Below are 51234 nucleotides of genomic sequence, written 5' to 3'. Positions count from 1 at the left end.
CACACCCGCTACGACAAGCTCGCTCGGAACTTCGCCTCCGCCGTCGCCATCGCCGCCGTGATCATCTGCTGGTGCTGAATGAGTCCGGAGCCTAGAGCGGGATGCGTTGAGGTGGAATCACCGAAAACGCTGAATCCCGCTCTCAACAAAGGTTGGAGCAGGCGGCGTGAACGCATGTGAACGCAGCATGCTCTAGCGTCCGATCGGCTTCGGTGGAGTCACCGAAGCCGTGAATCGGCCGCTGGGTTAGCGCGACGCCCGAATCAGTGGCGTGAGGTCAAACCCCTCGCGCCGCGCGATGGCCAGCGCGCGCTCCACCTCCGCCTCCTCCAGCTCGGGCGTGCGCGACAGCAGCCAGAGCGAGCTGCGCGAGGGCGAACCCACCAGCGCCCAGCGATAGTCCGGGTGCAGCCCCAGCACCCAGTAGTCGCCGAAGAAGGGCCAGAAGAAGCTGACGCGCAGCCGCGCGCCCTCGCTGCCCTCCACCACATAGGCCTGGCCGCGCGCGTCGCGCCGCGGGCGGGCGGGGTCGAGGCCGTTCACGCAGGAATTGACCACGGTGATGCGCCCCGGCCCGGCGGCGGTGTATTCCGCCGTCGTCTCCTCGCAACGGAGCGTGCGGCTGTCCTGGAAGCTCTGCGGCAGGCGGGCCACCTCGTGCCAGAGGCCGAGATAGCGTTGCAGGTCCACCCGCTCCACCGTGGCGGGCGTCTCGGGGCCGGGGCGGGTGGCGCCGCAGGCGGAAAGCGCCAGCAGGGCCATGAGAAACAGGGTGCGCGTCATCGCAGGGCTCCTTCCGGCCAGGTCATGCAATGGTCGAAGACGCCGCCCGCCGTCGTGATCCACACCGCCTCGCGCTGCCCCGCGATCACGGTCAGTGCCCTTCGCAGCGCGCGCAGCCGGTAGGGCTGGCCCACGATATAGGGGTGCAGCGCGATGCCCATCACCTGCGGCAGCCCATCGGCCACCTGGCGCATCCGTTCGGCGAAATCCGCGATGAGCAGGTCCGCGAACTGCTCCGCCCCATCCTTGCGGCCGACGATGGAGGGGATGTCGTTCGCCTCCTGCGGGTAGGGGATGGCGAGCAGCCGGCCGGCGCGGGTGCGCATCCAGACGGGCTGGTCGTCCATGCACCAGTTCAGCGTGTAGCGGTAACCGGCCTCGGCCAGCAGGTCCGGCGTGACGCGGCTTTCCGCGATCCAGGGCGAGAGCCAGCCGCGCGGCGCCGCCCCCTCATGGGCCGTGATGGCGGCGGTGGATTCCGCGATCATCGCGGCTTCCTCGGCCTCGGGCAGGATGGACTGGCGTTCGCTATTGGTGCGGCCATGGCCCGCGATCTCGTCGCCGCGCGCGCGGTGGGCGGCGACGAGGTCCGGCGCGTAGCCGTACATGGCGCTGTTCAGCAGCACCGTGGCGGGCAGGGAGAGTTCGTCCAGCATCTGCAACAGCCGCCAGGCGCCGACCCGGTTGCCATAGTCGCGCCAGGCGTAGTTCAGGATGTCGGGCTGTGGGCCGCCGGGGGCGAGTTCCGCGCCCAGCCCCTCGCCGAAGGCGAAATGCTCCAGGTTGACGCCGAGATAGACCGCGAGCTTGCGCCCACCGGGCCAGGATTGGCGCGGGCGCTGGGCCCAGGGCAGATAGTCGTAGCGGCCGTGGCTGGGCAACATGGTCCGATCCTTCATCTGGCGTTCATGTCGCAAGGGGAAGCTTGTCCCGCAAGACATGGCGCAACCGACGCGATTCCCTTAAGAACCGAAGGGATGGAATCGCCTTCGAATGGCCGCGCGGCGTCGGCCTGGCTCATGCGGCAGGCGCGCGCCCAGCGGGGGCGCGTGGCGCTGCCGGTCGCGCTCGGCCTCGCCACCACGCTCTGCGCCGTGGGCCTCGCCTTCCTGATCGCGCGCGTGCTGGCCACGCTGCTGGGCTTCGCGGGCGGCGGCTGGGAGGATCTCGGCATCGCCGCCCTGCTGGTGCTGGCCATGGCGGGCCTCGGCATGGCGCAGGAGGCCGCGCAGAACCGGGCGGGTGAGGCCGCGCGTGCGAAGCTCCGCACCGCCCTTTTCGCGCGCCTGATGGAACTCGGCCCCGACGACAAGCGCGGCGTGGGCGAGAAGGCCGCCCTGCTGGTGGACCGCGTGGAGGCGCTGGACGGCTTCTTCGCCCGCTGGCTGCCCGCGGTGGCGCTGGCCATCCTCGCACCCGCCACCATCATCCTGGTCGCCGCCTGGGCCGACTGGGTCACGGCGCTGGTCCTGCTGGTGATGGGGCTGCTGGTGCCGGTCGGCATGGCCGTCACCGGCATCGGCGCGGCGCGGGAGAGCCGGCGCCAGATGGACGTGCTGGGCCGCCTCTCCGGCCGCTTCGTGGACCGGCTGCGCGGCCTCTCCACCCTGGTGCAGTTCAACCGCGCCGAGGACGAGGCCCGGCACCTGGGCCAGGTCGCCGAGGAATTCCGCACCCGCACCATGCGCGTGCTGCGCGTGGCCTTCCTCTCGACCACCGTGCTGGAATTGCTGGCCGCCGGCAGCATCGCCTACCTCGCCTGGCGGCATGGGGCGCATCTGGGCGCGAACCACCCCGACCCCGTGGCGGCCATCTTCTGCATCCTGCTGGTGCCGGCCTTCTTCCAGCCGCTGCGGACCTTCTCCCAGGCCTATCACGAGGCGATGTCGGCGCGGGGTGCCGCCGCCGACCTCGCCCCCCTGCTGGAGGCGCCGCCGGCCGAGGGCCTGCTGCTGGAATCCATGCCGCCGCGCGTGACGGTGGCCTTCACCGAGGTGGCGCTGCGCTACGAGGGCAATCCCAGGCCCGCCCTGGACCGCCTGACCTTCGCCGTCAGCCCCGGCGAGACGCTGCTGCTGGTCGGCCCCTCGGGCAGCGGCAAATCCTCGGTGCTGAAGCTGCTGATGGGCTTCGCGCGCCCCAGCTCGGGCCGCATCGCGCTGAACGGGCAGGACGCGACGCGCCTCAAGCCCGCCGAGCTGCGCCGCCTCTCGGCCTATGTCGGCCAGCGGGCGCATCTGTTCCAGGGCACGCTGCGCGAGAACATCGCCCTCGCGCGCCCCGACGCCAGCGCCGCCGAGATCACCCGCGCCGCCGAGGCCGCCCGCGTCATGTCCTTCGCCCGCCGCCTGCCCCAGGGCCTCGACACCGAGGTGGGCGAGGGGGGCTATGGCCTCTCCGGCGGGCAGCGCCAGCGCGTGGCCCTCGCCAGGGCGTTCCTGCGCGACGCCCCCCTCATCCTGCTGGACGAGCCCACCACCGCGCTCGACCCCGGCACCGAGGCCGAGGTGATGGAGGCCATCGCCCGCCTCTGCGCCGGGCGCACGGCCATCATTGCCACCCATTCGCCGCAGCTGCGCGGGCTGTCGGCGCGGGTGCTGGAACTGGGCGCGGGGCGGATGGCGGTGTCGCATGTGGAGTGATCTGTTCCGCGTGGCGCGGCTGTGGCGGTCGCGCTGGCCGGCGCTGGTCGCGGGGCTCGCCATCGCCATGGTGTCGGCGCTGTCGGGCATCGCGCTCATGACGCTGGCGGGCAAGGGGGTGGCGGCCGGCGTCACGGGGGGCGGGCTGATCGGCATCGCGGCCCTGCTCTGGCTGCGCCCCTTCGTGCTGATCCGTCCCGCCACCCGCTGGTGGGAACGCATGGCGAGCCATGACGCGGCCTTCCGGGCGCTCGCCGACACCCGCGTCTGGTTCTTTCGCCGCCTGGCCGAGCGCCGCCCCGGCGGCATCGGCATGGGCGGCTCGGGCGACCTGCTGGGACGCCTGATCGCCGATGTGGACGCGCTGGACCGTTTCTACCTGGGCGCCGTGGTGCCGGCGGCGGGGGCGCTCGCCGCCGTGCTGGCCATCGCGATCCTGCTGGGCGCCGAGCCCTGGCTGCTGGTGCTGATGGCCCTGCCGCTGCTGCTGGCGCTGGTGCTGCCGCTCGCCTTGGCGCCCGCCGCCGCCCGCGCCGCCACCGAGGCCGCCGCCCGCCGCGGCGAGATGCGCGCCGCCGCCGTGGACCCGCTGGCCGGGCTGGAGGACACGCTGGCCGCCAATGCCGAGCCCGCCGCCGCCCGCCGCCTCGCGCAGGCCGATGCCGCCATGATGCGCGCGCAGCGGCGCCTGGTGGGGCGCGGGGCCATGGCGGGCGCGCTGGGCCAGACGCTGACCCAGCTGGCCCTGCTGGGCGGCCTTGCCTGGGGGCTCTGGGCCGGCGAGGCGGGGGCGGCGTTGGCCGTGCTGGCCCTGTTCCTGGGCATCGCCGCACTGGAGATGCTGGGGCTGATGCCCCGCGCGGGGGCCGCGCTGGCCACCGCCGGCGCGGGTGCGAGACGCCTCTTCGAGACCACCGACACCCCGCCCCCCGTGGCCGAACCCACGGCCCCCGCCGCCATGCCCGAGGGGCGCGATCTGCGCTTCGAGGGCGTGCGCTTCGGCTGGCGCGCGGGCATGCCGCCGGTGCTGGACGGGCTGGACCTCACGCTGCGCCCCGCCGAGCGGCTGGCCATCCTGGGCCCCTCCGGCGCCGGCAAGTCCAGCATCGCGGCACTTCTGATGAAGTTCGCGGCCCCCCAGGGCGGCCGCATCACCCTGGGCGGCGCCGACATCGCCACCCTGGCGGCACCCGAACTGCGCGCCCGCATCGCCTATCTGGCGCAGGACGCGCGGCTGTTCGACGACAGCATCGCCAACAACCTGCGCATCGCTGCCCCCGGCGCGCCGGATGCGGCGCTGTGGCGCGCCTTGGCCAAGGCGGGCGTGGGCGAATTCGTGCGCGGCCTGCCCGAGGGCCTCGACACCTTCTGCGGCGAGGGCGGCGCCCGCTTCTCGGGCGGGGAGGCGCGGCGCATCGCGCTCGCCCGCGCCCTGCTGCCGCCCGCCGACATCCTCATCCTGGACGAACCCACCGCGGGCCTGGACGCCGAGGCCGCGCGCTCCTTCCTGGTGACGCTCGGCACCGCCTGCGAGGGGCGTTCCCTGCTGCTGCTGACCCATGAACTGACCGGGGTGGAGCCGCTGGACCGTGTCCTGCGCCTGGCGGGCGGCCGGCTGTTACCAGCCGCCGGTTGACGCGAGAGCGGGGTTGCTGGACGGATAGCCTCCCACCCCACCCCCGGAGAGAATCGCCATGCGCCGCCGCATGCTCCTGACCGCCGCCGCCCCGCTGATCCTCGCGGGCTGCGAGAGCTTCAACAACCTCACCGGCCGGCGCCTGGAAGACGAGCCGGTGGACGTCGTCTTCTTCACCATTGACGGCGACACGCTGGACGATGCCGGCCGCGCCGTGGTGCAGGGCGCCGCCCGCGGGGCCGCCCGCCATCCCTACGCGCGGGTGAACGTGTTCGGCTATGCCGGCCCGGCCGGCGGCGTGGCCTTCAACCGCGAACTGTCCGACCGCCGCGCCCGCCATGTGGCGGACCTGCTGCGCGAAGCCGGCGTGGCGGGGGACCGCATCTTCGTCGTGCCGCGCGGCCCGGTGCCCTTCGAGGCCGCGCCGATCGAGAGCCGCCGCGTCGAGATCCGCCTCGCCCGCCAGTGAGGGCCCGCGGGTAATGCCGCGCGAGCCGGCGCAGGTTCTCCACGAGGTCTTCGGCCACCCCGGCTTCCGCGGCCGCCAGGCCGAGATCGTGGCGCATGTGATGGAAGGGGGCTCCGGCCTCGTCCTCATGCCCACGGGGGGCGGCAAGTCGCTCTGCTTCCAGGTGCCGGCGTTGTGCCGGGACGGGCTGGCCGTGGTCGTCTCGCCGCTGATCGCCTTGATGGAGGACCAGGTCTCCGCCCTGCGCCAGCAGGGGGTGGCCGCCGCCGCGCTGCACTCGGACCTGGACGAACATGACCGCCGCGCGATCTGGCGCGGCGTCTTCGACGGCACGCTGAAGCTGCTCTACGTCTCGCCCGAGCGGCTGGCGATGGACGGCATGATCGAGCGCCTGGCCGAACTGCCCATCGCGCTGTTCGCGGTGGACGAGGCGCATTGCATCAGCCAGTGGGGGCATCATTTCCGGCCGGAATACCGCGCGCTCTCCTTCCTGCGCGACACCTTCCCGGGCGTGCCGCGCCTCGCTCTCACCGCCACCGCCGATGCGCGCACGGTGGAGGACATCCGCGGCCAACTGGGCCTGCGGGACGACCCGGTGTTCCGCGCCAGCTTCGACCGCCCGAACATCCACCTCGCCGCCGAGCCGCGCGAGCAGGAGAGGGCGCAGCTGCGCGCCTTCCTCCGCACCGCCATCCACGGCACGGGTGCGGGCATCGTCTATTGCGGCACCCGCGCGCGCGCCGAGGCCACGGCCGATTGGCTGCGCGCCGACGGGCATGACGCCGCCGCCTACCATGCCGGCATGGACAGCGCGGCCCGGCGCGACGCGCATCACCGCTTCGCGCGCGGCGATGCCGTCATCATGTGCGCCACCATCGCCTTCGGCATGGGCATAGACCGGCCGGATGTGCGCTTCGTGGCGCATCTCGCTTTGCCGCAGGGGCCGGAGGGCTGGTACCAGGAGATCGGCCGCGCCGGGCGCGACGGCATGCCCGCCCGCGCCCTGCTGCTCTACGGGCCCGGCGACATCGCGCTCGCCCGCCACCGCATCCAGGAAAGCCCCGCCAGCGACGACCAGAAGCGCATCGAGCGCGCGCGGCTGGACGCCATGGTGGGCATCGCCGAGGCCGCCACCTGCCGCAGGCGGGTGCTGCTGCGCTGCTTCGGCGAGGACCTCACCGAGGATTGCGGCAATTGCGACGTCTGCGCGGCACCCCCCAAGCTGTCGGACGCCACGGTGGCCGCCCAGAAGCTGCTGAGTGCCGCCGTCCGCACCGGGGGGCGCTTCGGCCTCGGGCACCTCGTGGACGTGCTGCGCGGCCGGCTGACCGACAAGGTGGCCCAGCACGGCCATGACCAGTTGCCCACCTTCGGCGTGGGCAGCGATTTGCCGGAGGGCACCTGGCGGGGCGTCGCGCGGCAGCTCGTGGCCTCGGGCGCGCTCGATGTGCGGGTGGAGAACCATGGCGAACTGGTCGCCACCGAGGCCGCCCGCCCCATCCTGCGCGGTGAGCAGCGGCTGATGCTGCGCGAGACGCCCAACCTCGGCCCCCGCCATTCCCGCCCCCGCGCCGACCGCGCCCCGGCCGACGAGGGCGATCCGCTCTTCGCCGCCCTGCGGGACTGGCGCAAATCCGAGGCCCGCGCCCAGGGCGTGCCGGCCTATGTCATCTTCCACGACGCCACGCTGGGCGAGATCGCGGCCCGCCGCCCCGGCAGCCTCGCGGAGCTGCGCGGCGTGCCCGGCGTGGGCGAAAGCAAGCTGGAACGCTATGGCGACGCGGTGCTGGAGGTGCTGGCGCGCGCCGATTGAAGGGCCGCGGCGCGGCCCGTCACCTCCGGGTGGCCGGGCGAGAGCCGGCAGGCCTGTTCGGCCAGCAGCGCCGCCGTCTCGGCCCGCCCCGCCACCGCCACCGCCTCGGCCAAGGCCAGCATGGCCTCGGCGCCATTGGGCGCGAATTGGCTGATCAGCGCCTGCTCGCCCGAAAGGGGCAGGCCGCGCCCCCAGAACCCCTCGCGCCGCACCTGCATGCCCGCGAGGTGCCGTTCGACGGCGAAGCGCAGCGCGGGGCGCAGCGCCTCGGGGGTCGCCTCCAGCGTGGGGCGCAGCGCGCGGGCATGGCTGCGGTAGAGGAAATCCGCGGCATGGGCGGCGGTCTGCGCGCCGTCCCAGATGCGGTAGCAGTAGAGGAGTTCGGGCAGGCATTCGACATGCAGCCCGGCGAGGGACGCGGCCTGCAGGAACTCCCAATCCTCGAAATAGGCGCGGTCGCGGGTGAAGCCGCCCATGCGGTCCCAGGCGTCGCGGCGCATGAACATGTTGGCATCGCCCATCATGTTCGCGAAGGCGCCGACCGCGGGCGCGGGCCCGATGGGCATCCACAGGCTGGGCTGGCGGGCGCGGGTGTCGGGTGGGCGGCCGCCGCCGTGGAAGGGCTGGTTCTGGCAGGTCAAGACATCCGCGCCCGAATGCAGCGCGGCCGAGACGAAGGTCGCGACCTCCTCGGGCCAGGCGAAGTTGTCGTCATCCATGAACAGCAGGAACTCGCCCTGCGAGGCGTCCACCGCGTGGTGGCGCGTGACGCCCTGCCAGGAATTCTCCGCATTGCGCAGCAGCTTCCAGCCCCGCGCGGCGAAGCGCGGGCGCAGCGCGTCGAGGAAGGCGAGGGTGGCGGGGGAGGTGCTGGCGTCATCCACCAGGATGAGTTCGATGGCCGGGTGGGTCTGCGCCTCGATGGAGGCGATCGCGTCCGCCAGCGTCTCATGCCGGTTGAAGGCGCCCATGCAGACCGAAACCAGCGGGGGCGCGTCGCGCCGCAGCGCGGGCGCGGCCGGCGGCACCGCAAGCCCGCCCTGGAATTCGAGCCAGGCCTCGCGCGCGCCCTCGGCCGTCACGGCGGCGCGGCCAGGCGCCATGCCCTGCGCCAGGGCGCGGCCCATGGCGGCGGCCAGCGCGCGGGGGTTGCGCGGGTAGAGCAGCCGCGCATGGTCCTCGGCGGCCAGCAGCTCCGGAATGCCGCCCACCTCCGGCGCCAGCAGCGGGATGCCGGCCGCGAGGCATTCGATCACGGCATAGGGCGCGTTCTCCATGGCGGAGGCGATGACGGCGAGGCGCCCGGGCGCCGACAGGTATTCCCGCGCGCCCGCCACGTCGCGGTCATTCACCACCTGCCAGGGAAAGGTCCAGCCGGAGGTGGCCACCGCGAGCCAGGCCAGCGCGTGGCAGCCCTCCATCTGCGCGATCTTGCCCAGGAAGGTGACGCGCGCGGGGGGCGTGCCCGCCTCCTGAAGTCGCGACACCGCCTCGCAGAACAGGTCTAGGCCCTTTCGCGCCTCCAGCCGCCCGAAGAAGACCAGCTCTTCCACCGGATGCGGCGTGGCATCCCCGTGCGGGCGGGCGGGAAAGCCCTGTGGCAGCATGTTGGGCAGCACGCCGTTGCGGGGCGGCAGGCGCCAGCCCATGCGCGCCACCTCGGCCAGCATGTAGCGCGAGGGGGCGATGACCACATCGGCGCCCTGCACGCTGCTGCGCTCCATCCAGTCGAGTTCCAGCTCCTCCAGATGGCGCAGGAAGGTGCCGGAATGGGCCAGGTGCCAAAGGGTGGGACTATGGACCTGGCAGACCAGGGCGGTGTCGGCGAGGCCGAGGCCGCAGCGCTTGGCCACCACCAGCCAATGGCCGATGCCGCGCATCTCATGGAAATGGATGGCGTCGAAGTGGCGTGACTTGATCCATTGCCAGGCGCCGTAGGCCTGTTCCTTCTCCTGGCCCGACAGGTGCAGGGCCACGAAGTCGATGCCGCGCGCGGCGTAGTGCGCGCGCCAATGGGTCAGCGGCAGCGTCTCGGTATAGGCGGCGGGGTAGAGCACCGTGACCTCGTGCCCCGCGTCGCGGAAGGCCTCGGCGCAGGCCAGGAAGGCCGTGCCCATGCCGCCGTTCCGCACGGGCCCCACGAAGTCGAAGGTCAGCAGGCAGATGCGCTGGCGCCTCATGCGGCGGTGGCGCTCAGCAGCAGATGGGGGCCGTGGCGGGTGGCCTCGCGCGGGGTCCAGCCGGCTTCGGCCAGCAGGCGGCGCAGCGCGGCCTCGCCCAGGAACCACCAGTAGGGCTGCTCGATTCCGGCGGCGCGGGCGGCCTCTGGCGTCATGCCGGCGGGCAGGAGGCGAAGCTGCGGCAGGTCGAGCCCCTGGGCGGAGAGGTGCGCGTGCAGCGCGGCGGAGGCGGCTTCGTCCAGCCGCCCGGCATGCCAGAGGCTCTCCGCCTCGAAGCCGGGTGCGGCGCCCGGGGCAGGCACCAGGCAGCCCAGCAGCAGGCCCCGCGCCCCGCTGCCGCGCAGTTGCGCGAGCCGGTGGCCGGGGTCCTCGGCGGCGGCGAGGTTGCCGGGGTCCACCACCAGGTCCAGCGGGCCGAGGCGGGCGGCAAGGTCCGGCGCGTCCCACTTCCCGCGCAGCCACCACAGCCAGGGCGGGTCGATGGCGCCCTCGATCTGGGCGGTGGTGCCGACGCGCGCGCGGGCGAGGAGCGCTTCGGCCACCGCCTCCAGCCCCAGCGCGGTGCCGGCCGCGCGCAACTGGCCATCCGCATCGTCGGGGCGTCGGGCGGAATAGGCCCGTGCGCTGGCGGCACCATGGCTGAGGGCGTGCAGCACCAGGGCCGCCACGGCCGAGGGCGCATCGCCCACCACCAGCACATGCCGCCCGGCCGCGCTGGCGGCCAGCGCCATGGCGAGGGGCGAGGGCATGAGAGGCGGGCCAGGGGAAGGCAGGGCAGGGGGAGGCGCGGCGGCTGCCGGGGCTGGCAGGGGCGGCAGCGGCCGGGCGGCCAGCGCCGCCAGCCAGCGCGACATCCGCGCCCGGTTCACCCCCATGTCCGACCAGCCCAGCAGGCTGTGGGAATAGAGGCGCAGCACGGAACCGGCGCTGGCGGGCCGGACCTCCGCATGGATCAGGTCCGGGAAGTTCGCCATGGCCGAGCGCTGCACCCATTGCGCCCGGAGCCCGGCGTCGGGCATGGCGCGGCGGGTGGTGCGCGGTTCGGCCGCCGCCACCTCCAGCAGGGCGTCGAACAGGGCCTCGGGCGGGGTGGTGTAGGGCGGCGTGGTGAGTTGCGCCCAGGGGTGGCCCGCCGGCGCGGCGAGGCAGGCATTGGGCGAGCGGGGCGGCACCAGGGTGTCGAAATCCAGCGGTTGGGCCGGGGGCAGCCCTGCCTCGCCACGGCCGAGCCAGGCGCGCAGCGCGTTCATTCGGGCGGCCGCGCCCTGAGGCGGATGACGCCGTGCATGGCCTCGGGCGGCACGGGCTTGCCCTTGCGCAGGATGTCCACCGCGCCCTCGGCCGACAGCACGGCGGCCACGCCGCGCACGGCCGTCATGTGGCGGCGCCAGTCCTCGGGGTCGAGGGCGCGCGCCACCTCGGAGGGGCAGATGGATTTCTCCGGGCCGCGCTCGGCGGTCTGGCGCAGGATTTCGGCGCGGATGGCATCGGGGGTCAGGGCACCAGCCATGTGGCCTCCTCCTGGCCCGCCGCGGTCCAGGTGAAACGGGCGCGGCGATGCCCGGTGGCGGCGAGCCAGAGCCATTCCATCCGCGCGAAGACGAGGCGCAGCGCCATGAAATGCGCGCGGCCCTCGCCCATCTCGGCAGGGGCGGGCGGCGGCTCCGCCACGGGCGTGCCGGGCGCGGGCTCGATGCCGTAGCACAACCGGCTGAAGGGGCGGCTTGCCTCCCAGGCCGCATCCGCCACCGTGTCATCCCGGTGCAGGCTGGCCTGGCCTTCCAGGCGGATTTGCACCTGATGGCCGGGGTCGTAGAGGTGCAGGCAGGCGCGCGGGTCGCGCAGCAGTTCGGCCTGCTTGCCGCTGCGGGCGTCGCTGTGCAGGCGCAGGCTGCGGGTGGCGGCGTCGAAGCCGCGCAGCACCAGGGTGCGGGCGCGCGGCGCGCCGTCCAGGCCGATGGTGGCCAGGGTGGGCGTGTGGAAGGGGCTGCGCCGGTCGGCTACGCCGCGGGAGATCAGGGCGAAGGCTTCCGCGCGGGTGGCGGCGAGGTCATCGGCGAAGGCGGGGCGCGGGCGGCTCACGCGGCCAGGACCTTCTGGGCCAGCGCCGTGCCGCTGTCGAAGGCGGCCTCGGCCCGGCCCGCGAGGCAGCCATCCGAGGCATAGCCCAGCGCGCCATCCCAGAGGCAGGGCGCCCCCAGCGGCGATTGCAGCAGGGCGTAGCGCCAGCGATGGGCCTGGGCGAAGAGCGGCGTCTCGGCCGTGAAGGCGGCCAGCAAAGGCGCGATGACGTGCTCCGGCGTCTCCTCCAGATGCGCGGCGGAGAAGCCGGGGCTGGCCTGGATCACCCAATTCTCCTGGCTGGCGTCGCGGCCGGGCTTGCTGCTGTCCCGTGCCGCCCAGCCGATGATGCCGCGGTGGCGCAGCGTGTCGGGCAGGGGCAGGCGCGTGGCGAAGCCGGCCAGCACCGTCCAGCAGGGGGCGTAGCGGATGCCCACCAGGCTCCGCGCCAGGCGGGGCGCGTGCGGGGCCAGCAGCGGGATGGCCTGGGGGGCGGGGGTGGTGACCAGCACCGCGGCGAAGGGGCCCTGCGCGCCGGCGGCGTGGTCGAGGAACCAGCCCTTTTCCTCCTGCCGCAGGGCGCGGATTTCGCAGGCGGTGGTGACGTCGAGCCCGCCCGCCATCGCGCGGCCCAGGGCGGACATGCCGGGGGCCGGCACGCGGCGCAGGGAATCGGGCCAGGGCCGCGCCTGGATTTCGTCCAGCAGGGCGGCGAAGCCCTTGCCCTCGGCACGGACATATTGCGCGCCATGGTCGAAGCTGTGGGTGACGCCGTCATGGGTGATGCGGCGCGTGGCCAGCCGCCCGCCCACGCCGCGCCCCTTGTCGAAGACGCGCACGGGACGCCCCGCGGCGGCGAGGAGGCGGGCGGCGGTCAGCCCCGCGAGGCCCGCTCCGATGATGGCGATGGGCAACATCACGTCATCAATGCCAGCTTGGGAGGCTGGCGCAAGGGCCGTTCGTCAGGCGGTCCAGGCGGGGAAGGGGTCGGGCAGGTCGCGCGCGCGCTTCATCTCGGCCGGTGTGCAGAGGGTGGCGTCGAATTGGCGGCGCAAGGCAGCCTCGTCCATGCCGATGCCGATGAGGACGATCTCCTGCCGCCGGTCGCCGAAGGGCTCCTCCCAAAGGCGCTCGATCATGGTGCGCCAGCCGGCATCCTCCGGCCAGCGACCGGGGGGCACGGCGGCCCACCAATGGCCCGCGCCCTGGTGGCGGCCCACGCGGCCGGCGAGCTGCCATTCGCCCACCCAGGCATGGCGCGTGGCCAGCCAGAAGAAGCCCTTGGCGCGGACCACGCCGGGCAGGTCGCCCTCGATCAGCGCCTTGAAGCGGCCGGGATGCACGGGGCGGCGGGCGCGCCAGACGAAGTTCGTGATGCCGAATTCCTCGCTCTCGGGCAGGTGGCCGCCGAGCAGCGCCTGCTGCCAGCCCGCCGCCTCCTGCGCGCGCTCGAAGTCGAAGCGGCCCGTGCCCAGCACCTTGGCCAGCGGCACGCGGCCATGGGCGGTGGAGAGGATTTCGGCGCGCGGGTTGAAGGTGGCGAGCAGGCCGGCGAGGCGGCCGAGTTCCTCCGGCGTCACCAGATCGGCCTTGTTCACCAGGATCACGTCGGCGAACTCCACCTGCTCCACCAGCAGGTCCACGAGCTGGCGGGTGTCGCCCTCGCCCGCCGTCTCGCCGCGCCGGGCCAGGGTGTCGGCGCTGGAATAATCCTCCAGGAAGGTGCCGGCATCCACCACCGTCACCATGGTGTCGAGGCGGGCGACATCGCCCAGGCGGAAGCCGCTCTCGGTCGTGAAGTCGAAGGTGGCGGCGACGGGCATGGGTTCGCTGACGCCGGTGCTCTCGATCACCAGCGCGTCGAAGCGGTCCTCGGCGGCGAGTTTCGCCACCTCCTGCATGAGGTCCTCGCGGAGCGTGCAGCAGATGCAGCCATTGGACATCTCGACCAGCTTCTCCTCGGTGCGGGAGAGGCTTCCGTCGCCCCGGAGGGGCGCGGATGTGTCGTCGCCCCGGAGGGGCGCGGAGGTATCGTTGCCCACCAGCGCGCCGTCTATGTTCACCTCGCTCATGTCGTTCACGATGACGGCGACGCGCTGCCCCTCGCGGTTGGCGAGGATGTGGTTCAGCAGCGTGGTCTTGCCCGCGCCCAGGAAGCCCGAGAGCACGGTGACGGGAAGGGGCCGTGCCATCAGCAGCACCCCGCTTCGTCAATGCAGAGCACCAGGCGCCGGCGGCGGGCCTCGGGGAGGTGCGAGAGCGGAGGCGAGCGGTGCAGCACATGCCCGCCAGGCCGCGCCCGGCCACGGAAGAGGGCGACGGCGCCGAACGGCACCTCATGCGGCACGGCGTCCTGATCCGCCATGGTCCATTGCGTGCCCGGCCCGGCATAGGTGACGAGCAGGCGCAACCCCACCGCGTCCACATGGAACTTCCGGCAGGCATCGCCCGTGATGCCGTCGAAGCGCAGGCGGATATGCGTGGCGCGGGTGAGTGCGGCGAACATGTGCGCGAGGCGCAGCGCATCGGACAGCAGGTTGAGCGGCGCGGGGCCGGGCAGGCTGGCCACCGCCGCGTCCAGCGCCTCGTCCGGCGTGCCCTCGCCCATGGCGCGGAAGGGGCCGGCAGAGGCGAGCGGCGCCACCTCGCGGTTCCAGCCGTCCGGCATGTCCCGCAACCACAGCGCCAGGCCCACATCCTGGTGCAGGGCCGTGAGCAGCACGGTCTCCACCGTGGAGATCACGGCGCGGGGTGGGGGTTCGGCCACCGGGGTGGCGGGCGGGGCGAAGGCTTCGCAGAGGAAGGGCATGAATGTGATAGTATAACATAACTCAACCTGCGCAAGCCCCGGCTTGCCCTTTGCCGGGGGCCGTCCTATCCGCCGCGCATCGCTGCCGGAAGGAAAACCCATGCCCGCCATTGCCGATATCGTCGCCCGCGAAGTGCTCGACAGCCGCGGCAACCCCACCGTCGAGGCCGAGGTGGTCCTGGATGATGGCAGCCAGGGCCGCGCCATCGTCCCCTCCGGCGCCTCCACCGGCGCGCATGAGGCGGCGGAGCTGCGCGATGGCGACAAGTCCCGCTTCGGCGGCAAGGGCGTGCGCCAGGCCTGCGCGAATGTGGAGGGCGAGATCTTCGACGCCATCGGCGGCATGGATGCCTCCGAGCAGGTGAAGATCGACAACCTGATGATCGAGCTGGACGGCACGCCCAACAAGTCGCGCCTGGGGGCCAATGCCATCCTGGCGGTCAGCCTGGCCGTGGCGAAGGCGGCGGCCAACGCGCATGAACTGCCGCTCTATCGCTATGTCGGCGGCACCTTCGCCCGCACCCTGCCGGTCCCGATGATGAACATCATCAATGGCGGCAAGCATGCCGACAACCCGATCGACATCCAGGAATTCATGATCATGCCGGTGGCCGCCGGCACGGCCGCCGATGCGGTGCGTGTGGGGGCGGAGGTCTTCGCGGCACTCAAGAAGGCGCTGCACGACGCCGGCCACAACACCAATGTGGGCGACGAGGGTGGCTTCGCGCCGAACATCGGCAGCGCGGACGAGGCGCTCTCCTTCATCGCCAAGGCCTGCGAGGCGGCCGGCCACCGGGTGGGCGAGGACATCCTCTTCGCGCTCGACTGCGCGGCCAGCGAATTCTACCACGGCGGCAAGTATGTGCTGGAGGGCGAGGGCAAGACGCTCGATGCCGGCGGCATGGTGGACTACCTGGCGGCGCTCTGCGCCAAGTGGCCCATCGTCTCCATCGAGGATGGCTGCCACGAGGACGACTGGGACGGCTGGAAGCTGCTGACCGACCGCCTGGGTGCGAAGGTGCAGCTGGTGGGCGACGACCTGTTCGTGACCAACCCCGAGCGCCTGCGCCAGGGCATCGAGACGGGCACAGCCAATTCCATCCTCATCAAGGTGAACCAGATCGGCACGCTGACCGAGACGCTGGAGGCGGTGGAGACCGCGCATCGCGCCGGCTACACGGCGGTGATGAGCCACCGCTCCGGCGAGACCGAGGATGCGACCATCGCCGACCTCGCGGTGGCCACCAATTGCGGGCAGATCAAGACGGGTTCGCTCTCGCGTTCGGACCGGCTGGCCAAGTACAACCAGCTGATCCGGATCGAGCAGGATCTGGGGCCGGCCGCGCGCTATGCCGGCCGCACCATCTTGCGGCGCTAGCCGGCGGGGCGCCCGGGCTGAAGCCGGGCGCCTTTTCCCTTGCGAAACCACCGCTTTGGTGATGAGTTGCGGCGGGCGGTCCGGGGGGACCGCCGGTCGTGGGGGACTATCACATGCTGGCGTGGCTGGGCCGTCTGGCGCGGGGGTTGATCGCGCCCGTGCTCTTCTTCGGGGCCTCGGCCTTCTTCATCTGGCACGCCCAGCAGGGTGAGCAGCGGCACGTCGAGCGGCTGCAGGACCTGGCCCAGGCGCGTATCGGCCTGAACATCGCCACCGCCGAGCGTGAAGCCATGGAACGCCGCGTGAACGCCGTGCGCGGCAGCGAGATGGACCGCGACCAGGTGGAGGAACGCGCCCGCGCGCTGTTGAACCTGAGCCGCCCGGGCGAGATCATCCTGCCCTACGCCCCGGGCGAACGCCTCTACTAGCGCCTGATCCGCGCAGGCGGAATCGCCGGAGCGGTGAATCAGTCGCCTTGAGTCAGCCTGATCCGCGCAGGCGGAATCGCCGGAGCGGTGAGTCAGTCGCCTTGAGTCAGATCGCCGGCGGGTCCAGCGGCCCGCGCTCGCCCACCCAGCGCCAGCCGCCCGTGGCGCCACTCATCCGCTTCACCATGTCCTGTGCCGCCCAGAAACCGCGGATCACGCGCTTGTCGAGGCCGGTGGCGGACAGCACGTCCCCGCCCGGCCAGGGCTTGAACGGGTTGCCGCGCGCATAGGCCCAGATGCTGACGCGCCGCGTGGGCCTGTCCGCGATGCCGCGGCGGTGGAAGCCGCTGGTGTCCGCGATGACGAGCGTGTTGGGCGCCACCGCCATCTTGCGCGGGGCGGGATAGCCCAGGCGCGGCAGCGCCGCCTCCTCGATGCGGAGCGAGCCTTCGCGCGTGCTGCGGTCCGCGGCCCGCGCCGCGCCGATGGAGACCTGCCTCTCCCACGCCAGATGCCGCCGGTTGGGGCGGTGCGAACCGGGGACATAGGTGAAGCCCGCCTCGCCCTCCGCCACCTCGTCGAGAAACAGCCAGGACTTCACGGTGGGGTGGAAGGTGTCGGTGTGGAAGTCCGACTGGATGTCGGGCGGGGCCTCGCGCACATGGCTGAACACCGTCTGCACGAAGAGGAAGGGCGATTGCCGGAAGGAGCCCACGAAGTCGTGCAGGGCACGGTAGGGCGCGAAGCCGAGTGCCGCGCGGGTGGCGGGCAGGTGCGCCAGCGAGGCGGCATCCAGCGGGATGAGGCGCGTCAGCGTGTAGCCGTCCAGGTATTCGCGCGCGGGCAGGCGCGCGGCGAAAAGCTCCGCGCGCATGGCGGCGAAATCGGCGGCGGGGAGGAAGTCGGGCTTGGTTAGGAAGCCATGTTCCATGAGGGCGCGCTGGTCTTCCGCCTCCACCCCCTGCGCCAGGGCGGCGCGGCGGCGTTCGCCCAGGCGCTGCGCCAGGTTGCGGCGCGCGATGTGCAGCCCGGCGCGGTTCAGCCGTGGGCTGCCGATCAGCGGGTTCTTCTCGAAGGATTTGGCGCCGGTGGCGAGCGCCATGGCATGGAGCGGAAGCAGCGGCCAATGATGCCAGGCCATGTGGGTCCCTCATCTGCCCAGGGTGGAATGTGCGGCAGGCGCCCCGGCCGCGCAATCCGTGGGGAAGGCGCTGAGGCCGCGCAGGGGCGCGCGCAGCACCAGCAGCACCGAGAGAGCGAAGCCCAGCAGGGCCAGCAGCAGGCCCGCCTCCGCGCCGTCCCGGGCCGCCAGCGCGCCGCCGGCCAGCGCCCCCAGCGGCCGCACGCCGAAGACCGCCACCTGCATCACCGCCCCCACCCGGCCCAGCAGCGCCGAGGGCGTCACCGCCTGGCGCAGTGTGGTCTGCGTGACCTGCCAGAGCATCGGGCCGAACCCCACCAGCCATTGCGACAGCGCGAGGCGCGGGAAGGCCGGCAGCAGCCCGGCCCAGAGCAGCAGCACGGCCAGCAGCGTCAGCCCCGGCCCCAGCGCCAGCACATGGCCGGGCGCCAGCACGCGCAGCACCAGGGGGGCCGCGACCGCCCCCATCATCAGCCCCGCGCCGTAGAAGCCCAGCGCCAGCCCCGTCTCGGCCGGGGTGAGGCCAAGCGGGCCCAGCGCCAGCGGCACCAGCACGGCCAGCAGGGCGAAGAAGGCGAAGTTCCAGGCGATGGCGCAGAAGGCGAGGCCGCGCAGATGCGCCTCGCGCCAGGTGAAGCGCGCGCCCTCCAGGATGGCGAGGCGCAGCGGCACGCGCGGGGCGGGCGGCGGTTCGGCCGGCAGCCGGCCCAGGGCCAGGGCGCCCGTCACGGCGAAGGCGGCGGCGAGCGGTAAGGCGAGGCCCGGCGAGCCCAGCTGCGCGCAGAGGCCGGCGAGGGGTGCCGCCACCAGCGTCGCCACCCCGCGGGCGAGTTCGATGGCCGCGTTGGCGCGGGGGCGGCGCGCGGCGGCCACATAGCCCGGCAGCAGGGCGGCCACGGCCAGGATGCCCACCACCACCGCGCCACTGCCCAGGAAGGCGGCCAGGGCGAGGGTGGCCGGGTGGTGGCGCAGCGCCCAGGCCAGCAGGAAGCCGAGTGCCGCGGCCCAGAGCGCCACCCGCAGCGCCCGCACCCGCCCCGCGCGGTCCAGCCAGGCGCCGGCCGGCAGGGAGACCAGCAGCCAGGCCGCCCCCTGCGCCGCCACCAGCGCGCCCGTCATGCCGGGGCCGCCGCCGAGATGGAGCGTGGCCAGCAGGGGCAGTGCCGCCAGCGCCGCCTGGTCGGCGCCGTGCAGGGCGAAGGTGGAGAGGGCGAGGCGGCGTTCGGGTGTCATGCGGCGGTTGTGGCGGGGCGGCCGGGATCATCGCCATCCGGATGGTGCGTTGATGCGCCGCAGCATGTTAACCAATATCAAGTTAAAATTCATAAATCGTTGATTTTCTGCCGGTTTGGCGTTGATGGTCCTCCTTGCAACGGCGTGTGGGCGCCCTTAATGATGGGGCAGTTCGACAGGGAGAACGCCATGCCCCCCGAAACCTCGGGCGCCAAGCGCCGCAGCCGTGGCAAGGAGCCCGCGATGGGTCGTGACGTTCTGCTGCAGGCCTATCGGGACATGCTGCTGATCCGCCGTTTCGAGGAGAAGGCGGGCCAGCTCTACGGCATGGGGCTGATCGGCGGCTTCTGCCACCTCTACATCGGCCAGGAGGCCGTGGTGGTGGGCATGCAGATGTGCCTCGTCCCAGGCGACCAGGTCATCACCTCCTACCGCGACCATGGCCACATGCTGGCCACCGGCATGGAGGCCCGCGGCGTGATGGCGGAGCTGACGGGCCGCATCGGCGGCTATTCCAAGGGCAAGGGCGGGAGCATGCACATGTTCTCGCGCGAGAAGGGCTTCTTCGGCGGCCATGGCATCGTGGGCGCGCAGGTCTCGCTGGGCGCGGGCCTCGCCTTCTCGAACATGTACCGCGGCAATGACAATGTGGCGCTGACCTATTTCGGCGAGGGCGCCTCCAACCAGGGCCAGGTCTTCGAGAGCCTGAACCTGGCGGCACTCTTCAAGCTGCCCTGCATCTTCATCATTGAGAACAACAAGTACGGCATGGGCACGAGCGTGGAGCGCGCCAGCGCCAGCCGCGACCTGTCGAAGAATGGCAGCCCCTGGGGCATCCCGGGCGAGCAGGTGGACGGCATGAACGTCCGCACCGTGTTCGAGGCCGGAAGCCGCGCCGTGGCCCACTGCCGCGCCGGCAACGGCCCCTATCTGTTGGAGATGAAGACCTACCGCTACCGCGGCCACTCCATGTCGGACCCCGCGAAGTATCGCACCCGCGAGGAGGTGCAGAAGATGCGCGAGCAGCATGACTGCCTGGAGACCGCGCGGGCCGAATTGATGGCGCAGGGCGTGACCGAGGCCGACCTCAAGACGATTGACGACGAGGTGAAGGCCATCGTGCAGGACAGCGCGGAATTCGCGCAGGAATCGCCGGAGCCGCCGGAGAGCGAGCTCTGGACCGACATCCTTCTGGAGACCAAGTGAGATGGGCGTCGAGATCCTGATGCCGGCGCTTTCGCCCACCATGACGGAGGGCAAGCTCGCGCGGTGGCTGAAGAAGGAAGGCGATGCGGTGAAGTCCGGCGACGTGATCGCCGAGATCGAGACCGACAAGGCCACCATGGAGGTCGAGGCGGTGGATGAGGGCACCATCACCCGCATCCTGGTGCCCGAGGGCACGGAGAACGTGTCGGTGAACAGCCCCATCGCGGAGCTGGATGGTGGTTCGGGCGGGGCGAAGGCCGAAGCGCCGAAACCCGCCGCCGAAGCACCCAAGGCCGAAGCACCCAAGGCCGAGGCGCCCGCGCCCAAGGCCAGCGCCGTGCCCGAGGATGTGGCCGCCACCCCCTCCGCCCAGCCCGAGCGCGATTGGGGCCCCACCCGCTCCATGACCGTGCGCGAGGCGCTGCGCGATGCCATGGCCGCCGAGATGCGCCTGGATGGCGACGTCTTCCTGATCGGCGAGGAGGTCGGCCAGTACCAGGGCGCCTACAAGATCAGCCAGGGCCTGCTGGACGAGTTCGGCCCGAAGCGCGTCATGGACATGCCCATCACGGAGCATGGCTTCACCGGCATGGCGGTGGGCGCGGCCTTCAACGGCCTCAAGCCCATCGTCGAGTTCATGACCTTCAACTTCTCGATGCAGGCCATCGACCAGATCATCAACTCGGCCGCCAAGACGCTCTACATGTCGGGCGGGCAGCTGGGTTGCCCCATCGTGTTCCGTGGACCGAACGGGGCCGCGTCCCGCGTGGCCGCGCAGCACAGCCAGTGCTACGCCTCCTGGTACGCGCATTGCCCGGGGTTGAAGGTGGTCGCGCCGTGGAGTGCCGCGGATGCGAAGGGGCTGCTGCGCGCGGCCATCCGCGACCCGAACCCGGTCATCTTCCTGGAGAACGAGATCCTCTACGGGCAGAGCTTCGAATGCCCGACGGATGACGACTTCATCCTGCCCATCGGCAAGGCGAAGATCGAGCGCGAAGGCACGGACGTCACGCTCGTGGCCTTCTCCATCATGGTCGGCATGGCGCTGCAGGCGGCGGAAAAGCTGGCCGAGCAGGGCATCAGCGCGGAGGTGATCAACCTGCGCACGCTGCGGCCGTTGGACACCGAGACCATCGTGAACTCCGTGAAGAAGACCAACCGCCTGGTGACGCTGGAGGAGGGCTGGCCCTATGCCGGCATCGGCGCCGAGGTGGCCATGCAGATCATGGAACACGCCTTCGACCACCTGGACGCGCCGCCCACCCGCGTGACGGGGCTTGACCTGCCGATGCCCTACGCCGCCAATCTCGAGAAGCTCGCCCTGCCGCGCCTCGAACAGGTGGTGGAAGCGGCGCGCGCCGTGACCTACCGCTAAGCAAGGGGCGCCCGCACATGGCCACCAACATCCTGATGCCCGCCCTCTCGCCCACCATGACGGAGGGCACGCTCGCCCGCTGGCTGAAGAAGGAGGGCGACAGCATCAAGGCCGGCGACATCATCGCCGAGATCGAGACCGACAAGGCCACCATGGAAGTCGAGGCCGTGGATGAAGGCATCCTCGGCAAGATCCTGGTGGCGGACGGCACCGAGGGCGTGAAGGTGAACGACGTCATCGCCGTGCTGGTCGAGCAGGGCGAGAAGGCGCCGGACGCCGCTTCGCCCAAGCCTGAGGCGAAGGCGGAGGCGCCGAAGCCAGAGGCACCCAAACCCGAGGCACCCAAACCCGAAGCGCCGAAGGCGGAACCCGCGAAGCCCGCGCCGGCGCCCGCTGCCTCGGGCGATCGCGTCTTCGCCTCGCCGCTCGCGCGGCGCATGGCGCAGCAGGCAGGGATTGAATTGGCCGCGGTCACGGGCAGCGGACCGCAGGGGCGAATCGTGAAGGCCGATGTCGAGGCGGCAATGAACCGCCCGGCGGCCCCGAAGCGCGACGCTGCACCCGTGACCGCGGAGGCGGGGAAGCCCGCACCCGCGCCTTCTTCCGCCCCTGGCCCGAAGCCGGCACCCGCCGCGCCGGCCATCACGGCGCCGCACACGGCGGTGCCGAATTCCTCCATGCGCAAGGTCATCGCGCGGCGGCTCACGGAATCGAAGACCACCGTGCCGCATTTCTACGTGGCGATGGATTTCGAACTGGACGCGCTGCTGAAGCTGCGCGCGGACCTGAATGCGCAGTCGCCCAAGGAAGGTGCCGGCGCGTTCAAGCTTTCGGTGAACGACCTCATCATCAAGGCCTGCGCCGTGGCGCTGCGCCGCCACCCGGGCGTGAACGCCGCCTGGACGGATGAGGCCATCCTGCAATTCCAGGATGTGGACATCAGCGTGGCGGTGGCCATCCCGGACGGGCTGATCACGCCCATCGTGAAGGGCGCGGACCGCAAGGGCCTCGCCACCATCTCCAACGAGATGAAGGACCTCGGCGCGCGGGCCAAGGCCGGCAAGCTGAAGCCCGAGGAATTCCAGGGCGGCGGCTTCAGCATCTCCAACATGGGGATGTATGGCGTGTCCTTCTTCTCGGCCATCATCAACCCGCCCCAGGCCGGCATCCTGGCCGTGGGCGCGGGCGAGCAGCGGCCGGTGGTGAAGAATGGCGCGCTGGCCATCGCGACGGTGATGACCTGCCAGCTCTCCGTGGACCACCGCGTGGTGGATGGCGCGCTGGCGGCCGAATTCATGGCCACGCTGAAGGGCCTGATCGAGAACCCGCTGAGCCTGATGCTGTGACCATCCGCGCGGCCAGCCCGGCGGATGCGTCCGCCGTCTTCACGCTGGTCCGCGCGCTGGCCGAATACGAGGAATTGCTGGGCGACTTCCGCGCCACCGAGGCGGATTTCCACCGCCTCCTGGAACAGGGCGCCTGCCGGGCGCTGCTGGCGGAGGTGGAGGGCGAGGCCGTGGGCATCGCCCTCTTCTACCCCACCGCGCTCACTTTCCTGGGCGGGCGGGGGCTTTGGCTGGAAGACCTGTTCGTGGTCCCGGCCCATCGCGGCGCGGGGCATGGCATGGCACTGCTGCGGGCGCTGGCGCGGCTGACGCTGGACGAAGGCTTCGTCGCGCTGGAGTGGAATGTGCTCGACTGGAACGCGCCGGCCATCGCCCTCTATGACCGCATCGGGGCCACGGCGCGCACGCAATGGACGGACCGGCGGCTCGCCGGCGCGGCACTCTCCGCGCTCGCCGCCTGAGGAGAGGCAAGATGGCCGAGACATTCGACCTGGTGGTGGTGGGCGGCGGGCCTGGCGGCTATGTGGCCGCCATCCGCGCCTCGCAGCTCAAGATGAAGGTCGCGCTGGTGGAGCGCGAGAATTTGGGCGGCATCTGCCTCAACTGGGGCTGCATCCCGACCAAGGCGCTGCTGCGCGCCTCCGAGATCAACCACCTGCTGCACAGCCTCGATGCCTATGGCTTCGCGGCCGACAATGTCCGCTTCGACTTCGCGAAGGTGGTGAAGCGCTCGCGCGCCGTGGCGGGGCAGCTCTCGGGCGGCGTGAAGCACCTGCTGAAGAAGAACAAGGTCACGGTCTTCGACGGGCAGGGCGCGCTGGCGGGCCCGGGCAAGCTCAAGGTCACCAAGGACGGGAAGCCGGTGGCGGAGCTGGCCGCTAAGCACATCATCCTGGCCACCGGCGCCCGCGCCCGCGTGCTGCCGGGCATGGAGCCGGACGGCAAGCTCATCTGGTCCTACCGCGAGGCGATGACGCCGGCCGCGCTTCCGAAGAAGATCATCGTCATGGGCTCGGGCGCCATCGGCAGCGAGTTCGCGTCCTTCTACCTCAACATGGGTGCGGAGGTGACGCTGATCGAGGTGATGGACCGCATCCTGCCGGTCGAGGACGCCGAGATCAGCGCCTTCGTCCACAAGGCCTTCGTGGGTCAGGGCATGAAGGTCATCACCAATGCCCGGGTGCAGGGGGTGCGGAAGGGCGCGGACAGCATCACGGCTATCGTGGAAGCGAACGGCAAGGTGCAGGACATTACGGCCGACAAGCTGATTTCCGCGGTCGGCATCGTGGGCAATGTGGAAAATCTCGGCCTGGAGGGCACCAAGGTCGAGGTGGACCGCACCCATGTGAAGACCGACCCCATGGGCCGCACCGGCGAGCCTGGCGTCTATGCCATCGGCGACCTGACGGGCGCGCCCTGGCTGGCGCACAAGGCGAGCCACGAGGGCATCATCTGCGTGGAAGCCATCGCGGGCCTGCACCCGCACCCGATGGACGTGCTGAACATCCCCGGCTGCACCTATTGCCGCCCGCAGGTGGCGAGCGTGGGGCTGACCGAGGCCCGCGCCAAGGAAGCCGGGCACGAGGTGCGCGTGGGCCGCTTCCCCTTCATCGGCAATGGCAAGGCCATCGCGATGGGCGAGCCCGAGGGCTTCGTGAAGACCGTCTTCGACGCCAAGACGGGCGAGCTTCTGGGCGCCCACATGGTCGGGCCGGAGGTGACGGAGATGATCCAGGGCTATGGCATCGCCCGCACCCTGGAATCCACCGAAGCCGAACTCATGCACACCGTCTTCCCGCATCCGACGGTGAGCGAGGCGATGCACGAGAGCGTGCTGGATGCCTATGGGCGCGTGATACATATCTAATTGCCCTCAAACGCCGGGCGCCACGCCGCAGGCGTGCCTTCGGCACGACGCCTCCGGCGGCTTGGCTTTCGCCGCGCTTCAGATGCGTGGGCGGGTAGGGCGGTTGGGCGGCGCCGGCCGCTTTGCGGCCGGAGCGTGGGGCGGGTGCTTCCGCCGCCGCCTGTTCCGCTGTCGGCGGGCGGCAGGGTTGCACTGACGGATGGGGGCTGGGGAAAACCTCGCCCCGCGCTATATGGAGCCACCATGGCCCGCATCGAGATCGACCACCGCAGCAAGGCGGAGACCGCCCGCACCGGCGCCGCGCGGCACCCGGAAAAGGCGAACCGCCCCGACAACCCCATCCAGCGGAAACCCGCCTGGATCCGGGTGAAGGCGCCCACCCACCCGATCTACCATGAGACGCGCGCGCTGATGCGCGACAACAAGCTGGTTACCGTCTGCGAGGAAGCGGCCTGCCCCAACATCGGCGAGTGCTGGTCCCAGCGCCACGCCACCATGATGATCATGGGCGAGATCTGCACCCGCGCCTGCGCCTTCTGCAATGTCGCCACCGGCATGCCGAACGCCCTCGATGCCGACGAACCCCGCCGGGTGGGCGAGGCGGTGGCCAAGCTCGGCCTGCGCCATGTCGTCATCACCAGCGTGGACCGCGACGACCTGGCCGATGGCGGGGCGCTGCATTTCGCGCAGACCATCGCCGCCATCCGCGCCAGCGCACCCGAGACCACGGTCGAAATCCTCACCCCCGATTTCCTGCGCAAGCCCGGCGCGCTGGAGGTGGTGGTCGAGGCCCGGCCGGACGTGTTCAACCACAACCTGGAAACGGTGCCGCGTCTCTACCCAACCATCCGCCCCGGCGCGCGCTACTACCATTCCCTGCGCTTGCTGGACCGCGCGAAGCAGCTCGACAAGACGATCTTCACCAAGTCCGGCATCATGGTGGGGCTGGGCGAGGAGCGCATCGAGGTGCAGCAGGTGATGGACGACCTCCGCAGCGCGGAAGTGGATTTCCTGACGGTGGGGCAATACCTCCAGCCCACGGTGAAGCATGCGGCCGTCGCCCGCTTCGTGGAACCCACGGAGTTCGAGGACTATGCCAGCATGGCCCGCGCCAAGGGCTTTCTTCTCGTTTCGGCCACGCCGCTGACGCGCAGCTCCTACCACGCGGACAGGGACTTCGCGGCGCTGAAGGAAGCGCGCCTCAAGGCATTGGGCGCCTGATGCCCACCCATGCCGAAAAGCGCATCCTGCGCCACCGCCCGGAGGAGGTCTTCCAGATCGTCGCCGACGTGCACCGCTACCCGGAATTCCTGCCCTGGTGCGTGGGCGCGCGCGTGCTCAGCCGCGACGAGCAGAAGCTGGTGGCGGACCTCACCATCGGCTTCAAGATGTTCCGCGAGACCTTCCGCAGCGACGTCACCCTGCAACGCCCCGGCATGATCCAGGTGCAATACCTGGACGGCCCCTTCCGCTATCTGAACAACACCTGGAAGCTCAACCCCGTGCCGCAGGGCACGGAGGTGGATTTCTTCGTGGATTTCGAATTCAAGTCCCGCCTGCTGCAGGCCGTGATCGGCACCGTCTTCAACGAGGCCACGCGGCTGATGGTGCGTGCCTTCGAACGCCGGACCATGCAGGTCTATGGCCGCAACTCGGCCGCCGCGCCGCGGCCATCGGAAGTGCCTTCTACGCCCGGCTAGCGTCCGATCGCCTCGGTGGAACCACCGAGGCGTGAATCGGCCGCTTGCGGTGCGTCCGATCGCCTCGGTGGAATCACCAAGGCGTGAATCGGCCGCTTGCGGTGCGTCCGATCGCCTCGGTGCAATCACCGAGGCGTGAATCGGCCGCCGCGGGCAGAAACCCCCCGTTCCCGGCGCGAGCAAAGCGTTCTAGCCTTCGCGCCATGGTCCATGCTCCCAACCGCCCGCCCGCCGGTGCGCCACCCGTGCGCATCAACCTCTATTCCGACACCCAGACGCGCCCCACGCCGGCCATGAAGGCCGCGATGATGGAGGCCGAGGTGGGCGACGAGCAGCATGGCGATGACCCCACCGTCCATGCCCTGTGCGACCGCATGGCGGAGCTCATGGGCAAGGAGGCGGCGATGTATTTGCCGTCCGGCACCATGTGCAACGTCATCGCCATCCTCACCCATTGCAAGAAGGGCGATGAGGTGCTGGCGCACGAGACCAGCCACATCCTGCACAGCGAGGGCGGCACCCATGCCGCGCTGACCGGCGTGCAGATCATGCCGCTGAAGGGTGCGCGTGGCCTCTTCACTGCCGATGACGTGCGCGCCGGCATCCGCCCCAAGACCCGCTACGCCCCCCCTCAGCGCATGCTGGAGGTGGAGCAGACCGCCAATATCGGCGGCGGCGTGGTCTGGCCGCTGGCGCAGCTCACCGCCGTCACCGATGTGGCGCGGGAGCAGGGCTGGGCCACCCATATGGACGGCGCGCGGCTGATGAACGCCTGCGTCGCCGCCGGCGTGGCGCCGAAGGACATGGTGGCCGGCTTCGACAGCGTCTGGCTCGACTTCACCAAGGGGTTGGGCGCGCCGCTGGGGGCCGTGCTCTGCGGCAGCTCCGAGTTCATCGGCGAGGCCTGGCGCTGGAAGCAGCGGCTGGGCGGCTCCATGCGCCAGGCCGGCATCTGCGCCGCCGCCTGCCTCTATTCGCTGGACCACCATGTGGACCGGCTGGCGGAGGACCACGCGAATGCCAAGGCGCTGGCGCGCGGACTCGCGCAGATCGAGGGCGTGATGGTGGAGGAGCCCGACACCAACCTCGTCTTCTTCGACATCAAGGGCACGGGGGTGGCGGTGGAGGAACTCCAGCGGCGCCTCGCCCTACAGGGGATCATGGTCAGTGGCCTGGGCGGCCGTGTGCGCGCCTGCACCCATCTGGACGTGACGGCGGCGATGATTCCCGAGGCCGTCACCGCCATCCGGGATGCGCTGCACGCCTGACACCTGGGCGCGCGCCCGCCGTGGCGCGCGCGCCGACCGCTCCGGCCGCGATGCCGAGGCCATCGCGCGCGACCTGCTGCGCGCCGAGGGCTGGACCATCCTCGCCGAACGCGCCCGCACCCCGGCGGGCGAGCTGGATCTCATCGCCGAACGCGAAGGCCTGCTCGTCTTCGTCGAAGTGAAGGCGCGCCTCAGCTTTCGCGAAGCGGCCTTCGCGCTGACGCCCCGCCAGCAATCCCGGCTTCAGGCGGCGGCCGCCATCTGGCTGGCCGCGCATCCGGGCCATGGCGCGGCGGGGATGCGCTTCGACGTCATCCTCGTCGCCGCCGATGGGGCGGCGCGGCGCATCACGGACGCGTTGCGGGCCGGCTGACGGCGCTGGTCGTGGTCCAGGCCGGGCGCGGGCGATAGGCGTCCAGGTAGTCGTGGTTCATGAAGAACTCGTCGCGCGGGAACATGTCCGTCAGCGGGGGCTCCACGCGGGCCATCTGCGGTGTCCAGACCTGGACCTCGCCCGCCACGAGGTGGCCGAGATCGGTGATGGAGGGATTGCCGCGCTGGATGAAGGCCAGCGTCTCCGGCGCGCGCAGCCGGGCGATCAGCGCCGCCTGGTCCAGCGCGATGGGCTGGTCGCTGCCGATCAGCGCGTTGATGGGCCGCAGCAGCACCACATGGGGGAAGACGGCGGCGAAGGTGTCCACCACGCGCCAGGTCGGCGCCCATTGCACGTAGATGCCGCCCGGCGCCAGGCGCTCGCGCACCTGCTGCAGGAATTCGGCGCTGTAGAGCAGGCCGGAATGCGAGGTCTGCGGGCGGATGGCATCGGCCTCGATCACGTCATAGAGCGTGTCGCCCTGGGTCAGCGCGCGGCGCCCGTCGCCCGCCTCCAGCCGCACGCGCGGGTCGTTCAGCAGCGCGGCCACGCCCGATTCCGGCCGCGCGCGGGCGATGTGGCCCAGCGCGTCCAGCACGGGGGCGATGAGTTCCACGCCACGGATCTCGCGCGTGGCGGCGTTCACGGTCGCGCCATAGGGCGTGCCGCCCGAGCCCACGCCGATGGCCAGCACCCGCTGCGGGTCGGGGTGGATCAGCGGCCCCAGCATGCCCAGCAGGATATGGGCGTCGAGGAAGGGCACGAAGCCCTGGCCGAAGCCCATGATGAAGAAGCGGCCCGGCTGGCGGCCCTGGCCCTCGCCATGCTCGCGCCAGAAGGCGATCCCCGAGCGGTCCTCGCCCCAGGCGAAGCGGGCCTGGTCGGGCAGCCCGTGCAGCCGCGCCCAGAAACGTTCATTGCTGGGCATCAGCAGCGCGATGGCGGCCGTGGCCGCGGCCAGCGCCGCCGTCCAGGTGCGCGAGGGGCCGCGCGCCTGCCACAGCCAGGCGCCCAGCAGGCCGAGCGAGACGATGGCCAGCAGCAGCATCGTCCCCATCGTGCCGAAGAAGTGGAAGGTGACGAGGCCCGTGCCGATGGACCCCGCCGCATTGCCCAGGATGTTGGCCAGCTGCACCCAGCCCACCCGCGCGCCCACGCTCGCCAGGTCCTGTTGCACGGCGCGCTGCACGAAGGGGAAGGTCATGCCGATGATGAAGGAGGGCGGGGCCACCACCGCGACGATGATGGCCGTGGAAATGGCGAGGTGCGTCGGCCCGAAGCGGTCGAAGTCGGGCGCCATGAAGTCGGCCAGCGGCGAATGGCCCATGGCCCACCACAGCGCGCCCAGCAGCAACGCGCCCAGCGCGAAGCCCGCACCCTGGGTCAGGAAGAAGGCCGGCCGGGGGTCGCGCATGTTGCGCACCATGCGCGCGGCCAGCGCCATGCCCAGCCCATCGGCCAGCAGGAAGACGCCGAGGATGGTCGGAAACAGGTAGGCATGGAACTGCCCCACCTGGCCCAGCATCCGCACCCAGACGATCTCGAGCGCCACGATCACATAGCCCGAGAGGAAGACCAGCAGGCACCACAGCGGCAATCCGCCGAAGGGCGCGGGGCCGGTGGTGACGGCGCGCGCCGCGCGGCGCGGCGGCACCTCGCGGGAGAGCGAGGCCAGCAGCGTCAGCGCCAGGATGGCGGCGATCACGTCCAGGGCCGCGGCCAGGCCCAGCGCGCCCACGAAGCCCAGATGGCCCACGATGAACCAGCCGCCGACCAGCGCCCCCATGCCCGCGCCCAGGGTGTTGAGGCCATAGAGCGTGCCCAGTCGTTCGGCGATGGAGCCGAGGTCCGTCGCGATGGCGCGGGCCAGCAGGGGCAGCGAGGCGCCCATCAGCGTGGTGGGAATGACGAGGCCCGCGAAGCACAGCGCGAAGATGGCGGCGGGGCTCTCCACCTGGTCCACCATGCCGATGGCCAGGAAGTCGTAGAGGAAGGGCTTGGAAGCGAGCGCGCAGGCGGCCACCGCCAGCTCCGCCATCGCGAAGGCCAGCATCGCACCCCGCGGCGAAAGCCGGTCCGCGACCTTGGCGCCGATGATGGAGCCGAGCCCGAGCCCCGAGAGGAAGGCGCTGACCACCAGCGCGGCCGAGACGGTGTCGGAGCCCGCGAAGACCCCCAGCATGCGTTGCCAGATGATCTGACACAGCAGGGCGCCGAACCCCGAGAGGAAGAAGGCCACCATCAGCCGTGTCATATGCCTGCCCCGGAAATTATAATTCTGGGTTGACCGGATGCGCAGCGCTCATGGCGAATTTGTGGCGAGACCGGTGATTTCGTAAGGCGCGCGCAAGGTTCTGTTGACGAAGCGACCAGAGCGGTTTCCCCTTCATCCAAACCACATCACAGGGAGGTTCCCATGCGCGCCTGGGCCGTCGTCGAGAACGGAAAGCCACTCCAGGAAATCGAGCTGCCCACCCCCGAGCCGCAGGGCGACGAGGTGCTGCTGGAAGTGACCCATGCCGGCGTCTGCCACAGCGACCTGCACATCTGGGAGGGCGAGTACGACATGGGCGCCCGCGGCAAGCTGCGCATGACGGATCGTGGTCTCAAGCTGCCGCTCGCCATGGGCCATGAGATCGTGGGCAAGGTGCTGAAATGGGGCCCGGGCGCCAAGGGGCAGGGGCTGAAGAAGGGGCAGGTGCGCCTGGTCTTCCCCTGGGTGGGCTGCGGCAATTGCGCCCGCTGCAAGCGCGGCGAGGAGAACATGTGCGCCGTGCAGTCGCGCGCGCTCGGCGTCTATCAGAATGGCGGCTACGCGACCCATGTGCTGGCGACGCATTGGCGCCACCTGATCCCGATTGATGGACTCGATCCCGCGCTGGCTGCGACCTATGCGTGTTCGGGTGTGACGGTCTATTCGGCCATCCGCAAGCTGATGCCCATGGGCAAGAAGGAGCCTATCGTGGTGGTGGGCGCGGGCGGGCTCGGGCTGCAGGCCATCGCGGTGCTGGCGGGCATGGGCCACAAGCGCATCTGCGCGGTGGATGTGGACCAGGGCAAGCTCGACGCCGCGCGCGCGCAAGGCGCCACCGAGACGGTGCTGGCCAGCGGCGACGACACGGCCAAGCGCATCATCCAGGCCTGTGGCGGCCCGGTGCAGGGCATCATTGACCTGGTGAACGGCAGCCAGTCCGCGCTGGCGGCCTTCGACGCGCTGGGCAAGGGCGGCAAGCTGATCCAGGTGGGGCTGTTCGGCGGCGAGCTGCGTGTGCCGCTGCCGCTGATGCCCATCCGCGCCATCACCATGCGCGGCAGTTATGTGGGCAGCCTCACGGAGCTGCGGGAGCTGGTGGGGATGGCCCAGAAGGGCAAGATCCCGCCTATCCCGGTCAGCACCGCCAGGTTGGACGAGGCGGATGCGGTGCTGAACCGACTGCGCGAGGGCAAGATTACCGGGCGGACCATTCTCACCGCCTCGTGAAGCTTTTGGGCGGCCGATTCACGCGCCCGGCCGTGCCGGGCACGATCGGACGCTGGCATGGGCGGCCGATTGACGCGCCCGGCTGTGCCGGCCGCGATCGGACGCGTCAGCCAAATCGTGCCCTGAGCCACGCCCCGGCCGCCTCCACCGCGCGGTCGGCCGCCCCCACCTGGCCCAGTGCGCGCAGGAAGCCGTGCACCGTGCCGGGGAAGGCCTGCATCTCCAGGCTGACGCCGGCCTCGCGCAACCGGTCGGCGAAGGCGTAGTTCTCGCTCGCCAGCACATCCAGCTCCGCGATGTGCAGCAGGGTGGAGGGCAGGGCCGAGAGGTCCCCCCGCATGGGCGAGGCGAAGGGCGAGAGCCGTGCCACCGGGTCGGGGCAATAGGCGTCCCAGTAGAAGCGCATCTTCTCGAAGGTCAGCCCATAGCCTTGGGCGAATTCGCGGTAGCTCGGCGTGTCCAGCGCATGGTCGAAGACGCCGTAGTTCAGCAACAGGCCGCGCAGGGGCACGGGGGCGGGGCCTTCCGCGTCCAGCAGCGCGAGGCCGGCGGCCAGGTTGGCGCCGGCGCTGTCGCCCCCCAGCACGATGCGCGTGGGGTCCACCCCCAGCTCCGCGCCGCGCGTGGCCACATGGCGCAGCACGGCGGCGCATTCCTCCAGCGCCTGGGGGAAGACGGCCTCCGGGCTCAGCGCGTAGTCGGGGCCGAGCACCACGCAGTTGGCCGCGGCGGCGTAGCTGCGCATCAGCCGGTCATGGGTGTCGATGCTGCCCCAGACCCAGCCGCCGCCATGCAGGTAGATCACCACGGGCAGGTCGGGGTCATGGCTCGGCCGGTGCAGCCGCACCTGCATGCGCCGCCCGCGGATGGGCAGCCAGAGGTCGCGGCTTTCGGCCATCACCGGCCCGCCTTCGGAGAGCGGCTCCTGCGGGCCGTCGTTCAGGCGGCGCTGCTCGTCGAAGGAGCCGCTGCGCGGCGGGGAGGGGAAGATGATGGGCGGTTGGCCCGCCAGGCGCGCCGCCATCATGGCGTTGAAGGCGGCCATCTCGGGGTCGAGGCGCGGATCGGTCGGGCTGGGTTCTGCTGTCATGCGGGCGGCCTATGATCTGGAGCATGATCCGCAACACGGATCATGCTCCATCCCGTGCTGAGAGAATGATTCACCGCTTCGGCGATTCCGCCTCCGCGGATCATGCTCTAGCCTCAGCCCAGCGCGCCCCGACAATTTCCGCAAGGTGCCGACCCCATGTCCATGATCCTGAACGCCCGTCCCGGGGCGGGTTTCCGCGAGACCGCGCTGTTCCGCCCGACATCGGTGGTGCTGCTGGCGGACGCCGCGCTGCCCGAATCGGCGATCCTGGCGCGCAACATGGCCAGCGGCGGCTTCCAGGGCAGGCTGATGATCGAGGGCATGGCGCATCCCGGCTTTGCCGCCCATGACGCGCCGGCGGAGCTGGCCGTGCTCAGCCTCGCCCCAGCCGACCAGGAGAAGGCGCTGCTGACGCTGGCCGCCACGGGCTGCCGGGCGGTGGTGGTGCCGGTGGCCTCTCCTGGCCTCGCGCGGCTCGCGGCGGCGGCGGGCGTGCGGGCGCTGGGCGAGCGCAGCTTCGGCCTCGCCATCCCCGCCCTCGGCCTCAACGCCACGCTGGCGCAGGCGCCCATTCCGCGCGGCGGGCTGGCGCTGATGGCGCAATCCTCGGCGGTGGCGCGCGCGGTGCTGGATTGGGCGGTGGCGGAGGGGCTGGGCTTCAGCCACATCATCGGCGTCGGCGCCAATGACGATATCGGCTTCGCGGCGGGGCTCGACTGGCTGGCGCGCGACACGGGCACGGCCTGCGTGCTGCTGGAGCTGCGGCGGGTGAAGCAGCGGCGCCTGTTCGTCTCGGCCGCGCGGGCGGCGGCGCGCACGCGGCCCGTGCTGGCGCTGCGCCCCGGCGCGCGGGCGGCGGACCCCTCGGGTGTCACGGAGGCGGTGATGGAGGCCACGCTGCGCCGCGCGGGCGTGCTCAGCGCGCGCGGCCTCGAGGACTGGCTGGCCGCCGCCGCGACGCTCGCCCGCGCCAAGCCGCGCACGGGGCAAGGCAGGGGCGATGCGGTGGCCATCGTCGCCAATGGCCTCGGCATGGCGCGGCTGGCGGCCGATGCGGCGCTGCGCGAGGGGCTGCGCCTCGCCACCCCCGGCGCGGAGACCGATGCCCTGCTCACGCCCCTGCTGCCGGCGGGCTGGCCGCTGCGCCACCCGCTTTCGCTCGGTGGCCGGGCGGGGGGGCAGTTGCTGGAGGCCGCGCGGCTGCTCTCGACCGACCCGGGCGTGGATGTCGTGGTGGCGCTGCGCGCGCCGGAGGAGGCGCCCTTGGCCCCGCTGGCCGTGCCGCGCGCGGGGCGTGGCGCGCCCATCCTGTTCTGCATGCCGGGTGCCGCGCGCGCCCCCTTCGTCGCCGCCGGCCTGCCCAGCTTCGCCACGCCGGAGGCCGCGCTGCGCGGCGCCGCCCACCTGGCGGAGGAGCGCCGCAACCGCGCGGCCGCCGCCGAACTCCCGCCGGCCCAGGTGCTGGAGGTCCATCCCGAGGCGGACAAGGTGCGCGCCATCTTCGACGCCGCCCGCGCCGCGGGGCGCCTCGTGCTCTATGAGGACGAGGCGCTGGCGGTGCTGGCCGCCTATGGCGTGCCGGTGGTGGAGCACCGCCTGGCCGCCACGCCCGAGGAAGCCGCCGCCCATGCCGCATCCCTCGGCCCGCCCTTGGTGCTGAAGGCGCGCACCCTGCTGGCCGACAAGAGCGAGTTCGGCGCCGTGATGCTGAACCTGCGCGAGCCCGCTTCGGTGGGCGAGGCCGCCACGTCCATGGCGGGCGAGATGGCGCGCCTCATGCCCGAGGCCGGCTTCGCGGGCTTCCTGCTGCAGCGCCAGGCGCCGCGCGGGCAATTGGAACTGCGGCTGCGCGCGGGGGAGGAGGCCATGTTCGGCCCCTGGATCGGCTTCGGCCAGGGCGGCACCACGGCGGAACTGGCGCGCGACGAGGCCTTCGACCTGCCGCCCTTGAACCTGCCGCTGGCCCATGCGCTGATCGCGCGCACGCGGCTTTCCGCCCTGCTGCCCGGTTTCCGCGACCGCGCCCCGGTGGACGAGGCCGCCATCGCCGACACGCTGGTGCGCTTCAGCCAGTTGCTGGTGGATTTCCCCGAGATCGCCTCGCTGGACGTGAACCCGCTGCGCGTCGATGCGCGGGGCGTGGTGGCGGTGGACGGCCATGTGGTGCTGCGCCCGGCGGGGGAGCGCGCCATGCTCGCCATCCCGCCCTATCCCGCGCATCTGGGCGGGCTCTACACCGCGCCCGATGGCCGTGTCTTCGAGGTGCGCCCCATCCGCCCCGAGGATGCGGAGGCGCAGGGGGCCATGTTCCGCGAGATGCCGCCCGAGGATGTGCGCTATCGCTTCTTCTCGGTGATGAAGGAGCTGCCGCCGCCCTTGCTCGCCCGCCTCACCCAGATCGACTACGGGCGGGAGATGGCCTTCATCGCCATGCACGGGAAGCGCAATTTCGGCACGGCGCGCGTGATCCGCGAGCCCTTCGGCACGGCCGCGGAATTCGCGGTGGGCCTGGTGCCGGCGGCGAAGGGCACGGGCCTCGCGCGGCACCTCATGGCGCGGGTGGAGGATTGGGCGCGGCGCGAGGGTGTCACGGAACTGGTCGGCCATGTGCTGGCCGACAACCGGCCCATGCTGCATTTCTGCGAGAAGCTGGGCTACCGGCTGCGCCGCAGCCCCGAGGACCATGACATCATGCTGGCCGTGAAGGTGCTGGAACCGACGGGTTGACGCGCGGCTCTGGGGCGGCAAGGCTCAGTGTCCAGGGAGAACGCAAGCACACCCATCGGTGACCGGCGCCGCCGGCCGCAGAGGAGAGATGCGATGCGTTATGTTCTCGCGATGCTGGCGAGCCTGCTGGCCCTTCCCGCCCAGGCGCAGGATCGCGCCCTTCTCCAGCTCGACTGGATCCCCACCGGCGAGCACGCCGCCTATTTCGCGGGCGTGCAGCGCGGCACCTGGCGGGAGCTGGGCATAGACCTCTCGCTGACGCGCGGCTTCGGCTCGGGCGACACCATCAACAAGCTGGCCAATGGAGCGGCACAGTTCGGCGTGGCCGACATCGGCGCGCTGATGGTGGCCCGCGCCCGGCAGAACGTGCCCGTGACGTCCGTGATGCAGGTCTACACGCACTCGCCGCATTCCATGTTCGTGCTGCGCGCCAGCAACATCACCAATTTCCGCCAGCTGGAGGGCCGGCGCATCTCCATCACGCCCGGCAATTCGCACCGCCTCTACTTCCCCGAGGTGATGCGCCGCGCGGGCGGCAATGCGGACAGCATCACCTGGGTGAACATGGACGCCTCGGCCATGGCGGCCATGCTGATCTCGCGGCGCGTGGACGCGGCGCCCTTCTTCGCCATCCACCACTACTACCAGAACAAGGCGGCGCAGCGGGCGGGGCAGGAGATCGTGGCCCTGCCCTTCGTGGAGACGGGCTTCGCCATCTACTCCACCGGCCTGGTCGCGACCGACGCGCTGATCCAGCAGAACCCCGACCTGGTGCGCCGCTTCGTGCAGGGCGCGCAGCGTAGCTTCGAATGGGCGCGCGACAACCAGGCCGAGGCCTGCCGCCTGCATGTGACGCGCAACCCGGAGGTCGCGCAGGATGACTGCGAGGGCAGCCTGCGCGCCACCATGACCTACGTCTTCAACGACCACCAGCGCGCCACGGGCTTCGGCCGCTGGGAGAGCGAGCGCCTGGCCTTCACCTGGCGCAACGTGGCCGAGAGCCAGCAGATAGACCCCGCGACCCTCGACCCCGCGCGCTTCATCACGACGAACTTCCTGCCGTGATCCTGCTCTCGGGCGTGGGCAAGACCTTCCGTGGCCGCGATGGCGGCCGCGTGGAGGCGCTCTCCGACATCACGCTGCGCGTGGCGCCCGGCGAGTTCGTGGCCATCGTGGGTGCGTCGGGCTGCGGCAAGTCCACGCTGCTGCGGCTGGTGGCCGGCTTGGTGCCGGTGAGCCTCGGCCGGGTGGAGGTCAGCGGCACGCTGGTGAGCGAGCCTCGCGCCGACACGGCCATGGTCTTCCAGGCGCCCACCCTGCTGCCGTGGGCCGATGTGCTGCGAAACGTGACCTTCCCGCTGCGGCTGATGGGCAAGGCCACCCGCACCACTGAGGACGAGGCCCGCGTCCTTCTGGCGAAGGCGGGCCTGACCGGCTTCGAGACCAAGCTCCCGCGCGAGCTTTCGGGCGGCATGCAGCAGCGGGTGGCCATCTGCCGCGCCCTGCTGCAGCAGCCGCGCGTGCTGCTGATGGACGAGCCCTTCGGCGCGCTGGACGCGCTGACGCGCGAGGAGATGTCCATCGAACTGCTCCGCATCTGGGCCGAGACGGGGGCCGCGGTGCTGTTCGTGACGCATTCCATCAGCGAGGCCGTGCTGCTGGCCGATCGCGTGGTGGTGATGAGCCCGCGCCCGGGCCGCATCGCCGATGTCATCCAGGTGGGGCTGCCCCGTCCGCGCGACTTCGCACAGGAGGGAACGCCCGCCTTCCACGACGCCGCGCAGCGCATCCGCGCGCTGATCTACGCGAAGAAGGAGGCGGCCCATGGCGCGGCCTAACCTGACCGGACCCATCGCGGTCATCCTGCTGTTCGTCATCTGGGAGGGCAGCGTGCAGGGCTTCGGCATCCGCGAATTCCTGCTGCCGGCGCCAAGCGTCATTCTCTCCGAGGCCTGGACCATCCGCGGCGCCATCCTGAACCACACGCTGGCCACGCTGCAGACGGTGCTGCTGGGATTCGCGGCGGCGGTGCTAATCTCGCTGCCGCTGGCCATGGCCATCGCGTCCTCGCCCGTGATCTCGGCTGCGATCTATCCGCTGCTGGTCATCACGCAGTCCATCCCGAAGGTCGCACTCGCACCGATCCTGATCGTGGCGCTGGGCGCCAACGAGGTGCCGCGCGTGATCGTGACCTTCCTCGTCGCCTTCTTTCCGCTGGTGGTGGCGAGTGTCGCGGGGCTGCTGGCGGCGCCGCCCGAACTCATCGAACTCGGCCGCGCCTGCCGGGCGGGGCGGGTGCAGCAGATGCTGCGCATCCGCCTGCCCTATGCCGTGCCCTTCGTCTTCGGCGGGCTGAAGGTGGCGGCGGCGCTGTCCGTGGTGGGCGCGGTGGTAGCGGAATTCGTGGGGGCCGATGCGGGGCTGGGCTACCTGATCCAGACCTCCATGGCCTTCTTCCGCACGCCGCTGGCGTTTGCCGCCGTCGTCATCCTGGCGCTCATGGGCATGACGCTCTTCGCCCTTGTGGGGCTGATGGAGCGCGTGCTCTTCCCCTGGTCCACGTCCAGCCAGACCAACATCCCCGCCGCCTGAGGAAACCATCCATGGCCACCATGAAACCCGGCTTCACCGTCATTCGCGGCGCGCGCCTGGCCGACCCTGCCCTGCGCCGCGCCGAAGCCACCGACGTGCTGATCCAGGACGGCATCATCCGCGAGGTGGGCGTGGGCCTCGCCGCGCCCGAGGGCGCCACCGTCGTGGACGCCGCCGGCATGGTGATCCACCCCGGCCTCATCAACGCGCACACCCATGGCCATGGCGGACTGGCGCGCGGGCAGGGGGACAAGTGGACGCTGGAACTGCTCCTGGCCGCCGGCCCCTGGATCTCGGGCGGGCGCACGCTGGAGGACAAGAAGACCTCCACCCTGATCTGCGCGGCCGAGATGGTGGCGAAGGGCTGCACCGCCGCCTACGACCTCACCTACGAATTCCCGCTGCCCTCGCGCGAGGGCATGGACGCGGTGGCCGAAGCCTATGCGGAGGTGGGCATGCGCGCCGTCGTCGCCCCCATGGTGGCCGACCGCACCGTCTATGAGGCCATTCCCGGCCTGATGGAGGCCCTGCCGCCCGGCCTGCAGAAGGATGTGGAGGCGCTGCGCCTGCGCCCGGCGGAGGAGACGCTTTCCGCCATGTCCGACATCCTGAAGCATTGGCGCTGGGGTGCCGCCGATATCCGCGCGGCCGTCGCGCCCACCATTCCGCATCATTGCTCCGACGCCTTCCTCTGCGGCTGCATGAAGCTCGCCAAGGACCATGGCGTCGGGCTGCACAGCCATGTGGGCGAAAGCAAGGTGCAGGCCATCACCGGCATCAAGCGCTATGGCCGCACGCTGCTGCAGCACATGGACCATCTGGGCCTGGTGGACGAGAACTTCACCGCGGCCCACGCCATCTGGCTGGACGATGACGACCTGAAGCTGATGCGCGACCGCGGCGGCGCGCTGGCGCACAATCCGGGTTCCAACATGCGCCTGGGCAATGGCATGTTCCGGCTGCGCCGCGCGCTCGATCTCGGCGTGAATGTCGGCATCGGCACGGATGGCGTGAACTGCTCGGACAACGGGAACATGTATGAGGCGCTGCGCTACGCCTCCATGGTCAGTAAGGTGCAGTCGCCCGACCCCCGCACCTGGGCCAGCGTGGAGGAGGTCTACAAGGCCGGCACCCAGGGCTCGGCCCGCGCGCTGGGCTTCACCGATGTCGGCGCCATCGCGCCGGGGATGAAGGCGGACATCGTCTTCCTGGACCTGAACAGCCTCTCCTGGATTCCGCACAACTGGACGGTGAACCAGATCGTCCATGCCGAGGACGCGACGGGCGTGCGCCATGTGATGATCGGCGGGGACTTCGTCTATTTCGACCGCAGGCACACGAAGCTCGACATCCCCAAGCTCGCCGCCCAGGCCGAGGCCGCGCGCGCCCGCCTGGAGGAAGCGAGTGCGGCCATGCGGCACCTCTACGAAAAGCTGGAACCCGTGGTGTCGAGCTTCTGCCCAGGCCTGGCCGCGCAGCCCTACCACCTGAACCGCTACCTCTGCGACGCGCCGGCGTCGGGCGTCTGAGGGGCGCGCCGGCGGGGAGGGCGCTGCCCTCCCCTGACCCCTCCCGCCGAGGGCCCAGGCCCTCGGAACCCGTCAGTTTTTTGAATGGGGATGTTGAGGGAGGGGCGTCGCGGGAATGACCTTGAGGAAGGGCGCCCCATGCCCCTCCCTCAACATCCCCACCCGAAGCTGATGGGGTCAGGGGCCCATGGCCCCTGGCGGGGGCGCGGGGGCGGCAGCCCCCGCCGGGCAGCGCCCCCTCAGGCCGTCCGGTCCACCCCGCCCGCGTGCAGGGCGGCCTGTGCGGCGGCGAGGCGTGCGACGGGCACGCGGTAGGGCGAGCAGGACACGTATTCCAGCCCCACGGTTTCGCAGAACTGGATGGAGGCTGGGTCGCCGCCATGCTCGCCGCAGATGCCGAGCTTGAGGCCGGGCTTCACGCCGCGGCCCTTCTGCGCGGCGATCTCGACCAGCGCGCCGACACCCTCCACGTCGAGCGACACGAACGGGTCCTTGGGCAGGATGTTCTTCTCGACATAGGAGGGCAGGAACTTGCCCGCATCGTCGCGCGAGAGGCCGAAGACGGTCTGCGTCAGATCGTTCGTGCCGAAGCTGAAGAAGTCGGCGCTTTCGGCGATCTGGTTGGCGGTGAGGGCCGCGCGGGGAAGCTCGATCATGGTGCCCACCAGGTATTCGATGGTGGTGCCGGATTCCGCGAAGACCTCGGCGGCCATGCGGTCCACCTGGGCGCGGGTGATGTCCAGCTCGCGCTTGGTCATCACCAGCGGGATCATGATCTCGGGGACGGGCGCGGCGCCGGTCTCCTTGGCCACCTGCACCGCCGCCTCGAAGATGGCGCGGGCCTGCATCTCATAGATCTCGGGGTAGGAGATGCCGAGGCGGCAGCCGCGATGGCCCAGCATCGGATTGGCCTCGGACAGGTCGGCCGCGCGGCGCTGCATCAGCGCCACGTCCACGCCCAGGCTGTTCGCCACCTCCGCGATCTCGGCGTCGCTGTGCGGCAGGAATTCGTGCAGCGGCGGGTCGAGCAGGCGGATGGTGACCGGCAGCCCCGCCATGATGCGGAACAGGTCGTGGAAGTCCTGGCGTTGGAAGGGCAGCAGCTTGGCCAGCGCCGTGCGGCGGCCGGTCTCGTGCTCGGCCATGATCATCTGCCGCACGGCGCCGATGCGCTCGGGGTCGAAGAACATGTGCTCGGTGCGGCAGAGGCCGATGCCCTCCGCGCCGAACTTCCGCGCGGTCTCGGCGTCCAGCGGCGTTTCCGCATTCGCGCGCACCTTCATGCGGCGCACCTTGTCCGCCCATTCCATCAGCGCGGCGAAATCGCCGGAGAGCTGCGGCTCGATCATCGCGACGGAGCCGATGAAGATCTCGCCGGTGGCGCCGTCCAGGGTGATGGTCTCGCCCGCGCGGATGATGTGCCCGCCGGCGGAAAGTGCCTGGGCCGTGTAGTCCACCGTGATGCCGCCGGCACCGGCCACGCAGGGCCGGCCCATGCCGCGGGCCACGACCGCCGCGTGGCTGGTCATGCCGCCGCGCGTGGTCAGGATGCCGCGGGCGGCGTGCATCCCGTGGATGTCCTCGGGGCTGGTCTCGACGCGGACGAGGATGACGCTCTCGCCCTCGCGCGCGCGGAGTTCCGCCTCATCGGCGCTGAACACCACCACGCCGCAGGCGGCACCTGGCGAGGCGGGCAGGCCCTTGGAAAGCACCTTGCGCGGCGCCTTGGGGTCCAGCGTCGGGTGAAGAAGCTGGTCGAGCGAACCGGGGGCGACGCGCTTGATGGCCTCGCTCTGGTCGATCAGCCCCTCGCGGCACATGTCCACCGCGATCTTCAGGCTCGCCGCCGCGGTGCGCTTCCCGTTGCGCGTCTGCAGCATGTAGAGCTTGTTCTGCTGGACCGTGAACTCGATGTCCTGCATGTCCTTGTAGTGCTTTTCCAGCGTCTCGCGGACGCGGACCAGCTCGGCGTAAGCGGCGGGCATCACGTCTTCCATGGGACGCTCACCGGGCTTGGCGCGCAGCTTGGACATGGGCTGGGGCGTGCGGATGCCGGCCACCACGTCCTCGCCCTGCGCGTTCACCAGGTATTCGCCGTAGAAGATGTCCTCGCCCGTGGACGGGTCGCGGGTGAAGCAGACGCCCGTCGCGCAATCCTCGCCCATGTTGCCGAACACCATCGCCTGGACGTTCACCGCCGTGCCCCATTCGGCCGGGATGTCGTGCAGGCGGCGGTAGGTGATGGCGCGCTGGTTCATCCAGGAGCCGAACACGGCGCCGATGGCGGCCCAGAGCTGCGCCTCGGGCTCCTGCGGGAAGGGCTTGCCGGTCGCTTCCTGCACCGCCTCCTTGTAGCCGGTGATGACGGTCTTCCAGTCGGCGGCGGTGAGCGCGGTGTCCTCGACCACGCCGCGGTCGAGCTTCACGCCCTCGATGATCTCCTCGAAGCGGTGGTGGTCCACGCCCAGCACCACGCCGCCGAACATCTGGATGAAGCGGCGGTAGCTGTCCCAGGCGAAACGCTCATCGCCGCTGGCGCGGGCCAGGCCCTCCACCGTGGCGTCGTTCAGGCCGAGGTTCAGCACCGTGTCCATCATGCCCGGCATGGAGACGCGCGCACCGGAGCGCACGGAGACCAGCAGCGGCTTGTCCGTGTCGCCGAACTTCAGGCCGACAGCATCCTCCACGCGGGCCAGGGCCGCGCGGACCTGGGCCTGGAGCTCGCCCGGGTATTGCTCGCCATTGGCGTAGTAGTGGGTGCAGACCTCGGTCGTGATGGTGAAGCCGGGAGGCACGGGCAGGCCGATGCTGGCCATCTCGGCCAGGTTGGCGCCCTTGCCGCCCAGGAGGTTGCGCATGTCCGCGCGGCCCTCATTGCGGCCGGCGCCGAAGCTGTAGACCCACTGCGTCATGCGGACATGTTCCCTTGAGCTTCGATTTTCGACAGGTCGGCCACGCGGTCCATGGCCGAGCGTAGCCTTGAGAGTAGCCGTAAACGGTTTTTCCGGAAGGCGGGGTCATTGACCAGCGTCTTCTCGAAGAAATCATCGGTGGGGGCGCGAAGGGCGGCAAGTGCCGCCATGGCGGCGGGGAAGTTCTCTGCCGCGAGGGCGGCCTTTACGGCCCCCTCAGCCTGGATCAGCGCCGCGTTCAATGCGCGTTCCTCAGAAGCTTCGAGCGCGGCCTCGTCCACCGGGCCCTGGTGGGGCCCGTCCTTCTTGTCCTCGATGCGGAGGATGTTCTGCGCGCGCTTGTAGGCCGCGAGCAGGTTTTTCCCGGCTTCGGTGTCCATCAGGGATTGCAACGCGGCCGCGCGGGAAAGGATGCGCGTGATGTCGTCGTCGCTTCCGATGGAGGCGGCGACGAGGTCATGGCGGGCGCCCTCGGCGCGGAGTTGGACGCGGAGGCGGTCGAGGAGGAAGTCGTGAACCGCCAGTAAATCCTCCCATTTCAGTCCTGCTGCCTTGGTCCAGCGTTCTCGCAGTGCCATCCCTAGTTGCGCTTCAAACTGGGCTTGTGCCTCCCGCACGTGGGTCGCGCCGATGCTGGCCAAAGTTCCCAGCAATGTGTCGGCATGGAGCTGGAGCAGCGATTGGGTTCCGACCCTCAGGTTATTTTCGCGGACAATTCGGATCACCCCCAGCGCCGCCCGCCGCAGCGCATAAGGGTCGCCCGAGCCCGTCGGCCGCTCATCCACCGCGAAGAAGCCGGCCAACTGGTCCAGCTTGTCCGCCAGCGCGACGGCGACCGCCACGGGCTCCGTCGGCACCGCATCGGTCGGCCCCAGCGGGCGGTAATGCTGCGCGATGGCGTCGGCCACCCGCGCATCCTCCCCCTGGGCGCGGGCGTAGTAGCCGCCCATGACGCCCTGAAGCTCCGGGAACTCGCCCACCATGCCCGAGGCCAAATCCGCCTTGCACAGCAGCGCCGCGCGCTGGGCCAGTTCCGTATCGGCGCCCACCAGCGGCGCGATGTGCCCCGCCAGCCGCACCAGCCGGTCCACCCGCTGCCGCTGGGTGCCGAGCTTGGCGTGGAAGGTCACGCCCTCCAGCTTCGGCAGGAAATCCTCCAGGCGCTGCTTGCGGTCCTGGTCCCAGAAGAAGCGCGCGTCCGAAAGCCGCGCGCGCAGCACGCGCTCATTGCCCGCTACCAGCGCGGCCCCGCCATCGCTGGCCGCGATGTTCGCCACCAGCGCGAAGCGCGGCGCCGCGCGGCCGTCCGGGTGGCGCAGGGCGAAGTAGCGTTGGTTCACGCGCATCGAGGTCCGCATCACCTCGGGCGGCAGGTCCATGAAGGCGTCGTCAATGCGGCCCAGCAGCGGCACGGGCCATTCCACCAGGCCCGCCACCTCGGCCAGCAGGCCTTCATCGGGCACCACCTCCAGCCCCTCGGCGGCGGCGAGCGCCGTGATACCCTCGCGGATCACCGCCATGCGAGCGGCCGCGTCGCGCAGCACGAAGCGTTCGCGCAATTCCGCCTCATGCCCGGCGGCGGAGGTCACGGGGAAGGGGCCGGGGGCATGGACGCGGTGGCCCTCGCTGATGGCGGCCCCCACCAGCCCATGCGCGCTGTCCTCGCCGCGCGCCAGCGTCACGGGCACCGAACGCCCGTCCAGCAGGCACAGCACCCGTTGCAGGGGCCGCACCCAGGTCAATTGGCTCATGCCCCAGCGCATGGATTTGGGCCAGGGGAAGGACCACAGCAGGTCCGGCAGGGCGCGGGCCAGCAGCGCCTCGGCGGTGATGGTCTCGCCGGGCTTCACCAGCACCAGGAAGCCGTTCTGCTCGACCAGCTGCTCGCGCGTCGCGTTGTGCTTCTTGAGGAAGCCGGCCAGCGCCTGCTCGGGCGCGCCGAGGCGTGGGCCGCGTTCCTCCTTCGCCGGCGTCTCGGCCGAGAGCGCCATCTCGCCCACCAGCCCGATGCGGCGTGGCCCGTGGAAGCCTTGCGGCGCCACCGTCATCAGCGGCGCGAGCGCGGCGGCCGTCAGCCGGCATAAATCCTCCGCGGCGCGCGCCTGCATCCGCGCCGGGATTTCCTCGGTGAGGAGTTCGATCAGAAGCTCGGCCATCAGGCGGCGCCCTCCAGCCAGGTCTCGCAACAGGCGCGGGCCAGGTTCCGCACGCGGCCGATATAGGAAGCGCGCTCGGTCACGCTGATGGCGCCGCGCGCGTCCAGCAGGTTGAAGCGGTGGCTGGCCTTGATGCAGTGGTCATAGGCGGGCAAGGCGAGCTTTTGCGCCACCAGCGCGTTGCACTCCTGCTCGGCCTCCTCGAACTGCTTCTTCAGCAGGGCCACGTCGGCATGCTCGAAATTGTGGGCGGAGTATTCGCGTTCGGCGCGGAGGAACACGTCGCCATAGGTCACGCCGGCATCGTTGAAGCGCAGGTCATACACGTTCTCGACGCCCTGGATGTACATGGCCAGGCGCTCCAGGCCATAGGTCAGCTCGCAGGACGGCACCTCGCAGGCGATGCCGCCCACCTGCTGGAAATAGGTGAACTGCGTCACCTCCATGCCGTCGCACCAGACCTCCCAGCCCAGGCCCCAGGCGCCCAGGGTGGGGCTTTCCCAGTCATCCTCGACGAAGCGGATGTCGTGCAGCGCGGGGTCGAGGCCCAGCGCCCGGTAGCTCTCCATCAGCAGCGCCTGCGGGTCGCGCGGGCTGGGCTTCAGGATCACCTGGTACTGGTAGTAGTGCTGCAGCCGGTTGGGGTTCTCGCCATAACGCCCGTCCGAGGGGCGGCGGGAGGGCTGCACATAGGCGGCCGACCAAGGGGTGGGGCCCAGCGCCCGCAGGGTGGTGGCCGGGTGGAAGGTGCCGGCGCCCATCTCCATGTCATAGGGCTGGAGGATGAGGCAGCCTTGCGCCGACCAGAAGGCGTGCAGGCGCAGGATGATGTCCTGGAAGCTCGGGGTCATGCCGCGCTTCTAGACCCTGGCGGGCCGGGACGGAACCTGGAGCATGACCCGTTCACGCGGATCACGCGCCAGCCTCCTCGGCGAGGGCGTTTCACCGCTCCGGCGATTCCGCCTTCGCGGATCGCACTCTGTTGAGAGGGCGTTTCACCGCTCCGGCGATTCCGCCCTCGCGGATCGCACTCTGTTGAGAGAGCGATTCACCGCTTCGGCGATTCCGCCTTCGCGGATCGCACTCTGTTGAGAGGGCGATTCACCGCTCCGGCGTTCCCGCCTCCGCGGATCGCACTCTATCCCACCCTTCGGTAGCGCAGGCCGCGCGCCAGCCAGCAGCCCACCACCACCTCCGTCACCGCGCCGCCGCCGTCGCGGCGGAAATGCAGGGTCCAGTCGCCCGGCGGCGTGTGGTCCAGGGCGCGCGGGCAGGGCAGGGCCCAGACATCGGGGCCGATGGGTTCCAGCAATTCCATCCGCCCCTGGCCCAGGAAGCCCGAGAAGCCGCCATAGGCCACGCCGCCCGCCTGGGTCACCCAGAGTTCGGCATCGAGCTCCTCGCAGCGGAAGCGGCCCTCGATATCCGTGCGGGATTCGCCGCGCAGGGGTTCGAGGCGGGTGGACATGTTCTCCTGCGGGCGGTCCATCCACAGCCCGTCGGCGGTGGGGCGCAGGCGCGTGCGGCCATTGGTGGCGCCGCCCTCGGGCAGCGGCTCCAGCCGCTCCGGCCCATGGCCGAAGCGCAGGCGGATGGCGCCGCCCGTCGCGTCCAGCCGCACGGCCAGGCCGCTCTCGGGTTCGAGATAGGCGCCGAGCCAGTCGGGGCCGGGGCCTTCCAGGGGGGCGGGGCGGGGGCGTTCCTCGCCCAGCACGGCGGCCAGCGCGTCGAGGGCTGCGGAGTGCGCGTCGGCGAAGTGGTTGAACATGACGACGACGGAGATGCGCGCCTCGGCCACATGCAGCCGGTGGCTGCGCCAACCGCGCAGCGCGCCGCCATGGCCGGTGGTGGCCATGCCGAATTCCTCGCCGCGGCCGAGGCCGAAGCCATAGGGCGCCTCCTCCCCGCCTGCGAAATGCACGGGCGCGGAGAGGCGGTTGTAGAGGCCGCGCGGCGCCTCGCGCGTGGCGTCAATGTAGCGTTCCCAGGCGATCATGTCGTCCAGGGTGGCGCCCAGCGCCGCGTCGCCGGTCCAGAGGATGCGGTTCTCGGCCGCGCGGAAGCCCGAGACGGGGTTGCCCTCATAGCCCTCGGTGCCGTCGGGCATGGCGCGGGTGTCGGCGGCGAGGAAGGCGCCCTCCATGCCGGCGCGGTCGAAGATGAAGCGGCGCAGCAGCTCCGGGAAGCCGCGGCCCGTGTGGTTCTCCACCAGGTCCGACAGAAGGCGGAAATTCTGGTTCACATAGGAATAGCGGGTGCCGGGCGCGAAATGCAGGCTGCGCGTGGCCCCGATGACGCGCGCGGCCTCGGTGTCGCCGAAGGGCGCCTCGGCGGGCGAGCCGTGCAGCATCGCCACCGCCCAGTAGTCCCGCAGGCCGGACTGGTTGTGGCAGAGGTCCAGGATGGACGGCGCCGGCCCTTCCAGAAGCGGAAGGCGCGCGCGCAGCGGCGCGTCGAGCGCGGCCAGGTCCTCCACGGCCTCCAGCACCGTGCCGCAGGTGAACTGCTTGGTGATGGAGCACATGCGGAACAGCGTGCGCGGCGTGAACGGGATGCGGCGTTCCGCGTTGGCGAAGCCCCAGGCATGGCGCACCAGCACCTCGCCCGCGCGCAGCACGGCGATGGCCCCGCCCGGCCCGGGATGGGCGCGCGGAAGCCGCTCCACGAATTGGTTCAGGCGGGCGTGCAGATTCGGCATGGCGCTGTGTTACACGGATCAGGCTTGGCGCGCATCCGGCCAGAATCGAACCCCCGCGCGGGCCCAGCCGCCGGAGAGCGCCACGGGCGCCCCATCGGCCCGCCAGCAGGCCGCGCCCTCCATCATGCCGTCTGGCTGGAAGGCGATGCCGCACATGCCGCCCGCCACATGGGGCAGGCGCAGCACCTCATGGCCGCGGGCTTGCAGGGCCGCGATGGTGGCGTCGCTGAAGGCAGGTTCCATTTCCAGCGCGCCGCCATTGGTCCAGATGCGCGGCGCCTCCATGGCCTCCTGGAGCGACATGCCATGGTCCAGCAGGTTCACCACCGCCTGGAAGGTGGAGGGGAAGATCCGCAAGCCGCCCGGCAGGCCCAGCGCGAAGATGGGCTTGCCCCCGCGCCGCAAGATCAGCGGCGACATGGAGGTGGTGACGCGCTTGCCCGCCGCGATGGATTGCGCGCGGCCCGGCACGGGGTCGAAGAGGGCCATGTAGTTGTTCGGGATCAGCCCCGTCTCGCGCAGCAGGATGCGCGCGCCGAAGAGGGAGTTGATGGTGTGGGTGCAGCAGGCAATGCGCCCCTCGTGGTCGGCCACGGTCACATGGGTGGTGTTGGCGCTTTCGCGGTCGGGGGCGAGGCCGGCCGCCCAGGCGCGGCTGCGGGCGGGGTCGAACAGGGCGCGGCGTTCGGCGGCATATTCCTTGGCGATGAGGCGCGCGACGGGCACGGGCACGAAATCCGGGTCGGCGGTGGCCACGGCGCGGTCGGCGAAACCCATCCGCATGGCCTCGGCCATCAGGTGCAGGCTCTCGGCCGTGCCGAAGCCCATGGAAACGAGGTCAAAGCCCTCCACCATGTTCAGCATCTGCAGCACATGCACGCCGCCGGCCGAGGGCGGCGGCGGGCCCCAGACCTCCACGCCGCGATAGGTGCCATGGACGGGCGCGCGGGGGATGACGCGGGCCGCGGCCAGGTCATCGGTCGAGATCATGCCGCCCTTGCGCGCCAGATCCATGACGCAGGAACTGCCCACATCGCCCTCGTGCAGCGCGGCGGCGCCCTCCTTGGCGATGGCCTCCAGCGTCTCGGCCAGCGCTTCGTTCACCAGGCGCTGGCCGGGGGCGATGGGCTTGCCGTCCGGCAGGAAGAGATGGGCCATGCCGGCATCGCGCGCGAGGTCCGCCGCCACCTCCGCCGTGCATTCGCTGAGATAGGCGCTGGCCGCGAAGCCCCGCCGCGCGAGGCGGATGGCGGGTTCCGCCACGTCGGCGAGCGTGAAGCGGCCATGGCGGGCCAGCGCCGCCTCCCAGGCCAGCAGGTTGGCCGGCACGCAGACGCTGCGCCCGCCCACGGTCTGGGCGCCGGGGGGCGCGTTCTCGAACATCTCGGGGCGGGCGGCGAAGGGGGCGGTGGCCATGCCGTCCAGCACCTCGTGCCGGCCATCGGGCGCGGCGATGTGCATGAGGCCGCCGCCGAAGACGCCCACCATCATGGGCTCCACCACGGTCAGCGCCAGCAGACTGGCCACCGCCGCATCCACCGCCGTGCCGCCCTCGGCCAGCATCTGCGCCCCGGCGGCACTGGCGGCCGGATGGTTGGTGACGACCATGCCGCGCGCCCCCTGGGCGGGCTGCTTGGTGGGGGTGAAGACGGTGCCCGCGCGGGCGCGCCAATCGGTCATGGCGGGAGCGTCGCGCGGGCCGGGGGCGGGGGCAAGGGTGGTCAGAGAATCCAGTCGTTCGCCAGCACCACCCCCTGGTCCACCCAGGGCGCGGTGGCGCGGATGACGGGCAGGGACCAGGCGGCGTCGAGCAGCGCCTGGCCGTTCGCGAAACCATGGCCCGGATGTGCGTCCAGGAAGGCCTGCGCGGCCTCGGCGTAGTCGGGCGCGGCCTCCAGCGCCGCGAACCAGGTGTCGAAGCGCGCGCGGTCCGGCGCCGCGCCCGCCACCATCAGGTGGAAGCGAACGGCCAGCACCGCGGCCTTGTTGGGCACCCAGATGGGCACGTCCAGCGGCGCGTCGGGCGCGGGTTCCAGCGCGGCCATGGCGCGCGCCAGCGCCGCCGCATCGGGCGTGCCGAAACGCTCGCGGTATTCGGGGCTGCCGGTGATGCGCCCGATCAGTTCCTCGCCCGTGCCGCCCGTGTCCAGGAAGCGCGTCCAGGTGGTGAGGCCCGTGGCGTCCGCCGCGCGCAGCAGCAGCGCCTGGTAGAGGCGCTCCACCAGGGCCGCGCTTTCCTGCTGGTGCAGGGCGAAGCCACCGTCGCGGAAGCGCAGATATTCCACCTCATCCCACTGGTCGGTGCCCCATTCGGTGCTGAGGCGCTGGAAGCGGAAGTCGAGCGTCGTCTCGGCGCGCAGGAAGCCCGACACCACCACGTCGCGCCCCGCGCCGCCGAGATAGGCGTTCTGCCCCGGCCCACCCATGAAGAGGTCATCGCCCGCCCCGCCGATCAGCAGGTCGTCGCCGATGTCGCCAAACAGCGCGGTGCCCTTGTTGCCGCCGAAGACGGTGCGGCTTTCGAAGGCGAAGAGGTCGCCGCGCACCATGTCCAGCGCGGGGTCGTAGCGCCAGCGCACGCCCTGGGCATCGGCCTCGGCGCGGGGGCCGAAGAGGGCGGCGATGGCCTCGGCATCCGCCCAGCCGAGGCCGGTGGCGGCACCCGCTTCCGCCGCCATGACGGTGGCGGAGAGCGGCGCGCCCGCCACGTCGGCCGTGAGGCCGAGGGCGGCGCCCGTCGCCTTCAGCGCGTCGCGCAGCGTGGGTTGGGCGGGGAGGAGGACGCTGTCGCCCGGCGCGCCGAAGCCGAAGACGAGGTCCGCGCGGTGCCAGGGCGTCTCGATGAAGGTGACGCCGGCCACGACCTGCCAGGCGAAGAGGGCCTGGCGCAGCAGGTCCTGCACCGCCCCGTCCAGCGTGCCGCCGGTGGAGGCGAAGGAGAAACCCAACACCGCGGGCCGCGGAAACCCGCCGGTCCAGCCATGAGTGCCGGGCGGGGGCAGGAGGTCGCTGGGGAGAAAGCGAGCATCCGCGAGGAATGTTCACCTTTTCTTTACCTGTCAATCAAAAATTAGACAATTCATTTTGCCTTCATGTCGAACAGCCGCCCGGCCGGCAGCGCCATGGGCCGCCCCGCCGCCACCAGCCCGCCCCAGAGCGAGACCGCGACACTGTCCAGCATCAGCGGCCCCAGCCGCGCCTCCAGCCCCGGTGCGCCGGGCAGGCCGCGGAAATTGGTGCAGTGGATAATGACGGCCTCGGGGGGCGTCTCGGCCACCGCTTCCTGCACCAGCGCGTCCACGCGGGCGGGGGTGTGGGCGGCGAAGCTGTAGTTGCCGGGGTCTTCCAGGTGGCGCTCGGCGGTGACGGTGAAGCCCTCGCGCTCCAGGTTCGCGATGATGGCGGCCTGCACATCACCGAGATAGGGCGTGACCAGTGCCACGCGCCGGGCGCCGGCCGCCCGCAGCGCGTCGCGCAGGGCCAGGGTGGCGGTGGTGGCCGGGATGCCGGTGCGTGCCGTGATGGCCGCGCACAGCGCCTCATCCTGCGCGAAGCCGAGCCAGGCGCCGGAGGTGCCCGCCCAGCAGATGGAATGCACATGCGCGTCCGCCAGCATCTCGGCCGCGGCCAGCACGGGGCCTGTGTCGAACTGGGTGCGCGAGGCCTCGCCCAGGTTGATCGCCACCACGCGGAAGCGCGCGAAATGCGCCGTGACCTCGGGCGTGTCGTGCAGCAGCCCCGCGATCAGCGGCTCCAGCACGGTGTTGGAGGAGGGGGTGAGGAAGCCGAGGCGGGTGGACATGCGGGGCGGGGTCTCCAGAGGGCGTGCTCCAGCACTACCCCGCCAGCGCCCCCGCCCCAAGCCGCATCACCCGCCCGGCGTGAAGTTCGACCCCTCGGTGCTGCGCGTGGCCCAGCCCGTGGTGCGGCGCTCGATCCACTCCGCGACCCAGTAGAGCATGATGCCCATCAGCCCCGTGGTGATGAGGCCGGCGAAGACCAGCGGCACGTCGAAGCGCGAGGAGGCCACCATCATCAGCCGCCCGATGCCCGCATTCGGCGCCACGGATTCCGCGATGATGGAGCCCACAAAGGCCACCGTGATCGCGATCTTCAGCGAGGCGAAGAAATAGGGCATGGCGCGCGGCAGGCCGACCTTGCGGATGATGTCGATGGGCCGCGCCCCCAGCGCGCGCAGCACGTCGCGCAGTTCGGGCTCCACGGTCGCGATGCCGGTGGCCACATTCACCAATATGGGGAAGAAGCTGATGAGGAAGGCCGTGATGATGGCCGGCCAGACGCCGATGCCGAACCACACGATCAGCACCGGCACCACCGCCA

The 51234-nt window shown here is 71.4% G+C and carries 42 protein-coding genes (1 of these 42 cut by a window edge); 21 read left to right on the top strand and 21 right to left on the bottom strand.

Going from position 1 to position 51234, the window contains the following annotated elements; translation table 11 throughout:
* Positions 1 to 246 precede the first annotated feature (246 nt).
* Together GGQ83_RS12185 and GGQ83_RS12180 are read right to left on the bottom strand one after the other, a co-directional pair.
* Positions 247 to 783 (bottom strand): lipocalin family protein, encoded by a 537-nt coding sequence (locus GGQ83_RS12185; protein ID WP_184384315.1) that lies wholly within the window; start codon positions 781 to 783, stop codon positions 247 to 249.
* Positions 780 to 1667 (bottom strand): polysaccharide deacetylase family protein, encoded by an 888-nt coding sequence (locus GGQ83_RS12180; RefSeq protein WP_184384313.1) that lies wholly within the window; start codon positions 1665 to 1667, stop codon positions 780 to 782. The genes GGQ83_RS12185 and GGQ83_RS12180 overlap by 4 nt, the downstream gene beginning before the upstream one ends.
* A gap of 135 nt (positions 1668 to 1802) precedes the next feature.
* Between GGQ83_RS12180 and cydD the strand changes: the two genes are divergently transcribed.
* The 4 genes from cydD (at position 1803) to recQ (ending at position 7343) form a co-directional block, all read left to right on the top strand.
* Positions 1803 to 3425, top strand: a complete 1623-nt coding sequence (cydD, locus tag GGQ83_RS12175) for a thiol reductant ABC exporter subunit CydD (protein ID WP_260170773.1) — start codon at positions 1803 to 1805, stop codon at positions 3423 to 3425.
* Entirely contained in the window at positions 3415 to 5061 is a 1647-nt protein-coding gene (gene cydC / locus GGQ83_RS12170; RefSeq protein WP_184384309.1) for a thiol reductant ABC exporter subunit CydC, read from the top strand. Before cydD ends, cydC begins: the two co-directional genes overlap by 11 nt.
* 70 nt (positions 5062 to 5131) lie before the next feature.
* Positions 5132 to 5530, top strand: a complete 399-nt coding sequence (locus GGQ83_RS12165) for an OmpA family protein (protein ID WP_242535078.1) — start codon at positions 5132 to 5134, stop codon at positions 5528 to 5530.
* Between the two features lie 13 nt (positions 5531 to 5543).
* Entirely contained in the window at positions 5544 to 7343 is a 1800-nt protein-coding gene (gene recQ, locus GGQ83_RS12160; RefSeq protein WP_184384305.1) for a DNA helicase RecQ, read from the top strand.
* Here recQ and GGQ83_RS12155 read toward each other — a convergent pair.
* The 7 genes from GGQ83_RS12155 to GGQ83_RS12125 are packed head-to-tail and all read right to left on the bottom strand — an operon-like array spanning position 7301 to position 14393.
* Complete coding sequence (locus tag GGQ83_RS12155) at positions 7301 to 9523, bottom strand: glycosyltransferase (protein WP_184384303.1); 2223 nt, start codon at positions 9521 to 9523, stop codon at positions 7301 to 7303. The two genes, recQ and GGQ83_RS12155, sit on opposite strands and share 43 nt — an antisense overlap.
* Positions 9520 to 10773: a DUF1499 domain-containing protein gene (locus GGQ83_RS12150; RefSeq protein WP_184384302.1), complete on the bottom strand. Its 1254-nt coding sequence runs from the start codon at positions 10771 to 10773 to the stop codon at positions 9520 to 9522. The genes GGQ83_RS12155 and GGQ83_RS12150 overlap by 4 nt, the downstream gene beginning before the upstream one ends.
* The gene (locus GGQ83_RS12145) at positions 10770 to 11033 is read right to left on the bottom strand and encodes a DUF3253 domain-containing protein (RefSeq protein WP_184384300.1); all 264 of its coding nucleotides are present in this window, start codon (positions 11031 to 11033) and stop codon (positions 10770 to 10772) included. The genes GGQ83_RS12150 and GGQ83_RS12145 overlap by 4 nt, the downstream gene beginning before the upstream one ends.
* The gene (locus tag GGQ83_RS12140; protein WP_184384298.1) at positions 11018 to 11605 is read right to left on the bottom strand and encodes a pyridoxamine 5'-phosphate oxidase family protein; all 588 of its coding nucleotides are present in this window, start codon (positions 11603 to 11605) and stop codon (positions 11018 to 11020) included. The genes GGQ83_RS12145 and GGQ83_RS12140 overlap by 16 nt, the downstream gene beginning before the upstream one ends.
* Positions 11602 to 12501, bottom strand: a complete 900-nt coding sequence (locus tag GGQ83_RS12135; protein ID WP_184384296.1) for an NAD(P)/FAD-dependent oxidoreductase — start codon at positions 12499 to 12501, stop codon at positions 11602 to 11604. The genes GGQ83_RS12140 and GGQ83_RS12135 overlap by 4 nt, the downstream gene beginning before the upstream one ends.
* 45 nt (positions 12502 to 12546) lie before the next feature.
* Entirely contained in the window at positions 12547 to 13776 is a 1230-nt protein-coding gene (locus GGQ83_RS12130; RefSeq protein WP_184384294.1) for a GTP-binding protein, read from the bottom strand.
* A complete protein-coding gene (locus GGQ83_RS12125) occupies positions 13776 to 14393 on the bottom strand; it encodes a DUF1826 domain-containing protein (RefSeq protein WP_184384292.1) in 618 nt (205 codons plus the stop codon). The genes GGQ83_RS12130 and GGQ83_RS12125 overlap by 1 nt, the downstream gene beginning before the upstream one ends.
* 100 nt (positions 14394 to 14493) lie before the next feature.
* On the opposite strand from GGQ83_RS12125, the gene eno reads away from it, so the two are divergent.
* A complete protein-coding gene (eno, locus tag GGQ83_RS12120) occupies positions 14494 to 15771 on the top strand; it encodes a phosphopyruvate hydratase (RefSeq protein ID WP_184384290.1) in 1278 nt (425 codons plus the stop codon).
* 113 nt (positions 15772 to 15884) lie between these two features.
* Positions 15885 to 16199: an FtsB family cell division protein gene (locus GGQ83_RS12115; protein ID WP_184384288.1), complete on the top strand. Its 315-nt coding sequence runs from the start codon at positions 15885 to 15887 to the stop codon at positions 16197 to 16199.
* A gap of 106 nt (positions 16200 to 16305) precedes the next feature.
* On the opposite strand, the gene GGQ83_RS12110 is transcribed toward GGQ83_RS12115, so the two are convergent.
* Together GGQ83_RS12110 and GGQ83_RS12105 are read right to left on the bottom strand one after the other, a co-directional pair.
* Positions 16306 to 17340: a phytanoyl-CoA dioxygenase family protein gene (locus GGQ83_RS12110; protein ID WP_184384286.1), complete on the bottom strand. Its 1035-nt coding sequence runs from the start codon at positions 17338 to 17340 to the stop codon at positions 16306 to 16308.
* 9 nt (positions 17341 to 17349) lie between these two features.
* Positions 17350 to 18573, bottom strand: a complete 1224-nt coding sequence (locus GGQ83_RS12105; protein WP_184384284.1) for an MFS transporter — start codon at positions 18571 to 18573, stop codon at positions 17350 to 17352.
* Between the two features lie 243 nt (positions 18574 to 18816).
* Between GGQ83_RS12105 and pdhA the strand changes: the two genes are divergently transcribed.
* The 9 genes from pdhA to GGQ83_RS12060 all read left to right on the top strand — a co-directional run bounded on the left by pdhA (position 18817) and on the right by GGQ83_RS12060 (position 27708).
* Positions 18817 to 19779, top strand: a complete 963-nt coding sequence (pdhA, locus tag GGQ83_RS12100) for a pyruvate dehydrogenase (acetyl-transferring) E1 component subunit alpha (protein ID WP_184384377.1) — start codon at positions 18817 to 18819, stop codon at positions 19777 to 19779.
* A 1-nt stretch (position 19780) separates the two neighbouring features.
* Positions 19781 to 21154, top strand: a complete 1374-nt coding sequence (locus tag GGQ83_RS12095; RefSeq protein WP_184384283.1) for a pyruvate dehydrogenase complex E1 component subunit beta — start codon at positions 19781 to 19783, stop codon at positions 21152 to 21154.
* 17 nt (positions 21155 to 21171) lie between these two features.
* Positions 21172 to 22500 carry a pyruvate dehydrogenase complex dihydrolipoamide acetyltransferase gene (locus GGQ83_RS12090; RefSeq protein WP_184384281.1) on the top strand — a complete coding sequence of 443 codons (1329 nt, stop codon included), beginning with the start codon at positions 21172 to 21174 and terminating at the stop codon, positions 22498 to 22500.
* Positions 22497 to 22961 carry a GNAT family N-acetyltransferase gene (locus GGQ83_RS12085; RefSeq protein WP_184384279.1) on the top strand — a complete coding sequence of 155 codons (465 nt, stop codon included), beginning with the start codon at positions 22497 to 22499 and terminating at the stop codon, positions 22959 to 22961. Before GGQ83_RS12090 ends, GGQ83_RS12085 begins: the two co-directional genes overlap by 4 nt.
* Positions 22962 to 22972: 11 nt before the next feature.
* Positions 22973 to 24367 (top strand): dihydrolipoyl dehydrogenase, encoded by a 1395-nt coding sequence (gene lpdA, locus GGQ83_RS12080; protein ID WP_184384277.1) that lies wholly within the window; start codon positions 22973 to 22975, stop codon positions 24365 to 24367.
* Between the two features lie 243 nt (positions 24368 to 24610).
* Positions 24611 to 25588: a lipoyl synthase gene (lipA, locus tag GGQ83_RS12075; protein ID WP_184384275.1), complete on the top strand. Its 978-nt coding sequence runs from the start codon at positions 24611 to 24613 to the stop codon at positions 25586 to 25588.
* Positions 25588 to 26067 (top strand): type II toxin-antitoxin system RatA family toxin, encoded by a 480-nt coding sequence (locus GGQ83_RS12070; protein ID WP_184384273.1) that lies wholly within the window; start codon positions 25588 to 25590, stop codon positions 26065 to 26067. The genes lipA and GGQ83_RS12070 overlap by 1 nt, the downstream gene beginning before the upstream one ends.
* Positions 26068 to 26312: 245 nt before the next feature.
* Complete coding sequence (locus GGQ83_RS12065) at positions 26313 to 27335, top strand: threonine aldolase family protein (protein ID WP_456315714.1); 1023 nt, start codon at positions 26313 to 26315, stop codon at positions 27333 to 27335.
* Positions 27319 to 27708 (top strand): YraN family protein, encoded by a 390-nt coding sequence (locus GGQ83_RS12060; RefSeq protein WP_184384269.1) that lies wholly within the window; start codon positions 27319 to 27321, stop codon positions 27706 to 27708. The genes GGQ83_RS12065 and GGQ83_RS12060 overlap by 17 nt, the downstream gene beginning before the upstream one ends.
* Here GGQ83_RS12060 and GGQ83_RS12055 read toward each other — a convergent pair.
* Positions 27683 to 29962, bottom strand: coding sequence for a fused MFS/spermidine synthase (locus tag GGQ83_RS12055; RefSeq protein WP_184384267.1), 2280 nt, complete (start codon positions 29960 to 29962; stop codon positions 27683 to 27685). The two genes, GGQ83_RS12060 and GGQ83_RS12055, sit on opposite strands and share 26 nt — an antisense overlap.
* A gap of 162 nt (positions 29963 to 30124) precedes the next feature.
* On the opposite strand from GGQ83_RS12055, the gene GGQ83_RS12050 reads away from it, so the two are divergent.
* Positions 30125 to 31189, top strand: coding sequence for an alcohol dehydrogenase (locus GGQ83_RS12050; protein WP_184384265.1), 1065 nt, complete (start codon positions 30125 to 30127; stop codon positions 31187 to 31189).
* A 106-nt stretch (positions 31190 to 31295) separates the two neighbouring features.
* On the opposite strand, the gene GGQ83_RS12045 is transcribed toward GGQ83_RS12050, so the two are convergent.
* Complete coding sequence (locus tag GGQ83_RS12045) at positions 31296 to 32279, bottom strand: alpha/beta hydrolase (RefSeq protein WP_184384263.1); 984 nt, start codon at positions 32277 to 32279, stop codon at positions 31296 to 31298.
* A gap of 156 nt (positions 32280 to 32435) precedes the next feature.
* Here GGQ83_RS12045 and GGQ83_RS12040 point away from each other — a divergent pair, with 156 nt between their 5' ends.
* The 5 genes from GGQ83_RS12040 to GGQ83_RS12020 all read left to right on the top strand — a co-directional run bounded on the left by GGQ83_RS12040 (position 32436) and on the right by GGQ83_RS12020 (position 39127).
* Entirely contained in the window at positions 32436 to 35006 is a 2571-nt protein-coding gene (locus tag GGQ83_RS12040; RefSeq protein WP_184384261.1) for a bifunctional acetate--CoA ligase family protein/GNAT family N-acetyltransferase, read from the top strand.
* A gap of 93 nt (positions 35007 to 35099) precedes the next feature.
* Complete coding sequence (locus GGQ83_RS12035; RefSeq protein ID WP_184384259.1) at positions 35100 to 36071, top strand: ABC transporter substrate-binding protein; 972 nt, start codon at positions 35100 to 35102, stop codon at positions 36069 to 36071.
* Positions 36068 to 36844 carry an ABC transporter ATP-binding protein gene (locus tag GGQ83_RS12030; RefSeq protein ID WP_184384257.1) on the top strand — a complete coding sequence of 259 codons (777 nt, stop codon included), beginning with the start codon at positions 36068 to 36070 and terminating at the stop codon, positions 36842 to 36844. Before GGQ83_RS12035 ends, GGQ83_RS12030 begins: the two co-directional genes overlap by 4 nt.
* The gene (locus tag GGQ83_RS12025; protein ID WP_184384255.1) at positions 36831 to 37598 is read left to right on the top strand and encodes an ABC transporter permease; all 768 of its coding nucleotides are present in this window, start codon (positions 36831 to 36833) and stop codon (positions 37596 to 37598) included. Before GGQ83_RS12030 ends, GGQ83_RS12025 begins: the two co-directional genes overlap by 14 nt.
* Positions 37599 to 37609: 11 nt before the next feature.
* Complete coding sequence (locus GGQ83_RS12020) at positions 37610 to 39127, top strand: amidohydrolase family protein (RefSeq protein WP_184384253.1); 1518 nt, start codon at positions 37610 to 37612, stop codon at positions 39125 to 39127.
* 239 nt (positions 39128 to 39366) lie between these two features.
* Here the strand turns inward: GGQ83_RS12020 and ppdK are convergent, their stop codons facing one another.
* The 8 genes from ppdK to GGQ83_RS11980 form a co-directional block, all read right to left on the bottom strand.
* Positions 39367 to 42039 (bottom strand): pyruvate, phosphate dikinase, encoded by a 2673-nt coding sequence (ppdK, locus tag GGQ83_RS12015; protein ID WP_184384251.1) that lies wholly within the window; start codon positions 42037 to 42039, stop codon positions 39367 to 39369.
* On the bottom strand, positions 42036 to 44195 hold the full coding sequence (gene glyS, locus GGQ83_RS12010) for a glycine--tRNA ligase subunit beta (RefSeq protein WP_184384249.1): 2160 nt from the start codon (positions 44193 to 44195) through the stop codon (positions 42036 to 42038). The genes ppdK and glyS overlap by 4 nt, the downstream gene beginning before the upstream one ends.
* Positions 44195 to 45046, bottom strand: a complete 852-nt coding sequence (locus GGQ83_RS12005; protein WP_184384247.1) for a glycine--tRNA ligase subunit alpha — start codon at positions 45044 to 45046, stop codon at positions 44195 to 44197. Before GGQ83_RS12005 ends, glyS begins: the two co-directional genes overlap by 1 nt.
* Positions 45047 to 45333: 287 nt before the next feature.
* Positions 45334 to 46893 carry a D-aminopeptidase gene (locus GGQ83_RS12000; RefSeq protein WP_184384245.1) on the bottom strand — a complete coding sequence of 520 codons (1560 nt, stop codon included), beginning with the start codon at positions 46891 to 46893 and terminating at the stop codon, positions 45334 to 45336.
* 18 nt (positions 46894 to 46911) lie between these two features.
* Positions 46912 to 48573: a gamma-glutamyltransferase gene (gene ggt, locus GGQ83_RS11995; protein WP_184384243.1), complete on the bottom strand. Its 1662-nt coding sequence runs from the start codon at positions 48571 to 48573 to the stop codon at positions 46912 to 46914.
* Between the two features lie 41 nt (positions 48574 to 48614).
* Positions 48615 to 49841, bottom strand: a complete 1227-nt coding sequence (locus GGQ83_RS11990) for a DUF4214 domain-containing protein (protein ID WP_184384242.1) — start codon at positions 49839 to 49841, stop codon at positions 48615 to 48617.
* Between the two features lie 131 nt (positions 49842 to 49972).
* Entirely contained in the window at positions 49973 to 50695 is a 723-nt protein-coding gene (locus tag GGQ83_RS11985; protein ID WP_184384240.1) for a maleate cis-trans isomerase family protein, read from the bottom strand.
* A 66-nt stretch (positions 50696 to 50761) separates the two neighbouring features.
* On the bottom strand, positions 50762 to 51234 hold the 3' portion of the coding sequence (locus GGQ83_RS11980) for an ABC transporter permease (protein ID WP_184384238.1). It continues 361 nt past the right edge of the window; the window shows 473 of its 834 coding nt (coding positions 362-834); its start codon lies beyond the right edge, outside the window; it ends in the stop codon at positions 50762 to 50764.

Origin of the sequence: Roseococcus suduntuyensis (assembly GCF_014196305.1) — a bacterium.
GTDB lineage: Bacteria > Pseudomonadota > Alphaproteobacteria > Acetobacterales > Acetobacteraceae > Roseococcus > Roseococcus suduntuyensis.
Note: the sequence above shows the minus strand (reverse complement) of the source record. Positions and strands in the feature narration are given on the sequence as shown.

What these genes read in the sequence shown, in the direction of transcription:
- GGQ83_RS12115 (WP_184384288.1), top strand. Translation starts at nt 15,885, where the DNA reads ATGCTGGCGTGGCTGGGCCGTCTGGCGCGGGGGTTGATCGCGCCCGTG.
- GGQ83_RS12060 (WP_184384269.1), top strand. Translation starts at nt 27,319, where the DNA reads ATGCGCTGCACGCCTGACACCTGGGCGCGCGCCCGCCGTGGCGCGCGC.
- lpdA (WP_184384277.1), top strand. Translation starts at nt 22,973, where the DNA reads ATGGCCGAGACATTCGACCTGGTGGTGGTGGGCGGCGGGCCTGGCGGC.
- GGQ83_RS12180 (WP_184384313.1), bottom strand. Translation starts at nt 1,667, where the DNA reads ATGTTGCCCAGCCACGGCCGCTACGACTATCTGCCCTGGGCCCAGCGC.
- GGQ83_RS12135 (WP_184384296.1), bottom strand. Translation starts at nt 12,501, where the DNA reads ATGTTGCCCATCGCCATCATCGGAGCGGGCCTCGCGGGGCTGACCGCC.
- GGQ83_RS12125 (WP_184384292.1), bottom strand. Translation starts at nt 14,393, where the DNA reads ATGCCCTTCCTCTGCGAAGCCTTCGCCCCGCCCGCCACCCCGGTGGCC.
- cydD (WP_260170773.1), top strand. Translation starts at nt 1,803, where the DNA reads ATGCGGCAGGCGCGCGCCCAGCGGGGGCGCGTGGCGCTGCCGGTCGCG.
- ppdK (WP_184384251.1), bottom strand. Translation starts at nt 42,039, where the DNA reads ATGACGCAGTGGGTCTACAGCTTCGGCGCCGGCCGCAATGAGGGCCGC.
- GGQ83_RS12090 (WP_184384281.1), top strand. Translation starts at nt 21,172, where the DNA reads ATGGCCACCAACATCCTGATGCCCGCCCTCTCGCCCACCATGACGGAG.
- cydC (WP_184384309.1), top strand. Translation starts at nt 3,415, where the DNA reads ATGTGGAGTGATCTGTTCCGCGTGGCGCGGCTGTGGCGGTCGCGCTGG.
- lipA (WP_184384275.1), top strand. Translation starts at nt 24,611, where the DNA reads ATGGCCCGCATCGAGATCGACCACCGCAGCAAGGCGGAGACCGCCCGC.
- GGQ83_RS12155 (WP_184384303.1), bottom strand. Translation starts at nt 9,523, where the DNA reads ATGAGGCGCCAGCGCATCTGCCTGCTGACCTTCGACTTCGTGGGGCCC.
- pdhA (WP_184384377.1), top strand. Translation starts at nt 18,817, where the DNA reads ATGGGTCGTGACGTTCTGCTGCAGGCCTATCGGGACATGCTGCTGATC.
- eno (WP_184384290.1), top strand. Translation starts at nt 14,494, where the DNA reads ATGCCCGCCATTGCCGATATCGTCGCCCGCGAAGTGCTCGACAGCCGC.
- GGQ83_RS12165 (WP_242535078.1), top strand. Translation starts at nt 5,132, where the DNA reads ATGCTCCTGACCGCCGCCGCCCCGCTGATCCTCGCGGGCTGCGAGAGC.
- GGQ83_RS12005 (WP_184384247.1), bottom strand. Translation starts at nt 45,046, where the DNA reads ATGACCCCGAGCTTCCAGGACATCATCCTGCGCCTGCACGCCTTCTGG.
- GGQ83_RS12070 (WP_184384273.1), top strand. Translation starts at nt 25,588, where the DNA reads ATGCCCACCCATGCCGAAAAGCGCATCCTGCGCCACCGCCCGGAGGAG.
- GGQ83_RS12055 (WP_184384267.1), bottom strand. Translation starts at nt 29,962, where the DNA reads ATGACACGGCTGATGGTGGCCTTCTTCCTCTCGGGGTTCGGCGCCCTG.
- recQ (WP_184384305.1), top strand. Translation starts at nt 5,544, where the DNA reads ATGCCGCGCGAGCCGGCGCAGGTTCTCCACGAGGTCTTCGGCCACCCC.
- GGQ83_RS12145 (WP_184384300.1), bottom strand. Translation starts at nt 11,033, where the DNA reads ATGGCTGGTGCCCTGACCCCCGATGCCATCCGCGCCGAAATCCTGCGC.
- GGQ83_RS12040 (WP_184384261.1), top strand. Translation starts at nt 32,436, where the DNA reads ATGTCCATGATCCTGAACGCCCGTCCCGGGGCGGGTTTCCGCGAGACC.
- GGQ83_RS12110 (WP_184384286.1), bottom strand. Translation starts at nt 17,340, where the DNA reads ATGGCCTGGCATCATTGGCCGCTGCTTCCGCTCCATGCCATGGCGCTC.
- glyS (WP_184384249.1), bottom strand. Translation starts at nt 44,195, where the DNA reads ATGGCCGAGCTTCTGATCGAACTCCTCACCGAGGAAATCCCGGCGCGG.
- GGQ83_RS12150 (WP_184384302.1), bottom strand. Translation starts at nt 10,773, where the DNA reads ATGAACGCGCTGCGCGCCTGGCTCGGCCGTGGCGAGGCAGGGCTGCCC.
- GGQ83_RS12050 (WP_184384265.1), top strand. Translation starts at nt 30,125, where the DNA reads ATGCGCGCCTGGGCCGTCGTCGAGAACGGAAAGCCACTCCAGGAAATC.
- GGQ83_RS12185 (WP_184384315.1), bottom strand. Translation starts at nt 783, where the DNA reads ATGACGCGCACCCTGTTTCTCATGGCCCTGCTGGCGCTTTCCGCCTGC.
- GGQ83_RS12095 (WP_184384283.1), top strand. Translation starts at nt 19,781, where the DNA reads ATGGGCGTCGAGATCCTGATGCCGGCGCTTTCGCCCACCATGACGGAG.
- GGQ83_RS12025 (WP_184384255.1), top strand. Translation starts at nt 36,831, where the DNA reads ATGGCGCGGCCTAACCTGACCGGACCCATCGCGGTCATCCTGCTGTTC.
- GGQ83_RS12105 (WP_184384284.1), bottom strand. Translation starts at nt 18,573, where the DNA reads ATGACACCCGAACGCCGCCTCGCCCTCTCCACCTTCGCCCTGCACGGC.
- GGQ83_RS12035 (WP_184384259.1), top strand. Translation starts at nt 35,100, where the DNA reads ATGCGTTATGTTCTCGCGATGCTGGCGAGCCTGCTGGCCCTTCCCGCC.
- GGQ83_RS11985 (WP_184384240.1), bottom strand. Translation starts at nt 50,695, where the DNA reads ATGTCCACCCGCCTCGGCTTCCTCACCCCCTCCTCCAACACCGTGCTG.
- GGQ83_RS12020 (WP_184384253.1), top strand. Translation starts at nt 37,610, where the DNA reads ATGGCCACCATGAAACCCGGCTTCACCGTCATTCGCGGCGCGCGCCTG.
- GGQ83_RS12000 (WP_184384245.1), bottom strand. Translation starts at nt 46,893, where the DNA reads ATGCCGAATCTGCACGCCCGCCTGAACCAATTCGTGGAGCGGCTTCCG.
- ggt (WP_184384243.1), bottom strand. Translation starts at nt 48,573, where the DNA reads ATGACCGATTGGCGCGCCCGCGCGGGCACCGTCTTCACCCCCACCAAG.
- GGQ83_RS12045 (WP_184384263.1), bottom strand. Translation starts at nt 32,279, where the DNA reads ATGACAGCAGAACCCAGCCCGACCGATCCGCGCCTCGACCCCGAGATG.
- GGQ83_RS12130 (WP_184384294.1), bottom strand. Translation starts at nt 13,776, where the DNA reads ATGGCACGGCCCCTTCCCGTCACCGTGCTCTCGGGCTTCCTGGGCGCG.